Consider the following 57,162-nt stretch of genomic DNA (forward strand, 5'->3'; position numbering starts at 1 on the left):
TGTTCTCCGCCACCTACCCGGTGGGCATCAAGCAACTGTCGTCCAAGTTCATGCGCAACCCGCAGCAAGTGAAGGCCGAGGCGTTTCACTCCGACGCGCAGATCGAGCAGCGCTTCTATGAGATTTCCCCCGAGGAGCGCATGGACGCGGTGGTCAAGGTGCTGGCGCATTTCCGCCCGGCCTCCTGCGTGGCGTTCTGCTTCACCAAGCAGCAGGTCCAGGAAACCGTCGATCACCTGACGTCCAAGGGCATTTCTGCCGTTGGCCTGCACGGCGACCTGGAACAGCGCGACCGCGACCAGGTGCTGGCAATGTTCGCCAACCGCAGCACCTCGGTGCTGGTGGCTACTGACGTGGCGGCCCGCGGCCTGGACATCGATGCCCTGGACATGGTGATCAACGTCGAACTGGCCCGGGACTCGGAAATTCATATCCACCGCGTCGGCCGCACCGGTCGCGCCGGAGAGAAAGGCATCGCCATCAGCCTGGTGGCGCCGTCCGAAGCCCACCGCGCCCAGGCCATCGAGCAACTGCAGAAGTCGCCCCTGAGCTGGGACCAACTGGACAACCTCAAGCCCCAAGGCGGCGGCCCGCTGCTGCCGGCCATGAGCACCCTGTGCATCGGCGCCGGGCGCAAAGACAAGGTCCGCCCCGGCGACATCCTCGGCGCCCTGACCGGCGAGGCCGGCATTCCCGGCGCCCAGGTCGGCAAGATCGCGATCTTCGATTTCCAGGCCTATGTGGCCGTGGAACGCGGCATCGCCAAGCAGGCCCTGCAACGCCTGAACGATGGCAAGATCAAGGGCCGCTCGTTGCGGGTGCGGATCCTGTAAAGCGATCTGCAACCCGATGAAGATCCCTATGTGGGAGCGGGCTTGCTCGCGAATGCGGTGTGTCAGTCCATTCAATGTTGGCTGATACACCGCATTCGCGAGCAAGCCCGCTCCCACATGGTTTTATCGGTGAAATTAAAATTTGTGTGAGGACACCGTTTTGCGCTCTACCGAAGTCGTGATCATTGGCGCTGGCGCCGCGGGGTTGATGTGTGCGCTGACCGCGGCCGCGCGCGGGCGGCAGGTGATGCTGCTGGACCACGCCAACAAGGCCGGCAAGAAGATTCTCATGTCCGGTGGTGGGCGCTGCAATTTCACCAACATGTACACCGAGCCGGGCAACTTCCTGTCGCAGAACCCGCACTTCTGCAAGTCGGCCCTGGCCCGCTACACCCAGTGGGACTTCATCGCACTGGTGGCCAAGCACGGCGTGCCCTATCACGAGAAAAAGCTCGGCCAGTTGTTCTGCGATAACAAGTCCAGCGACATCCTGGGCCTGCTGCTGGATGAATGCGACCAGACCGGCGTCAGCCTGCACCTCGACACGTCGATCACCCAGATCGAAAAAACCGACAGCGGCTACCTGCTGCAAACCACCCTCGGCGCCCTCGCCTGCCAATCCCTGGTGATCGCTACGGGCGGGCTGTCGATCCCAACACTCGGAGCGACCGGCTTCGGTTATCAGGTGGCGAAACAGTTTGGCCATGCACTGCTGCCGACCCGCGCCGGGCTGGTGCCGTTCACCATCACCGATCAGCTCAAGGCCTTGTGCACCGAACTGTCGGGCACCTCGGTGGATTGCCTGGTGAGCTGCAACGACCAGAGCTTTCGCGAGAACATCCTGTTCACCCACCGTGGCCTGAGCGGCCCGGCGATCCTGCAGATTTCCTCGTTCTGGGAGTCGGGAGACACGGTGCAGATCAACCTGCTGCCGGACCACGATGTGCCGCAATGGCTGCAACAGCAACAGGCCGAGCGCCCCAACAGCGAACTCAAGACCCTGCTGGGCGAGCTGTTCACCAAGAAGATGGCCAACCTGCTGGCCGACACCTGGTTCGTCTCCAAACCCATGAAGCAGTACACCCACGGGGAGCTGGCGGACATCGCCGAGAAACTGGCGAGCTGGAACGTCGTCCCGGCCGGCACCGAAGGCTACCGCACCGCCGAAGTCACCCTGGGCGGCGTCGACACCCGGGAAGTCTCGTCCAAAACCATGGAATCGCTGAAAAGCCCTGGCCTGTATTTCATCGGCGAAGTGCTGGACGTCACCGGACACCTGGGCGGGTTCAATTTTCAGTGGGCCTGGGCTTCGGGTTATGCGGCTGCGCAGTACGTCTGACACAACACACATCGAATGTGGGAGCGGGCTTGCTCGCGAATGCGGTGAGTCAATCAATTCGATGCTGACTGACATACCGTATTCGCGAGCAAGCCCGCTCCCACAGTAGGTCGGCGGTGCATCCCGGAACACTTTTTGCTGCCGGATGTGATCGCCGCCATTGCGTCGGCGTCATTACTGCCTCAATTTAGCGTCATTGCCCGTCAGGCCCGTGCACTTCATGTCATCGAACTCGTTTAGCCAGTCTTTGCGTCGCCTTTGGGCGTTGGATAAGTTCAGTTATAGCGTGCGGGTGTTCATCGCCCTGACCGGCAGCATGGGGCTGTGCTGGTATCTCGACGAGATGGCGCTGCTGATTCCCCTCTTCCTGGGCATCATCGCCAGTGCCCTGGCCGAGACCGACGACAGTTGGCAGGGCCGTCTCAACGCGCTGGCCGTAACGCTGGTGTGCTTCACCATCGCGGCGCTGTCGGTGGAGTTGCTGTTCCCGTATCCCGTGCTGTTCATCATCGCCCTGGCCCTGGCGAGCTTCGGCCTGACCATGCTCGGGGCCCTGGGCGAACGTTATGGCGCGATTGCCTCTGCCACCTTGATTCTTTCGGTCTACACCATGATCGGCGTGGACCAGCGCGGCGGCGCGGTCACCGATTTCTGGCATGAGCCGCTGCTGTTGGTGGCCGGTGCCGCGTGGTACGGCCTGCTCTCGGTGCTATGGCATGCGCTGTTTTCCAACCAACCGGTGCAGCAAAGCCTGGCGCGGCTGTTCCGCGAGTTGGGACGATACCTTAAACTCAAATCGTCGCTCCTCGAGCCGATCCGCCAACTGGACGTCGAGGCCCGTCGCCTGGAACTGGCCCAGCAGAATGGCCGAGTGGTCGCCGCGCTCAACAGCGCGAAGGAAATCATCCTGCACCGCGTGGGCAACGGCCGGCCGGGCTCGAAGGTCAGTCGCTACCTGAAGCTGTACTTTCTGGCCCAGGACATCCACGAACGCGCGAGTTCCTCCCACTATCCCTACAACGCCCTAGCCGAAGCTTTCTTCCACAGCGACGTGCTGTTCCGCTGCCAGCGCCTGCTGCGCCAGCAAGGCAAGGCCTGCCAGGCACTGGCCGAGTCGATCCAACTGCGCCAGCCGTTCGTCTACGACGACACCTTCGCCGAGGCCCTCAACGACCTGCACGCGTCCCTTGAGCACCTGCGCATCCAGAGCAACCCGGCCTGGCGTGGCTTGCTGCGCTCGTTACGGGCGCTGGCGGCGAACCTGGGCACCATGGACCGCCTGCTCAGCGACGCGAGCAACCCCGACGCCCTGGCCGACGCCACCGACAGCAGCCTGCTGGACCGTTCGCCGCGCAACCTCAAGGATGTCTGGCTGCGCTTGCGCACCCAGCTCACGCCCACCTCGCTGCTGTTCCGCCATGCCTTGCGCTTGCCCCTGGCTTTGAGCGTGGGTTACGCCGTGGTGCACATGATCCACCCGTCCCAGGGCTATTGGATCATCCTTACCACGCTGTTCGTGTGCCAGCCCAACTACGGCGCCACCCGACGCAAGCTCGGCCAGCGGATCATCGGCACCGCCATCGGCCTGACGGTGGCCTGGGCGTTGTTCGACCTGTTTCCCAATCCGCTGGTGCAGTCGTGCTTCGCCATCGCCGCCGGGGTGGTGTTCTTTACCAACCGCACCACCCGCTACACCCTGGCGACGGCGGCGATCACCATCATGGTGCTGTTCTGCTTCAACCAGGTGGGCGACGGCTATGGTCTGCTGCTGCCGCGGCTGTTCGATACCTTGCTCGGCAGCCTGATCGCCGGGCTGGCGGTGTTCCTGTTCCTGCCCGACTGGCAAGGTCGGCGGCTGAACAAGGTGCTGGCCAACACGCTGACCTGCAACAGCATTTACCTGCGCCAGATCATGCAGCAATACGCCGCTGGCAAAAGTGACGACCTGGCCTACCGCCTGGCCCGACGCAACGCCCACAACGCCGATGCCGCGCTGTCCACCACGCTGGCCAACATGCTGATGGAGCCGGGGCATTTCCGTAAGGAAGCCGATGTGGGGTTCCGTTTCCTGGTGCTGTCCCACACCCTGCTCAGTTACCTGTCGGGCCTGGGCGCCCACCGGGGCACCGAACTGCCGACGGAAGTGCGCGAACAGTTGATCGACGGTGCCGGCGTGAAACTGGCAGCGAGCATCGACGAAATCGCCCAGGGCTTGGCGAGTAAACAGCCGATCGCGATCCAGAGCGACGAGGAGGAAGCCCTGGCCAGCGAGCTTGAGCAGATGCCCGATGAGATCGACGAAGGACAGCGTCTGGTGCAGACGCAACTGGGGTTGATCTGTCGACAGTTGGGGCCGTTGCGGACCTTGGCCGCGCATCTGATCAAGGACACCAGCGCGACTTGAGAGTTGTGGTGAATGGGCCGGCCTCTTCGCGAGCAAGCCCGCTCCCACATTTGGAATGCGTACTCCTGTGGGAGCGGGCTTGCTCGCGAAGAGGCCAGTCCAGGCAACTCAACCCTTGAGCTCACATCCCATGTTGCTTGAGCAATCGCTCATAACTCCCATCCGCCTTCATCGCCGCGATCTCCCGATCGAACCCGGCCACGATCTGCTCATGCTCCGGGTTCTTCAGGCTGACCAGGATGTGCAGGCTGTTTTCGCTCAAGGGTTTGGGCAGGAACTCCACGGCGCTGCGCACCTTGGGCGATTCGCGGGCCAGGTAATAACGGGCGACGAACTCGTCTTCCAGGGTCAACTTCACGCGGTCGGCAGCCAGCATGCGCACCGCCATGGCGAAGTTATGCACCGGGACTTTCTGCATCTGCGGGTCTTCATCGAAGTCCTTGGAATAAGCATAACCGCGCACGACAGCGATGGGATAGGCACGCAGTTGTTGCAGGCTGTCGAACTGGATCGCCTCGCCCTTGCGCTTGATGAAACGCACACGGTTGAGCAGATACTCGGCCGAGAACCGGCCTATATGAGTGCGCTCCTCGCTGTACCAGGCATTGATCAGCACGTCATAGCGGCCCTCGCCGATGCCCAGCATCGCCCGGGCCCAGGGCACCTGTTCGAAGTCCGTGGCATAGCCGGCCCGCGCCAGGGCGGTGCTGACGATATCGGTCGCCAGGCCACCATTTATCAAGGTGGAATCGGTAAAGGGCGGCCAGGCATCGGCGACCAGGCGCAACTTCTGCGCGCAAGCCTCGTAGCTCAGCAACAGCAATCCGATCAATGCAAGAGCTCGATGCAATCGCGGCATGCCAAACGTCCTTGACGGGTTCAAAGCCCGGTTTGTTTTTAGCCGAAACTCAACAGGCATCCTCAGACACCCGGTCCTAACATTAGCTCATTGGAACCGCGGCGCAGGGCTGTCACGAAGATTACACAAAGACGACAGCACCGCGACAAAGGAATGATGGCATTTTGGTCTTTGTCACAGATTTTCCTGTCGCGCGAGCAAGAGACTTCCGAGCCAACCACGCTTAATATCGGCAGCAGGTTCTTCAGGAAATTCAAAAATGGATATCGAGTGGGTCTGCAAACATCACAGTGACCTGAGCAAGGAACAGCTGTATGCCATCCTCAAATTGCGCTCCGACGTGTTCGTCGTCGAGCAGAACTGCGCCTATCCGGACGTCGACGGACTGGATCTGGAGGGCGATACCTGCCACCTGATGGCCTGGCACGACAATCATTTGGTGGCCTACCTGCGCCTGCTCGACCCACACTCGCAGAACAGCGACGTAGTGATCGGGCGCGTGATCATCGCCCCCCAGGCACGCGGCCAGGGATTGGGCCACACGCTGATGGAACAAGCGCTCAAGCAGGCCGAGAAACATTGGCCGGGCACATCGATCTCATTGTCGGCCCAGGCGCATCTGCAGGGGTACTACGGGCGGTACGGGTTTGAAACGGTGGGGGTGGAATACCTGGAGGATGGGATTCCACACATCGGTATGCATCGGCCTTGATGACGGCATCGCGAGCAAGCTCGCTCCCACAGTGGATCCGGGTCGTACATCAATCGCGTGTTCACCGAAGATCGACGTGGGAGCGAGCTCGCTCGCGATAGGGCCAGCCCAAACACCACCCTACAATCAGGGGTATTCGAGCACCGCCTTGATCCGCGGCAGATTCCCCTCGATCCACCCCCGGTCAATCGCACCCCAGTCGCGAATCCGATAATGCCCGGCATGGTTGCGCGCGCCGTCCTCCTGCTCGAACTCACACACAATGTCCAAGTCAGCCAGCGCGGCGATGGTGTCCTGGGCCGTGCGCCTGGGCATACCGGTGGCTTCGGTGAGCGTGGGGACGTTGCTGGCCAGGCCGCTGTCGATCAGGTAAGCCACGTACAGGCGGCGGTAGAAACTGGTCTTGGTCTTGCTCACGTCCATCCGGTCAGTCCTTGTGAGGTTGCAGGTCACGCCAGGTCAGGTACACCCGCAGGTCGAATTCCAACTGGTGATAACCCGGCAACATGTGTTCGCAGAGCTGGTAGAAGGCCTTGTTGTGGTCCGACTCCTTGAAGTGCGCCAGCTCGTGTACCACGATCATCTCCAGGAACTCGGGCGCCGCGTCCTTGAACAGCGCCGCGATACGGATTTCCTTCTTGGCCTTGAGCTTGCCGCCCTGCACCCGTGATACCGCGGTGTGCAGGCCGAGGGCGCGGTGGGTCAGGTCCAGGCGACTGTCGAACAACACTTTGTCGATGGCCGGCGCGTTTCGCAGGTATTGCTGCTTGAGGTCCAGCGCATAACCGTACAGGGCCTTGTCGCTCTGGATCGGATGCCGCCCCGGGTAGCGCTGTTGCAGGTAATCGCCCAGGCGGCCCTGGGCGATCAATTGCTGCACTTGGGCTTGCAAGGCAGCGGGGTAGGCCTGGAGGTATTTGAGCGCGGTCATCGGCGGGCAACACAGTCACAAGAGGCCGCCAGTGTAGCGAATTCAGGCCTGCACCGCGCTCCAGTCGAAGGGCGTGGCGAAGACATTGGTGTCTTCGGCCATCAACGGTCGCGCCACCAGGAACCCCTGCACGAATTCACAGCCGTGGGCGTGTAGCCACAAATACTGCTCGCGGGTCTCCACCCCTTCGGCGATGACCCGCAAGCCCAACTGCATACACAGGTCGATGACCGAGGCGGCCAACGCGGCGTCCCGGGGCGACCCCGGCAAGCGGGCAATCAAGTGCCGATCCAGCTTGAGGGTATCGAGCTCAAGGTCGCGCAAATGCGTCAGCGAACACGGGCCCGAACCGAAGTCATCCAATGCCACGCGCACCCCGAGCTGGCGCAGCAACCGCAGTTGCTTTTGGGTTTCATCGGGATTGCGCATCAGCGCATCCTCGGTCACCTCGACCTCCAACTGCCGAGGCTTCAAGGCGTGACGCTCCAGGACCTGGCGCAACTCGGTCACCAGGTTCGGCATGCCGAACTGAGTGCTGCTCAGGCTTACCCCCAACACCAGGTCGTCAGCGAACAAGCGCTCCCAGACTTTGCGCTGGGCCGCGCTGCGATGATAAATCCAACTGCCCAGCCGACTGATCAATCGTGCCTCTTCCAGCAACGGCAGGAACAGGCCCGGCGGCACATCACCGACGCTCGGATGCTGCCAGCGCAACAGCGCCTCGAACCCACGGATCCGCCCGTCGACGATACTCACCTGGGGCTGGTAGACCATATTGAAATCGCGGTTTTCGATGGCCGAGCGCACGCTCTCTTCCAGCATCAGCCGTGAACGGGCTCGACCGTTCATTTCGTGGTCGTAGAAACGGTATTGCTGGCGACCGGCACGCTTGGCTTCGTACATGGCGATGTCGGAGGCCCGCAGCAAGCCATCAAGGTTGGCACCACAGTCCGGGTACGTCGCGATACCGATGCTGGCGCCGAGCGCCACGTCCATGCCTTCGATCTGCTGGCAGATCGCGACGCGCTCGATGAGTTTCTCCGCGACCTTCGCCGCCTGCTCGGGAAACTCCAGGTCCAGCAGGGCCGTGAACTCGTCCCCGCCCAGCCGCGCCAGGATATCGAAGGGGCGCAGGCATGCCTTCAACTGCTCCGACACCCAGCGCAAAACCCGGTCCCCAGCGTCGTGCCCAAGCGAGTCATTGACCCGCTTGAAGCCATCGAGGTCCAGGTACAGCAGTACCCAGTTGCTTTCCAGCCGCTCGCTGCGCATCAACAGGTTTTCCGCGGTCTGGTAGAAGCCCCGGCGGTTGAGCAAGCCGGTCAGCGGGTCCGTGACGGCCTGGTATTCGAGCTGCTGGTGCAAGTGGCGAACCACGGACATGTCCTGGAGCGTCACCACCATCGCCTTCTGCTCCAAGGGCAGCGGCGCGCAGGACAAGGCCACCGACACCTGCTGGCCGGGTGCCGTGCGCAGCACCGCGTCATGCAGTCGCCAGGTTTCACCACGCCGATAGGCGTTATGGATATCGGAATCCACCCACTCGGGAATGTGGGGTTTCTGCAGGAAATCCAGGAACGGCATTCCTTGCAACTGGTCGGCGGTGGCATTGAGTAAACGGCAGGTCGACGGGTTGGCGAAGCGGATACACCCATTCTCATCCACCACCAGGATGCCTTCGGCGGCGTTGTCCAGCACCGAGGCATTGAAGGCCCTGGCCGCTTCGAGATCCTGACTCAGGCGCTGCAAGGCCCGGCGATTGCGCTGGTGCTCGAGCAATGCCTGGACCTTGGGCTTGAGGATTTGCGGATCGAAGGGCTTGAACAGGTAATCCACGGCGCCACTGGCGTAGCCCTTGATGACCGCATCCTGGGATTGCTCGTTGGCGGTCAGGAAAATGATCGGCGTGAGCCGCGTGCGCTGGCTGCCGCGCATCAGCCGCGCCACTTCGAAACCGTCCATGTCGGGCATCTGCACATCCAGCAGAACCAGATCGATGTCGTGTTCGAGCAGCAGGTTAAGCGCCTCGACCCCCGAGGACGCAGTCATCACCCGCCAATCCTGCCGTTGCAACAAGGCCCTCATGCTGAGCAGGTTTTCAGGGTAGTCATCAACAATCAAAAGGACAGAGCTGTCTTCGCCGGGCGTTGGTTGCGCGCATTCCATGCTGCTTCTCTTATCGGGCGCCACGTCCGTTTTTACGTAGCAAAGCGGACAAATACTGTCCCCTCACTCTAGACCGGGATTTTGAAAAGCAGTAGGTGTCATCACGCCATCATCCAGGCAAAGCCGGGAATAGCCGACTAACGGTCACCCACCTCGGGCACAAAAACTGCACAGACACCTACGACGAACAATTGACGTCAATCATCCGCCGGACGGTCATCAAGAAATACCCATCCTGCGTGATCAACACGCCCACAACGCGCGAGTTAGAGCCCGCGCCAGGGCTTCATCTTTTTTCGCTTCGTTACGTAGGATCCGGACATGATCGATCTCGCTACCTGGAACTTGAGCATCCCCGAGGGCAGCCCACCGGCAACCATTTCAACCCCACTGCTGGTACAGGGGTTCAAGGACCAATACTTCAACTCCGAAACCGGGACCCTGTTCTTCTGGGCGCCGGTGACCGGCGCCAAGACGGAAAACGCAATCTACCCGCGCAGCGAACTGCGGGAGACCTATAGCAACGGTACCTTGCGCAACTGGCTGTACTCGGCGGCGGACAACAAACTGGTCGCGACCCTGACCGTCAACCAGGTGCCCAGCAGCGGCAAGATCGTGATCGGCCAGATCCACGCCAAGGACAGCACCAGCCCCATGGTGAAGCTGGAGTACCAGTACAAGACCTATAGCTCCACCGGCAACATCGTCGCCAAGGTCCGCATGCGCCCAGATGACGAATCGGGCCAAGTCATTACCATCGCCACGGGCATCAAGCTGAACCAGTCGTTCTCCTACCTGATTCACCTCAGCCCCGCCGGCGCCCTGACCATCAACGGCGCCGGCTATCAGTGGAATACCAACATCAGCAACACCTGGAGCGACAAACCGCTGTACTTCAAGGCAGGCGTGTATGTGCAAGACAACACCGGCTACGTCACCGAAGGCGGGAAAGTGACCTTCAGCATGCTGGATATCGATCACAACCTGTGATTGCGCCCTCTCGTAGCGCCATAGCAGCAGGGAACGCTGCTTGCCACGTGCGACAAAAACCTCCCTGTCCGCTGCTTGATGCCCTATAACTGGGCGCCATAGACAGATGCCATATCGCCATGTTCCCGAAAAACTCTAATTAGCCGACTAACGGTCGTCGGTCTCGGGCACCAAACCGGCAAACGCAACTCTGACGGACTGTTGACGCCAACCCTCCGCCGTACGAACGTGCCAAATACTCGTTCGCGCCCCCTCTTGGCCTCAGCAAAAAGCGCGTCTTAGAGCCCTCCGGCTGTGGCGTAAATCATTTCTTCTTCTCAGAAAGGATCCGAACATGGTCGATCTTGCAACTTGGAACCTGAGCATTCCCGAAGGCAGCCCGCCGAAGACCATCGAAACCCCTCGGCTGGTGGATGGGTTCCGGGACAAATATTTCAACTCCGAAGGCAGCACGGTGTATTTCTGGTCACCGGTCACCGGCACCAAGACGGAAAACGCGATCTACCCACGCAGTGAATTACGGGAAACCTACAAGGACGGCACCTTGCGCAACTGGGTCTACCCTGACGCCGACAATAAATTGAGCGCGACCCTGGTGGTCAATCAGGTGCCCAGCAGCGGCAAGATCGTGATCGGGCAGATTCATGCCAAGGACAGCAGCAAACCCATGGTGAAACTGGAGTACCAGTACAAGGATGACGGCAAGACTGGCGACATCGTTGCCAAGGTCCGCATGCGCCCCGATGACGATGAGGGTCGGGTTGTCACCGTCGCGACCGGCGTGAAGCTGGCTCAGTCCTTCAGTTATCGGCTCCACCTCGATCGTACGGGTGACCTGGGTATTACTGCGGCGGGTCGTAGTTGGTACACCACCATCAGCTCCAAATGGAAGGTCAAGCCGTTGTACTTCAAGGCTGGCGTGTATGTGCAGGACAACAGTGGCTATACCAGCGAAGGTGGGAAGGTGACGTTCAGCAAGTTGGATATCGATCACAACACTTGAGCCGGCGCTTTCGGAAATCTCGTGGGGATTTACCTAGGGGTACCGTGTGTATATCCATTGCTGTGGTCACGGCTACTTATGGTTCCGCCCTTACGGCGGGTCACTTTTGAGAAGCGCAAAAGTGACCCGCCGTAAGGGCGGAACCCTAAGTAGCCGTAACAAAAAAAACGGATATACACACAAATCCCAAACACAAAAAAACCCGCATCACTGCGGGTTTTCTCACACCACTGAAGCCTTAGTTGACCTTAGCGTTCAACTCACCCTTCAAATACCGCTGATACATCGCTTCCAACGAAATCGGCTTGATCTTCGACGCATTACCCGCAGTCCCAAACGCCTCATAACGCGCAATGCACACATCACGCATGGCCGTCACAGTAGCACCGAAGAACTTACGCGGATCAAACTCACTCGGGTTGGTCGCCATCAAACGACGCATGGCACCGGTAGAGGCCAGGCGCAGGTCAGTGTCGATGTTGACCTTGCGCACGCCGTACTTGATGCCTTCGACGATTTCCTCAACCGGCACGCCGTAGGTTTCCTTGATGTCGCCGCCGTACTGGTTGATGATCGCCAGCCACTCTTGCGGTACCGAGGACGAACCGTGCATCACCAGGTGGGTGTTGGGGATGCGCTTGTGGATTTCCTTGATGCGGTCGATGGCCAGCACGTCGCCGGTCGGTGGCTTGGTGAACTTGTAGGCGCCGTGGCTGGTGCCGATGGCGATGGCCAGGGCATCGACTTGGGTTTTCTTGACGAAGTCCGCCGCTTCTTCCGGGTCGGTCAGCATCTGGCTGTGGTCCAGCACGCCTTCGGCGCCGATGCCGTCTTCTTCACCGGCCATGCCGGTTTCCAGCGAACCCAGGCAACCCAGCTCACCTTCCACCGACACACCGCAAGCGTGGGCCATGGCCACAGTCTGCTGGGTAACGCGTACGTTGTATTCGTAGTCGGTCGGGGTCTTGCCGTCTTCGCCCAGGGAACCGTCCATCATCACCGAGCTGAAGCCCAGTTGGATGGAGCGCTGGCAGACGTCCGGGCTGGTGCCGTGGTCCTGGTGCATGCACACCGGGATGTGCGGGAATTCTTCGATCGCCGCCAGGATCAGGTGACGCAGGAACGGCGCGCCGGCATATTTGCGGGCACCGGCCGAAGCCTGGACGATCACCGGGGAGTCAGTCTTGTCAGCGGCTTCCATGATGGCGCGCATCTGCTCAAGGTTGTTGACGTTAAAGGCTGGAACGCCGTAGCCGAATTCGGCTGCGTGGTCCAGCATCTGACGCATGCTGATAAGTGCCATTGTGTCTCTCTCCCGGTCGAGGGTCGTTAATCGTGCCAGCCTGCCGGAGCGGCGGCGGCTATTCAAGTCATTGCGGATCGGGGGTTGGCCCGAGCTGCGTGTTCGGTGAAACAAAATCTCAAAACTATAGAGACCCCTGTGGGAGCGGGCATGCTCGCGAATGCGGTTTCACATTCAGCAGATATGCAAGCTGACCCGCCGCATTCGCGAGCAAGCCCGCTCCCACATTGGATCTCTATGGATCAATTGGCCTTGCAGCCACGCCCAATCAAGTCATTGGTGGCGACCCAGTACACCAGGCCTTCCTCACCCTTGACGTGAAACGCCAGCATGTCATCGCTGTACAACGAGCCTTCGGCACCCGGCTCAAGCGTGAGGCGATAAACCTTATCGGCGCCGCCCAGGCGTACATCGACTTCCTTGCGGGCGGCATCGGCGTAGCGCCAGAGCACTTTGGCCTCGCTGTCACAGGTCCAGCTTGTCCAGCCCTCTGCAACGGGCTCGGACGACTGCAAAAAACCCAGTTGCGAACAACCGGCCAGCAATGCCAACGCCATAACGGCGATCAAGCCTTTCATCCATGTTCCTCGACGGACGGCACACGCCGCCCGCCATGAGTTAAGAGTCAGACCCGTCAAGGACAACCATGTTCCTTGGCCGGGGTTTGCGTCTCGTATTTGTCCAGGCCGTCCGGTCCGGAACGCTTGTTCAGCACCGGATTCGTCTCGGCCTGCCAGTCGGCCTGGTAACAGCCTTCTTCGGGCGTCGGCGCGCCGGTTTGCGGGGCCGGAGCCTCCGGGCTGCTCGAGCAAGCCACCAGCATCGTTGCCGCCAGCAACAACGTGAACGTCTTGACCATCAGAACACTCCTTTGCCTGGTCAACGCCGCCTCAGGCCTTGGCCCGGCTTTCCAGGACTTCCACGGCCGGCAACACCTTGCCTTCGACGAATTCGAGGAACGCGCCGCCACCGGTGGAAATGTAGGAGATCTGGTCGGCCACGCCATATTTGTCGATGGCCGCCAGGGTGTCGCCGCCGCCGGCGATGGAGAACGCATCGCTTTCGGCGATGGCTTGGGCCAGCACCTTGGTGCCGTTGCCGAACTGGTCGAACTCGAACACGCCGACCGGGCCGTTCCACAGGATCGTCTGGGAGGATTTCAGCAATTGGGCGAAGTTGGCTGCGGTTTGCGGGCCGATATCCAGGATCATGTCATCCTCGGCCACGTCGGCCACCAGCTTGACAGTGGCCGTCGCACTTTCAGCGAATTCCTTGGCCACGACCACGTCCACCGGCAACGGTACGCTGACCTTGGCGGCGATTTCCCGGGCGGTGTCCAGCAGGTCCGGCTCGTACAGGGATTTGCCGACCGGGTGACCGGCGGCGGCCAGGAACGTGTTGGCGATACCGCCACCGACGATCAACTGGTTGCACACCTGGCTCAGGCTGTTGAGCACGTCCAGTTTGGTGGAGACTTTGGAGCCGGCCACAATGGCGGCCATCGGCTGAGCCGGCGAGCCCAGGGCCTTGCCCAGTGCGTCCAGCTCGGCCGCCAGCAACGGGCCTGCGGCGGCGACTTTGGCGAATTTCGCCACGCCATGGGTCGAACCCTCGGCGCGGTGTGCGGTGCCGAAGGCGTCCATCACGAACACGTCGCACAGGGCGGCGTATTGCTGGGCCAATTCGTCGGCGTTCTTTTTCTCGCCCTTGTTGAAGCGCACGTTTTCGAACAACACGACATCACCGGCCTTCACATCGACGCCGCCCAGGTAGTCCGCGACCAACGGCACGTCACGACCCAAGGCACGGCTCAAGTAATCGGCTACCGGCTTGAGGCTGTTTTCCGCCGAGAACTCGCCTTCGGTCGGACGGCCCAGATGGGAGCAAACCATCACGGCCGCGCCTTTTTCCAAGGCCAGCTTGATGGTCGGCAGCGAAGCCAGGATACGCGCGTCGCTGGTGACAACACCGTCCTTGACGGGGACGTTGAGGTCTTCGCGGATCAGTACGCGTTTACCTTGCAGATCGAGGTCGGACATCTTCAACACGGTCATGGGTCGCAATTCCTGGGTAACTGTTTAGAGAGCAGGTTTTTTCGAAGCGGTTTGCAGGTAATGCTCGGCAACGTCCAGCATTCGGTTGGCAAACCCCCATTCGTTGTCGAACCAGGCCAGGATGTTCACAAGCCGCGGCCCGGAAACACGGGTCTGGCTGGCATCGACAATGGCCGAATGGGGGTCATGGTTAAAATCACAACTGGCGTGAGGCAACTCGGTGTAAGCCAGGAGGCCTTTGAGCGGGCCGCTGGTGGCGGCTTCGCGCAGGATCCGGTTGACCTCGGTGGCGTCGGTATCGCTCACGGTCTGCATCGTGATATCGAGGCAGGACACGTTGACCGTCGGCACCCGCACGGCTTTGGCCTGAATTCGCCCGGCAAGTTCCGGCAGCAGCCGTTCGATGCCGCGCGCCAGACCAGTGGACACCGGAATCACCGATTGGAACGCCGAACGGGTGCGACGCAAGTCCTCATGATGGTAGGCGTCGATCACTGGCTGGTCGTTCATCGCCGAGTGGATCGTGGTGATCGACACGTATTCCAGACCAATGGCCTGGTCCAGCAGGCGCAACAGCGGCACGCCGCAGTTGGTGGTGCAGGACGCATTGGACACCAGCAGCTCTTCGCCGGTCAGGCAATCCTGGTTCACGCCATAGACGATAGTGGCGTCGACATCCGCTTCGCTGGCCATCGGCTGGGAGAACAGGACCCGTGGCGCGCCGGCCGCGAGAAAACGCTGGCCGTCTTCGCGGGTGTGGTAGGCACCGGAACACTCGAGCACCAGATCGACACCCAGGGACGCCCAATCGATGCCTTCGGGGGTGGCGCTGCGCAGCACTTTCACGCAGTCGCCATTGATATGCAGACAATCGCCCTCGACCCGCACTTCACCGGGAAACCGGCCGTGAGTGGAGTCAAAGCGTGTCAGGTATTCAATGCTGGCCATGTCGGCCAGGTCATTGATCGCCACGATTTCGAAATCGGCCTTGGCCCCTCGCTCGAACAATGCACGCAAGACGCAACGACCTATCCGGCCGTAGCCGTTGAGTGCAACTTTGTAGGGACGCGGTTGGGGCATGGGGTTCTCGATTACCGTGGTGAATCCTTCAGTCCAGTATTGCCTGAAGCTCCGCCATCGCGAGCAAGCTCGCTCCCACAGGATCGCTGGAGAACCTTGTGGGAGCGAGCTTGCTCGCGATGGCGTCAGCCCGGACGAGGCAACTTTCGGATCAGTCTTCCAGCAGCTCTTCAGCCTGACCCAGGATGTTTTCCAGGGTGAAGCCGAACTCCTCGAACAGCGCCGGCGCAGGTGCCGATTCGCCGTAGGTGGTCATGCCGATCACGCGGCCTTCCAGGCCCACGTACTTGTACCAGTAATCGGCATGGGCAGCCTCGATGGCGATCCGCGCGCTGACTTGCAGCGGCAATACCGCCTGCTTGTAGCCGGCATCCTGGGCGTCGAACACGCTGGTGCACGGCATGGACACGACGCGTACGTTGCGGCCCTGCTCGGTCAGCTTGTCGTAGGCCTGGACGGCCAGGCCGACTTCGGAGCCGGTGGCGATCAGGATCAGTTCAGGCTCGCCGATGCAGTCCTTGAGCACGTAACCGCCGCGCGTGATGTCGCCGATCTGATCGGCATCGCGGTTCTGGTGCTGCAGGTTCTGACGGGAGAAGATCAGCGCCGATGGGCCGTCGTTACGCTCGAGGGCGTATTTCCAGGCCACTGCCGATTCCACGGCGTCGCAGGGACGCCAGGTGTCCAGGTTCGGCGTGCAGCGCAGGCTCGCCAGTTGCTCGATCGGCTGGTGCGTCGGGCCGTCTTCGCCCAGGCCGATGGAGTCGTGGGTGAACACATACAGGATGCGTTTTTTCATCAGCGCCGACATGCGCACGGCGTTGCGGGCGTATTCCATGAACATCAGGAAAGTGGCGCCGTAAGGTACCAGGCCACCGTGCAGCGCTACGCCGTTCATGATTGCGCTCATGCCGAACTCGCGAACGCCGTAGTACATGTAGTTGCCACTGGCGTCTTCGGCGCTGACACCTTTGCAGCCTTTCCACAGGGTCAGGTTGGAACCAGCCAGGTCGGCCGAACCGCCCAGCAGTTCCGGCAGCAATGGGCCGAAGGCGTTCAGGGTGTTCTGGCTGGCCTTGCGGCTGGCGATGGTTTCGCCCTTGGCGGCGACTTCAGCGATGTACGCCGAGGCTTTTTCGGCGAAGTCGGCCGGCAGCTCGCCGCTGAGGCGACGCACCAGCTCGTTTGCCAGCTCGGGGAATTCGGCGGAATAGGCAGCGAAGCGCTGGTCCCACTCGGCTTCGAGCGCACGGCCCTTTTCCTTGGCATCCCATTCGGCGTAGATGTCGGCCGGGATTTCGAACGGGCCATGGTTCCACTTAAGCGCGGCACGGGTCAGGGCGATTTCCTCGGCCCCCAACGGCGCGCCGTGGCAGTCTTCCTTGCCTTGCTTGTTCGGCGAGCCGAAACCGATGGTGGTCTTGCAGCAGATCAGGGTCGGCTGGGCGCTTTTGCGAGCGGTCTCGATGGCGGTCTTGATCTCTTCCGGGTCGTGACCGTCGACGTTGCGGATTACCAACCAGTTGTAGGCTTCGAAGCGCTTGGGGGTGTCGTCGGTGAACCAACCTTCGACTTCGCCATCGATGGAGATGCCGTTGTCGTCGTAGAACGCGATCAGCTTGTCCAGGCCCAGGGTACCGGCCAGGGAGGCGACTTCATGGGAAATGCCTTCCATCATGCAGCCATCGCCCAGGAATACGTAGGTGTGGTGGTCGACGACGTTATGACCTGGGCGGTTGAACTGTGCCGCCAGGACTTTTTCCGCCAGGGCAAAACCCACGGCGTTGGCCAGGCCTTGGCCCAGTGGGCCGGTGGTGGTTTCCACCCCTGGGGTGTAGCCATATTCCGGGTGGCCCGGGGTGCGGCTGTGCAACTGGCGGAAGTTCTTCAGGTCATCGATCGACAGGTCATAGCCGGTCAGGTGCAGCAGCGAGTAGATCAACATCGAGCCGTGGCCGTTGGACAGCACGAAGCGGTCACGGTCGGCGAACGAGGGGTTGCTCGGGCTGTGCTTGAGGTAGTCGCGCCAAAGCACCTCGGCGATATCCGCCATACCCATGGGGGCACCGGGATGGCCGCTGTTGGCTTTCTGCACGGCATCCATGCTGAGGGCACGAATGGCATTGGCACGCTCACGACGGCTGGGCATCGCTGTTCTCCTGCGGGTATTGAATCGAGAATGAATAAAACGAAACTGAAAAAGGCGAGCATTTTCCCTCACCCACCCGCCCCGGGGCAATGATAGATAGTCATCCTTGAGCGTTTTTCCGGTGGATAAAGTCGCATTCGCCGGGTGAAACCTTTCCGCTGATGGCCTGTAGAGTCAAGCACGGATCGGGAAGTGCCATTTATCATCCAATATCAAAACTTTTTGATATTGAACTTGCGATGATCCAAACCCCTCACTAGACTGCCCCACTGAAACGGACCGCCCCACTAGTGAAACAGACGGCCCCACTATGAACCTGCCCGCGCCCTCCATTCGCCACGACGACTGCGATGAGCTGGCGGCCCTTTGCAAGGCCGGCGGCGATCCGTTGCGGCTCAATGTATTGCGCGCCCTGGCCAACGATTCGTTCGGCGTGCTGGAACTGGCGCAGATCTTCGGCATCGGCCAGTCCGGCATGAGTCACCACCTCAAGGTCCTGGCCCAGGCCGACCTGGTGGCGACCCGCCGGGAAGGCAACGCCATTTTCTATCGCCGCGCCCTACCCCATACCGATCTGCTGGGCGGCAAGCTGCACGCGGCGCTGCTGGACGAAGTGGACGCACTGAGCCTGCCGACCGACGTGCAGGCTCGCATCGCCCAGGTTCACGGACAACGGGCGGCCGCCAGCCAGGACTTCTTCGCACGGGTCGCCGAGAAGTTTCGCGCCCAGCAAGACCTGATCGCCGGCTTGCCGCAATACCGTGAAAGCGTGGTGGCGCTGCTCGACAAATTGAGCTTCGAGCCTGCGGCCACGGCGATCGAAGTCGGCCCCGGCGATGGCGCCTTTCTGCCGGAGCTGGCGCGACGTTTCAGCCAGGTGACGGCGCTGGACAACAGCCCGGCCATGCTCGAGCTGGCGCGCCAGGTGTGTGAGCGCGAGGCTCTGGCTAACGTGCGCCTGCAACTGGCCGATGCACTGGATGGCATGAGCCTGCAGGCCGACTGCGTGGTATTGAACATGGTGCTGCATCATTTCGCCGCGCCGGCCGATGCACTCAAGCACATGGCCCGCCTGCTGCAACCGGGCGGCAGCCTGCTGGTGACCGAGTTATGCAGCCACAACCAGAGCTGGGCCAGGGAAGCCTGCGGCGACCTCTGGCTCGGCTTTGAACAGGACGACCTGGCCCGCTGGGCCACCGCAGCGGGCCTCGTGCCCGGGGAAAGCCTCTATGTAGGCTTACGTAATGGTTTCCAGATCCAGGTTCGCCACTTTCAGCGACCCACTGGCGACACTCACCAACGGTAACTTGTAGGAAAACATCGAGATGAGCGAATACTCCCTTTTCACCTCCGAGTCCGTGTCTGAAGGGCATCCGGACAAAATCGCCGACCAGATTTCTGATGCGGTGCTGGACGCCATCATTGCTGAAGACAAGTTCGCCCGCGTGGCGTGCGAGACTCTGGTGAAAACGGGCGTGGCGATCATCGCTGGCGAAGTCACCACGTCGGCCTGGGTCGACCTGGAGCAGATCGTTCGCGACGTCATCCTGGGCATCGGCTACAACAGCTCCGACGTCGGCTTCGACGGCGCGACCTGCGGCGTGATGAATATCATCGGCAAGCAGTCCCCGGACATCAACCAGGGCGTTGATCGGGCCAAGCCAGAAGACCAGGGCGCAGGCGACCAGGGCCTGATGTTCGGCTACGCCAGCAACGAGACCGATGTGCTGATGCCGGCCCCGATCACCTTCTCGCACCAGTTGGTTAAACGCCAGGCCGAAGCCCGTAAATCCGGCCTGCTGCCGTGGCTGCGCCCGGACGCCAAGTCCCAGGTGACCTGCCGTTACGAAGGCGGCAAGGTGGTCGGTATCGACGCCGTCGTCCTGTCGACCCAGCACAACCCTGAGGTGTCCTATAAAGACCTGCGCGAAGGCGTGATGGAACTGATCGTCAAGCACGTGCTGCCTGCCGAGTTGCTGTCCAAGGACACCCAGTTCCACATCAACCCGACCGGCCAGTTCATCATCGGCGGCCCGGTGGGCGACTGCGGCCTGACCGGTCGCAAGATCATCGTCGACAGCTACGGCGGCATGGCCCGTCATGGCGGTGGCGCGTTCTCCGGCAAGGACCCTTCCAAGGTTGACCGCTCGGCCGCTTACGCCGGTCGTTATGTCGCCAAGAACATCGTGGCCGCCGGTCTGGCCGAGCGCTGCGAAATCCAAGTGTCCTACGCCATTGGCGTCGCCCAGCCTACGTCGATCTCGCTGAACACCTTCGGCACCGGCAAGATCGGCGATGACAAGATCATCAACCTGGTACGCGAAGTGTTCGACCTGCGTCCATACGCTATCACCACCATGCTCGACCTGCTGCACCCGATGTACCAGGACACCGCCGCCTATGGTCACTTCGGTCGTACGCCAGAGACCAAGACCGTCGATGGCGATACCTTCACCACGTTCACCTGGGAAAAGACCGACCGCGCGGACGCCCTGCGCGCCGCTGCCGGCCTGTAACACCCGCGTGTAATGAAAAGCCCCTGGCGACTGGGTCGCCAGGGGCTTTTTTATCAAAAAATCAAAGCCAGGCACCGCCCCTGTGGCGAGGAGACCATGCCTCCGGTGCCAACAGGGACCTCAGAGAGTCTAGGTCCGCCGTGCCACCAGCAAAAACGAAGCCGCACTGGCGAGCAGTCCCGCACACATCCGATTGAACAGGCGTTTGCCACTGGGCCGGGCGAACAGCCGCCGCGCGTAAATGCCCATGTAGCAATACAACCCGATGGCGATGCACTCCAGCGCCAGGAACAAGCCACCCAGCACGGCGAATTGTTGGGTGACGATACCTGTGCGGTCGACGAATTGCGGCAGAAACGCAGTGAACAACAAAATTGCCTTCGGATTGCCAATGGCCACCAGGAACTCCTGGCGCGCCAGGCCGGCCCGGGTCATCGATACGAGCCCGGCTTCGCTGTCGGCCTCGGGCTGGGCCCGCCACAACTGCACGGCCAGATAGAACAGGTAACCGGCACCGACGAGCTTGATCCCCAGGAACAGCAGCTCCGATGTGTGCAACACGGCGGTGAGCCCCACCGCCGCCAGGGCGATCATGATCGCAAACGCCAGCAACCGACCGATGCCGCCGCTGCACGCCCGGACGAAGCCATAACGCGAGGCGTTACTGATGGAGAGCAGGTTGTTCGGCCCCGGCGCCATGTTCAGCGCAAAGCAGGCCGGAATGAAAACAGCGAGTGTCGGCAGGTCCATTCGGGCGTTCCAGGCAAAGGTGGATCGAAGGCTCATTCTGCACCGGTCATTGAGGGGTTCAAGGGACAGTTGCGTGGCGAAATCGCGCAGGACTGTACCGCCGCGACTTTGCCACCAGGCGCCGCAAAATCCGGTAACGCTCCACCCCTCGCAACAGCCGGGACGCTGACTAGCCTTCAGAGACTCAACCGAGCAAGGATGCTTCGATGCCCCCGTTCCTCTATGCCCTCGCCTGTCTCGCATTCATGGCCCTCCCCGCGGTAGCGGTAGCCACACCCTGCCCCGACTGGCCCGCTGAACGGGCCCGGGCGGAGATTGCCACGCTGCAACAACAAATCGACACCTGGGACGACCGTTACCACCGCCTCGGCCAGTCGCTGGTGGCCGATGAGCTTTATGATCAATCCCGTACACAGCTGAGCCAATGGCGCCGCTGCTTCAATCTCGCGGCACCCGACGCCCCCCTGCGCTCAGCGGGCGGAAAGGTACGTCACCCCGTCGTCCATACCGGCCTGGAAAAACTGAAGGACGCCGACGCCGTGAATGCCTGGCTGCTTGCTCGAGAGGACGTCTGGGCGCAACCGAAAGTCGATGGCGTGGCGGTCTCCCTGGTTTACCGCAAAGGTCGCCTGCATCAAGCGATCAGCCGTGGCGATGGTGTCCTGGGGCATGACTGGACCGCGAGTGCGCACCAGATCGGCGCCATCGCGCAGCGACTGCGCCAGCCCGCGGATCTGGTCGTCCAGGGCGAGTTGTATTGGCGCCTGGACGCCCATGTCCAAGCCAGCCGCGGCAGCCTGAACGCCCGCGCAACCGTGGCGGGTTTGATGGCGCGCAACAATTTGACGGCGCAGGAGGCATCCTCCATCGGTCTGTTTGTCTGGGACTGGCCTGAAGGGCCCGGCACCCTGCCCGAGCGGATGGCCGCGCTGAATGCGCTGGGTTTCGCTGACACCCGCGACTACAACCAGCCTGTCCGGACGCTGAGGGATGCCGAGCGGTGGCGCGACCGCTGGTATCGCACGCCGCTGCCCTTCGCCAGCGACGGGATCGTCCTGCGCCAGAGCCGCCGTCCACCGGCCGAACGCTGGCAGGCCAGGGCGCCGTTCTGGAGCGTGGCCTGGAAATACCCGTATGCCCAGGCCCTGGCCGAAGTGCGCAAGGTGCGCTTCAAGGTCGGGCGTACCGGGCGCATCACCCCCGTGCTGGAACTTGAACCGACCCTGCTCGACGACCGGCGGGTTCGCCGGGTCAGCGTCAGCTCTCTCAAGCGCTGGGAGGAAATGGACATCCGCCCCGGCGATCGGGTCGCCATCAGCCTGGCCGGGCTGACCATTCCACGACTCGACGAGGTGGTGCTGCGCAGCCTTGAGCGCCAGGACGTCAATGCCCCCGCGGCAAGCGATCACCACTTCTTGAGTTGCTGGCAAGCGACGCCCGGCTGCGAAAGCCAATTCCTCGCACGCCTGAACTGGCTCAGCGGCAAACACGGGCTCGCCCTGCCCCATGTCGGCCCCGGCACCTGGGAAAAGCTCCTCGCTGCCGGCAGGCTTCACGGATTGTTGGATTGGTTGACCCTCGATGCCGCCGAGCTTGCTAACATTGACGGCTTCGGCGAACGCACCAGCGCCCGCTTGCTCGCCAGCTTCGACAGCGCCCGGCAACGCCCTTTCGGGCAATGGCTCAAGGCCTTGGGCCTGCCACCCATTGGTGAGGCCCGGTTGGAAGAGCCGTGGCCGGCGCTGGCCGAGCGCAGCACCGAACAATGGCAAGCCGAAGTCGGCATCGGGCCGGGACGCGCCGCGCAATTGAGCGCCTTTTTTCGCGACCCGCAGGTGTTGGCCTTGAGTGACGTATTACGCTCCGCCGGGGTCGACGGTTTTTAATCCGCCCCCCGTGCGGTTGAACCCCAGGGGCGAACATGCGTTCCAACAGCGCATCTGTACCGACCGCTCGCGATTTTTTTACGGAGTTGCTATGAATTTCCTGTCCCCCGTTGCCCTGCTGGTCTTATGCAGCGCCATGGCCGCCCCTTTGCTGGCGGACGAGCAAACCCCGGAACTCACTGGCTGCGCGGCCAAGCGCCAGGGCATCATCAACCAGATCGAACTGGCCAAGTCCCGTGGCAACCAGGACCAGCAGGCAGGCCTGGAAACCGCGTTGAGTGAAGTCACCACCCATTGCACCGATGCGTCCTTGCGCAAGGAACGTGAAAACAAGGTGCTCGATGCCAAGCACGAGGTCAGCCGGCGTCAGGCCGACCTGGAAAAGGCCATGAAGAAAGGCGATGCCGAACGGATCAACAAACGCAAGGACAAGCTGGCAACCTCCCGCAAGGAATTGCAGGAAGCGGTGGATGAGTTGGATAAGTGAACGTTGAAAAGATCGCAGGCTTCGCCTGCGATCTTTCAAGGCAAGTCAATAATCCCGAAACTCTTTATGACAGGCACTGCACGCATCTTCGACCTTCTGCACCGCCGGCCCCAGGTAACTGGCCCTGTACGGTTGGACTTTGCTGGCGGTCACCAACTCACCGGTGGCCGCTTCAAGGTTGCGGGCCAGTTCCTGGAAGCGCGCCTGTTTTTGCCAGACGTCATCCCGGGCGCTGGTGTGATCTTGCTCGCGCACTTGGGGGAAGTGCTTCCAGGGCTCATGGGACAATTGGTCCAGTTGCGCCGCGCCCTCGGCGAAACGCGCGCCGTCAAACGGGACTCGGCCGCGCAACATGCCACCCAGCTCTTCATTGGTCTTGAGCATCTGCTTGAAAATCGTCTTGCGCTGGCCCAGGGGAGAATTGGGATCGACGCCGCCACAAGCGGACAACATCAGGCAGGCCAGCACGGCCATGGAAAATCGTTTTACAAACATCTTGGCCTCGGGGCAGGAAACGGCGGTTAGTATCCTCGGGTCATCGGTAAAGACCAATGGCCCTATCAACAATACGGGTTGTTCGAGCGCCTGACAGCGCCCGAATGGCTGCAAAGGAAATCTTCATGAACAGCCGCATCAAGCCCTGGCACAAAGGCCTGGCATTGACCCTACCGCTGATGGCACTGTTGGCCGGTTGCAACCGCGGCGAAAAGGTCGAAGAACCTCAGACCCACGCCCTCGCCACCTATGTCAGCGCCCCCTGGGAGGCGTTGCCGGCGGTGTCCGATGCAGATCTGCTGGCCGGTTTCGGTTCCTGGCGCAGCGCGTGCACCCGGCTCAAGGCCGATGCGACCTGGGGCCCGACCTGTGCGGCAGCGGCCAATGTGCCGCAAACCCCACAGGATGTACGCAACTTCCTGAAACAGAACCTGGACGTCTATGGCCTGCGTTCGGGGGACAACAGCCCCAACGGCCTGATTACCGGCTATTATGAGCCGGTCTACCCCGGCAGCCTCACCCAGACCACCACGGCGAATGTCCCGGTCTACGGTGTACCGGAGGACATGATCATCGTGTCGCTGGACAGCCTCTACCCTGAGCTCAAGGGCAAACGCCTGCGCGGCCGCCTCGAAGGCCGGGTGCTCAAGCCGTACGACGACGCGGCCACCATCGAAACCAATGGCGTGAAGGCGCCGGTCATTGCCTGGCTGACCGACCCCATGAACCTGCAATTCCTGCAAATCCAGGGTTCGGGACGCATTCAGTTGGCTGATGGCCGCCAACTGCGCATCGGTTATGCCGACCAGAACGGCCATCCTTACCGCCCCATCGGACGCTGGCTGGTCGAACAAGGCGAACTCAAGAAAGAAGACGTGACCATGGGCACCATCAGTGCCTGGGCCAAGGCCAACCCGAACCGCATTCCCGAATTGCTCGGCAGCAATCCCAGCTACGTGTTCTTCAACCGCAACCCCGACAGCAACGAAGGCCCGCGAGGTTCGCTGAATGTACCGCTGACCGCCGGCTACAGCGTGGCGGTGGACCGCAAGGTGATTCCGCTGGGCAGCCTGTTGTGGTTATCCACCACTCGCCCCGACGGCAGCGCCTTGAACCGCCCCGTCGCCGCCCAGGACACTGGCGGTGCGATTACCGGCGAAGTGCGGGCGGACCTGTTCTGGGGCACGGGCGAGGCCGCAGGGCAGTTGGCCGGGGACATGAAGCAACAGGGACAGATTTGGATGCTCTGGCCCAAGGGCATGGCGTTGCCGCAAGTGCCGCAGGTGGCGAATGCGGTGACCGCCAATCCTTGAGAGATGTGTTGATTGTCCCGGCCCCATCGCGAGCAAGCTCCCCACAGTTGATCTCCAGTGGACACATATCTTGTGTGCAGCTAGATCCAATGTGGGAGCGAGCTTGCTCGCGATAGGGCCAGTACAGACGCCGACGATTCAGCCGCCAGGCTCAAATCGAAACAAAGAAGAAACTCAAGACCAGCCCCACCCCCACGAACCATACCAGCGAACGCAGAATCGCCCAGTCCGCCAGATAGCAAATGATGTAGAGCAGGCGGCTGGTGATGAACAGCACCGCCAGCACGTTGATGGTGACCAGTTCGGCGTTGCCGGCCAGGTGCGCGACGATCACGGCGGCGGCAAAAAACGGGCTGATTTCAAAGCTGTTCAGTTGCGCTGCGTAGGCACGCCGGGGAGCGCCTTCGAGTGAATCGAGAAAGTCCCGGGGATCGTGATTATCCTGCAACCGGTATTTCCCACCGGCCTTGGCGATCCCGATACACAGATAAGGCAGGAGAAAAGCAATCAACACACACCACAGAGCAACCGTCATACCGCACTTCCTTTTTGAGTTTTATAGAGAATCGAGCGCCAAGCGCCGGTCAGGCTTTCATCACCAGCATGCCGATCAGCACCAGTGCGCAGGCTAAGAGCCGCGGCCGGCCAAAAGGTTCTTTCAGGTAGCGCATGCCGAACAGCACCACCAGGATCACGCTGATCTCCCGCAGCGCCGCCGCTTCGGCGATCGAACCCAGTTGCATGGCCCATAGCACCAGAGCGTAGCTGAACAATACGCAGAATCCGATCGCCAACCCCAGCCGCCACTGTTCGTGCCAGAACCGCATGAACGCCGCCCGTTTGCTCACCAACGCCAGCAAGGGGAAGGGCCAGGCGCTGAGCAGCGTGACCCAGACCAGGTAATCCAGCGGATGGGACCAACGCCGCAGGGCATGGCCATCGATAAAGGTGTAGCAACCGATGCACAGGCCGATCAACGCCACCACCGGCAGCATCGACCAGGGCAGCCGGTCGCCGCCACCGCCCTGCCACAACAGGCAAAGCATGCCGAACGGGATCAGCAAAATACCGATGACCTGCTGGGTCGTCAGCGCTTCGCCAGCGAAAATAAACGTCAGGGCCAGCACCACCAGCGGCGACAGGCCGCGCATCAGTGGATAGACCAACCCCAGGTCACCAACCCGATAAGCCTGGATCAGCAAATAACGGTACAACAGCTCGAACGCCGCCGAGGCCAGGATCCACGGCCAGATCTCTAACGGCGGCAATGCCACGAAACCCAGGGCCAACGCGACGAACAGCAGGGCGACGCTGTCCATGCACGCCACCACCAGCAAACGCTCACCACTGAATTTGATCAGCGTATTCCACGCCGCATGCAACAGCGCCGCTACCAACACCAAGGCCGTCGCAAGCACGGCACGCTCCTTGTCTTGTCCCTCCGCCCGTAGGCGCTGCCGAAGGCTGCGATCTTTTGATCTTTCACGCCAGACACAATTGTCAGTGGAAAGATCGCAGCCGCGTTGTAACTCGACAGCTCCTACGATCAGCGGGCTCATGAATTGATTCGCTATCGTTTATACTTCAAGCCGATCACGCCGCACTCAGTTGCGCATACCCTAATTCCAATAATCTCGCGGTTGTCCCGTTCACTCGAATAGGGCGCCGGCATGCGTATGCCTGACCCGCGCGTCAAGACTACAGACAGAGACCCTGCGCATGCCACTCGCCTTGCTTGCTTTGGCCGTTGCCGCTTTTGGCATCGGCACGACTGAATTCGTCATCATGGGGCTGTTGCCCGATGTCGCCCGGGACCTGGCCGTGAGTATTCCCCAGGCCGGGCTGCTGATCACCGGCTACGCCCTGGGCGTGGTGTTCGGCGCACCGATCCTGGCAATCGGCACCGCCAACATGCCGCGCAAGGCGACGCTGCTGGGCATGACGCTGATGTTCATCCTCGGCAACGTGCTCTGTGCCCTGGCGCCGAACTACGCCACGCTGATGGCCGCCCGGGTCATTACTGCGCTGTGCCACGGAGCATTCTTTGGCATTGGTTCGGTGGTGGCCGCCGGGCTGGTGGCGCCGAATAAACGGGCCCAGGCGATTGCCATGATGTTCACCGGCCTGACCCTGGCCAACGTGCTGGGTGTCCCGTTGGGCACGGCCCTGGGTCAATACGCCGGCTGGCGTTCGACCTTCTGGGCGGTCTCGATCATCGGCGTGATCGCGGCCATTGCCCAATGGATCTGGCTGCCCAAGGACATTCCCATGGACAAAGCCAACCTGGCCAGCGAGTTCAAGGTCCTGGGCAAGGTCAACGTGTTGCTCGCCCTGGGCATGAGCGTACTGGCCTCCACCAGCCTGTTCAGCGTGTTCACCTACATCGCACCCATCCTGCAAGACATCACCGGCGTCAGCCCCCACGGCATCACCGTCATGCTGCTGTTGTTCGGCGTCGGCCTGACGGCGGGTAGCTTCCTCGGCGGACGCCTGGCCGACCGGCGCCTGCTGCCCTCGCTGGTGGGCATGGCGCTGGCCGTGGTACTGGTGCTCGCCGCGTTCAGCCAAACCAGCCAATCGGTGATTCCGGCGGCGATCACCCTGGTGTTGTGGGGTATTTTCGCCTTTGCCCTGTGCCCGATCCTGCAACTGCTGATCATCGATCAGGCCCATGAAGCGCCGAACCTTGGCTCGACCCTGAACCAGAGCGCCTTCAACCTCGGCAACGCGGCTGGTGCTTGGATGGGTGGGTTGGTGGTGGCCAGTGGGGCTGACCTGGCGGACTTACCATGGACCGGGGCAGCTGTCGGCGGCCTGACGACGTTGACAGCGTTGTTCTATATCTATCGACAACGGCGCTTGGCGGCAGTCGCTGTTTAAGAACGCTTTCAGTCATCGCCTGAGCACCTGCGCTCAGGCTCCCCTCTACTCCGCGTCGATGCGCTGCCTTGCCGCTTTGGCAGAATTATCCTTGGGCAGGCCTACTTCGCTGCGAATCTGCGCATGACTGATCAAGGCAAAGATAAAGCTCCCGCCGACAATATTGCCCGCCAACGTCGGCCCAGCGAACACCATCCAGAAGTCCTCCCACGACAACTGCCCGGCAAAGACCAGATACGACACTTCGGCCGAGCCGACGACAATGTGGGTGAAGTCCCCAAGCGCCATCAGATAGGTGATGAGAATGATGATCCACATCTTGGCGCTTTCCATGGAGGGAATCATCCAGACCATGGTGGCGATCATCCAGCCGGAAATGATGCCTTTGGCGAACATCTGGCCGGTGTCGTTCTCCATGACCTTGCGGCCGATCTCCAGGAAGGCCTGGTCGGTGCGCGGGTCGAAAATGGGCAGATGCAGCATCACGTAGGCCACCAGCAAAGTGCCGCACAGGTTGCCCACCAGTACCACCCCCCAAAGCCGCAACAACCGACCGAAGTTGCCCAGCGTGGGTTTGCTCATGATCGGTAGCACGGCGGTCAGGGTGTTTTCGGTGAACAGTTGCTGGCGGGCCAGAATCACCGCGAGAAAGCCGGCGCAGTAACCGAAACTGGCGATCACCTTGAAGCCCTCGTGATCCGGCAGCCGAGAGTTGAGCAAACCCATCGCCATCAGCGACAACCCCATGGTCAGTCCCGCCGCCAGGGCCGACCACCAGAGCGCGGCGATACTGCGCTCCAGCTCCAGATTGCCCTGGGTGCGGATGATTTCATGTAACACGGCCGCCCGCGGCGGCTGGTTACGGTCGACTTCGTGCTGCTCCTGAGCCGAAAGGTCTGGGGTCTTGCCGTCTTTATGAGTGTCCATGCAACTCCTGAACCCGTGGCGTGATATACCTACGACACGCGGCGTTCAGAGCTGTTCAGTGGCACCCCAAACACAAGATGCGGGAACGAGCTTGCTCGCGGTAGCGGTGGGTCGGTTTGCATCGGTGTTGAATGTGCAATCGTCATCGCGAGCAAGCTCGCTCCCACAGGGGAGTTGGCGGCAAACCTGAATCTGACCTCACCGCAGCCCCCTTGTGGGAGCGAGCTTGCTTGCGATGACAGCGCGCCGATCTCACTCGACGACATCATCCTTGAACTGATCCTTGACGTACTTGATCTCGGTCCGGCCATGGGGCGCGGGCAGGCCGTCTTCGCCGAGGTTGACGAAGACCATTTTCTCCACGGTCAGGATGCTCTTGCGGGTGATTTTGTTGCGCACCTCGCAGGTCAGCGTGATGGAGGTGCGGCCAAACTCGGTGGCGGTGATGCCCAGCTCGATGATGTCGCCCTGGCGCGAAGCGCTGACGAAATTGATTTCCGAGATGTACTTGGTGACCACGCGCTGGTTGCCCAGCTGGACAATGGCGTAGATCGCCGCCTCCTCGTCGATCCAGCGCAACAGGCTGCCGCCGAACAGCGTGCCGTTGGGGTTGAGGTCTTCGGGCTTGACCCATTTGCGGGTGTGGAAATTCATGTTCACTCCTGAGCGTCTGGCCGATGAATGCCTGCATCATGGCAGACCAGGCTGCCCGGCTCTACGTCGCGGCCCCTATGACGGTCATCGGCAATTTCGATTTGCCGACAGAAACCCTTTTGGAAGATCCGATTAGCCCGTTATAATCGCCCCCGCTTTACCCGGTCCACACGCTGGATCGTTCCCGCCACCTGTCCGAGGGGCGCTGCAGCAGGCTCGACCTGTCAGGCTCGGATGGGGCGTTGTTTGTACGGGCCTGCCCGCACGAACACTAAACGCACAACGGCGCCCATTCGCATACATTACGAATGGAGGCTCTTCATGAGCGCTGTTATCACGCCTGCAGCTTTTACCGATTACAAAGTCGCCGACATGTCCCTGGCGGCCTGGGGTCGTCGCGAAATCATCATCGCCGAATCCGAAATGCCAGCCCTGATGGGTCTGCGTCGCAAGTACTCTGGCGAACAGCCATTGAAGGGCGCAAAAATCCTCGGCTGCATCCACATGACCATCCAGACCGCCGTGCTGATCGAAACCCTGGTTGCCCTGGGTGCCGAAGTGCGCTGGTCGTCCTGCAACATCTTCTCGACCCAGGACCAGGCCGCTGCCGCCATTGCCGCCGCCGGCATCCCGGTATTCGCCTGGAAAGGCGAGACCGAGCAAGAGTACGAGTGGTGCCTGGAGCAAACCATCCTCAAGGATGGCCAGCCATGGGACACCAACATGATCCTCGACGACGGCGGCGACCTGACCGAGTTGCTGCACAAGAAATACCCGGCCGTGTTGGAAAAAGTCCACGGCGTGACCGAAGAAACCACCACCGGCGTCCACCGCCTGTTGGACATGCTGGCCAAGGGCGAGCTGAAAATCCCGGCCATCAACGTCAATGACTCGGTGACCAAGAGCAAGAACGACAACAAGTATGGCTGCCGTCACAGCCTCAACGACGCCATCAAGCGCGGCACCGACCACCTGTTGTCGGGCAAGCAGGCGCTGGTGATCGGCTACGGTGACGTGGGCAAGGGTTCGTCCCAGTCCCTGCGCCAGGAAGGCATGATCGTCAAAGTGTCGGAAGTCGACCCGATCTGCGCCATGCAAGCCTGCATGGACGGTTTCGAGCTGGTTTCGCCGTTCATCGACGGGATCAACGACGGCACCGAAGCCAGCATCGACAAAGCACTGCTGGGCAAGATCGACCTGATCGTGACCACCACCGGCAACGTCAATGTCTGCGATGCCAACATGCTCAAGGCCTTGAAAAAGCGCGCCGTGGTCTGCAACATCGGTCACTTCGATAACGAAATCGACACCGCTTTCATGCGCAAGAACTGGGCATGGGAAGAAGTGAAGCCGCAGGTTCACAAGGTGCACCGCACCGGCACCGGCAGCTTCGACCCACAGAACGACGACTACCTGATCCTGCTGGCCGAAGGCCGCCTGGTCAATCTGGGCAACGCCACCGGTCACCCAAGCCGCATCATGGACGGTTCGTTCGCCAACCAGGTCCTGGCCCAGATCTTCCTGTTCGGCCAGAAATACGCCGACCTGTCGCCGGCCCAGAAAGCCGAGCGCCTGACCGTGGAAGTACTGCCCAAGAAACTCGACGAAGAAGTGGCCCTGGAAATGGTCCGCGGTTTCGGCGGCGTGGTCACCAAGCTGACCAAGCAACAGGCTGACTACATCGGCGTCACCGTCGAAGGCCCGTTCAAGCCGCACGCTTACCGCTACTGATCGGCGCGGCTCCCTGTGGGAGCGAGCTTGCTCGCGATGCAGACACCTCGGCCTAACTGCCGTACCGGGGCGATGGCAATCGCGAGCAAGCTCGCTCCCACATAAGCCCTCCCCCACCAGGGATATGCAAGCCTCACCGGCCTACGAGTTTCCAAGGATATGACCATGTCCCAAGACCGTCGCTACAGCTTCGAGTTCTTCCCGACGAAGACCGATGCTGGGCATGAAAAACTGATCGCCACTGCCCGCCAGTTGGCCAGCTACAACCCCGACTTCTTCTCCTGCACCTATGGCGCCGGCGGTTCGACCCGTGATCGCACCCTGAACACCGTGTTGCAGCTCGAAAGCGAAGTCAAAATTCCTGCGGCCCCTCACCTGTCCTGCGTCGGTGACAGTAAGGACGACCTGCGCAGTCTGTTGACCCAGTACAAGGCGGCCGGCATCAAGCGCATCGTTGCCCTGCGTGGCGACCTGCCGTCGGGCATGGGCATGGCCAGCGGTGAGCTGCGCCACGCCAACGAACTGGTGAGCTTCATTCGTGAGGAAACCGGCGAACATTTCCACGTCGAAGTGGCTGCGTATCCGGAAATGCACCCGCAAGCGCGCAACTTCGAAGACGATCTTCGCAATTTCGTGCGCAAAGCCAATGCTGGCGCCAACAGTGCCATCACCCAGTATTTCTTCAACGCCGACAGCTATTTCTACTTCGTCGAACGTATCCGCAAGCTGGGCGTCGACATTCCTGTCGTGCCAGGGATCATGCCGATCACCAACTACAGCAAGCTGGCGCGCTTCTCCGACGCATGCGGTGCAGAAATCCCACGCTGGATCCGCAAACAACTGGAAGCCTACGGCGATGACACCTCAAGCATCCAAAGCTTCGGCGAGGAAGTCATCACACAAATGTGTGAGCGTTTGTTGCAGGGCGGCGCACCGGGGCTGCATTTCTATACCCTTAACCAGGCCGAGCCCAGCCTCGCGATATGGAACAACCTCAAGCTGCCGCGCTGATTGACTTAATGCGGTGGTACAAAGAGGCCTTGGCGAAAACCAAGGCCTTTTTTTATACACAGACATCTGGAGGATCGCAGTAGATGCCCAATGGTCACAGGCTAACGACCCCACAACTCATTTATCTGGTCTACGGGGCCGAAACCTATCACCAGGAAGCGTTGTTCAGCATCGCCAGCGCGTTGGCCGGTCTGCGCAAGACACCGGACGAAGCCTTGGATATCCAGGTGTTCACCGACAATCCCGCACCGTACGCCGGGCTGCCGGTGCGTTTGCGCCCGTTGGACAATGAAACCCGCCAGGCCTGGATCGAACCCCACGGGTATCACTTCCGTGCCAAGCACGTGGTGATGCAGAAAGTGCTCAAAGAAGCCGAAGTGGCGCTGCTGATCGACACCGACACTTTTTTCCATTGCTCCCCCCTCGAACTGTTTCGCCGCGTCCAGCCCGGCACGTTGCTGTGCAATGCCTTAGGCCTGACGTATGGCGCCAACAAGGACGCCGGGCTTTACCTGACACTGGCCGACACACTGCGCCAGCGGCAGCTGGCGGACGACGACATGCCCTTGCTGAACTCCGGGGTGATTGGTCTCAACTGTGTCGATGCGTCAGTCCTGGATCGCTCGATCGCCCTGATGGATGAGCTGTATCCGCTGGCGAAGGGTGCCTACACGCTGGAAGAATTCTGCCTTTCGGTAGCGGCCTATCGCTCGGTGCGGGTGCGCGAGTGTCCAGACCTGATCCACCACTACTGGAGCCGCAAGCAGCTGTTCCGCGCCAAGACCAAAGCCTGGCTCGACAAACACGGTGCCGCACCAACTTGCCACCAAGCCCTGGATGAAACCAGCCAAGTCACCGCTACCCTGCCTCGGCCGCCGGCCTTCCAACGCCTGGCCTATAAGTTCATCACCCTGGGGCTGCCCAGCCATAAACGCCAGTTCATGCGCGAGATCCTCTATGGCTGCTACCGCCATACCAACGAGTTCGACCAGGCCTGCGCCCCGGTCTGGTGGGAAAAAGCCCTGGAGAACGTCGAACATCGTCTGGAAAAATCGCTGCAGGACCATGAACTCAAACGCTGGCTCGATCATCCGCTGATTCGTCTCGTGCTGGGTGAGCGCCGCGAAGCCATCTATGCGCACCTGATGCAGGCAAAAGGCAACTAGTGGCCTGCGTGGTTAGTTCGTCAGTTCGAATTCGCAGAAGTTGACTCACTAACCAAACAGGCCACCAGGGCACAGGCCAGAGCGCTCTAGCTATTTGATGAGCTCTCGTCGTAACCTCAGGCCCATGCCCGTCATTGCCCAACTGCTGACCACCCTTCTTCTCTTGTGCCTGAGCGTGACCGCCCAGGCCGAAAAGTTGCGCATTGTCACCGAACCCTGGGCGCCTTATGTCTACGAAGAGAACGGCAAGATGCTCGGCCTGGATTATGAAACCACGGCCATTGTGTTCAAGCGCCTGGGCATTGATGTGGAATGGCAGTTCCTGCCCTGGAAGCGGTGCCTGGCGATGCTGGAACAAGGGTTGGCGGACGGGGCGCTGGACATTTTCCACAGCGATGAGCGCGATGCCCTGTTGCTTTACCCCAGCGAACCGCTGTCGGACGTGGAATTCGTGATGTTCTACGCCAACGCCCGCCCCCATCCGTTTCGCACGCTCGACGACTTGGGCGGCCTGACCGTTGGCACGTCGCCCGGTTACCTGTACAGCCAGGCCTTCAGCGAGTCGACCCTGTTCAAACGTGAAGCGGCGCCCACCCACGAAGCCAACTTCGGCAAGTTGCAACTGGGCCGGATCGACCTGCTCATCACCGACCGCAGGGTCGGCCGACATGTACTCGAACAAATGCAGTTGGGCGATCAGATCACCGAAAACCCGGTGGTGGTGAGCCGTCAAAGCCAATACCTGGCGGTGCGGCGCAATGCCGGGATGGATTTGCTGGTGCAGCGCTTCGGTGCCGAACTCAAGCGTTTCAAGCGCGAACCAGCCTATGTCGAACTGAGCGCCCGCTACGGCGCAGGCACTCTGACCAAGGCCACCTCGCCCAGCCGGGCCAGCGCTGAAATGAACCGTTGAGCAGCAGGAAAGCGGCGCGGGGCGTTTGCTCTGTTATACTCCGGCCTTCCCGCCAGGCTCACGCCCGGACGCCCGGTCTTGCAAAAGGCATCCCGACACCGCTACAGCGCAGCCTACAGCCCGCGCGAGCCTTGTCCGGACCCGCCTTCGAGGCCCGGCAGGACCGGACGGGATGACGTCTTTTGGTTGAACGTCATTCGCGCCCGGCAAGACTATCCCATTGGGCCAGGCCCTCACTAAAACAGGATTACTCATGTCCTTTGCTTCCCTCGGTCTCTCCGAGGCTTTAGTCGGCGCCATCGAAGCCGCCGGCTATACCCAGCCTACCCCGGTGCAACAGCGGGCCATTCCCGCCGTGTTGCAAGGTCGCGACCTGATGGTCGCGGCGCAGACAGGCACTGGTAAAACCGGTGGTTTCGCCCTTCCGATCCTGGAGCGGTTGTTTCCCAACGGTCACCCAGACAAATCCCAGCGTCATGGCCCGCGCCAACCGCGCGTACTGGTCCTGACCCCCACCCGCGAACTGGCGGCCCAGGTACACGAGAGCTTCAAGGTCTACGCTCGCGACCTGAAGTTCGTCAGCGCCTGCATTTTTGGCGGCGTCGGCATGAACCCCCAGGTCCAGGCCATGTCCCGTGGCGTCGATGTACTGGTGGCCTGCCCCGGTCGCCTGCTGGACCTGGCCGGCCAGGGCAGCGTCGATTTGTCCCACGTTGAAATCCTCGTGCTGGACGAAGCCGACCGCATGCTCGACATGGGCTTCGTCCATGACGTGAAGAAAGTTCTCGCCCGCCTGCCCGCCAAGCGCCAGAACCTGCTGTTTTCGGCGACGTTCTCCAAGGACATCACCGACCTGGCCGGCAAGCTGCTGCACAACCCGGAGCGCATCGAAGTCACGCCGCCGAACACCACGGTCGAGCGTATCGAGCAGCGTGTGTTCCGCCTGGCGGCCAGCCACAAGCGTGCCCTGCTGGCGCACCTGATTACCGCCGGCGCCTGGGAACAGGTCCTGGTCTTCACCCGTACCAAGCACGGCGCCAACCGCCTGGCCGAGTACCTGGACAAGCACGGCCTGCCAGCCGTGGCGATCCACGGCAACAAGAGCCAGAACGCCCGCACCAAGGCCCTGGCCGACTTCAAGGCCGGCGAAGTGCGCATCCTCGTGGCCACCGACATCGCGGCCCGTGGCCTGGACATCGACCAGTTGCCCCACGTGGTCAACTTCGAGCTGCCGAACGTGGATGAAGATTACGTTCACCGTATCGGCCGTACCGGCCGGGCCGGTCGTTCGGGCGAAGCGATCTCGCTGGTCGCGCCGGACGAAGAAAAGCTGCTCAAAAGCATCGAGCGCATGACCAAGCAGAAAATTGCCGACGGCGACCTGATGGGCTTCGATGCCAGTACCATCGAAGCCGAGAAGCCTGAAGTACGCGAACGTCCGGATGTGCGTAATCCGCGCAATGCCCGTGGCCCCCGGGGCGACGGCCCGAACGGCGGCGGTGGCGGCGGCGGTCGCAAAGACAAAGGCAAGGACAAGGGCAAGGAAAAATCGGCCAGCAACAGCAATGGCCGTGGCGAACGCCCTGCCCGCGAGCAGAAGCCCCGCGAAGGCACCCCAGCCCGTGAGCAGCAGCGCCCGGCTCCGCGCGCCGCAGCCGATCGTGCCCCGGACGAGTTCCTGGATGACGATGTCGATAACTTCGGTAACCGCGTCGACTACGTGCCGCAGCAGAAACCGGCACAGGGCCGCGGTCGCCGTCCGGGTGCCCCGGCACAGGGCGCAGGTGCAGGCGCTCCGCGCAGTGGCCAGCCACAAGGTCGTCAGAACGGTCCGCGCAACAGCAACGGCTCGTCTACCGGCACACCTCCGGCCAAGCGCAGCGGCCCACGCAACGGCGCCCCGCGTGACGGTCAGGCCCGCCGCGACGACACCCGCCCGCGCCGCCCGGCCCGTGACGACCAGCCTCGCCAGGAACCCGCCGTGCAGGCCCCGCGTGGCAACCAGCCAAAGATCATGCACAAGGAGTCAAAAGCCGACCGCTTCCCGACACCTGAACAGCTGGATCAACTGCCAAGCCGTCCACGGGGCGAGAAACCAGCATTGCTGACGCGCAATCGCTGAGTTTTTCCAAGCCGTGAAAAAGCCCCGGGTCTCGCGACCCGGGGCTTTTTTGTTTAGGCATCACTAACTTAAATGTGGGAGCGGGCTTGCTCGCGAATGCGGTGTATCAGGCAATATTTTATCGACTGACCCACCGCATTCGCGAGCAAGCCCGCTCCCACACAGGGCGCTGCGCTGTTTGTTTGATTTTCATGTGGTAATAAAAAACGCCCCAGGTCCTGAGACCAGGGGCGTTTTTTTGTCAGGCGCGAAGGTTACTTCGCTTTGACACCTTCAAACGAGACGTACAGTTCGACCGCGTCGGAGGTTGGACCCAGGTCTTTCTGCTTGCCGAAGTCCGAACGCTTGATGCTGGTGGTGCCTTCGAAACCAGCACGGTAGCCGCCCCACGGGTCCTTGCCTTCACCCAGGAAGGTAGCCTTGACCACGACCGGCTTGGTCACGCCCAGCAGGGTCAGGTCACCGGTCACATCGGCGGTTTCCTTGCCATCAGCGTTCTTGCCAGTAGGCTTGACGCTGGTGGAAACGAAGGTGGCCTTGCCGAATTTGCTGGCGTTCAGGAAGTCAGCGCTGGCGATGTGCTTGTCGCGCTCGGCGTGGTTGGTAAACACACTGGCGGTATTCACGTTGAACTCGATCTTGCTGGCTTCAGGCTTGGCGGCGTCAAAGCTGAACTTGCCGTCGATGTCCTTGAAGGTACCGGTGATGTAGCTATAGCCCAGGTGGCTGATCTTGAAGTCGACGAAGGCGTGCTGGCCTTCCTTGTCGACGACGTAGTCGGCAGCCATGGCCTGGCCGGCAGACAGCAGGGCAGAACCGATTGCCAGGGCGGCGAGCGTCTTTTTCAACATGCTTTCTATTCCTTTGGAGTCGAGGTTGAACATCAGGCTTGGCGCCCCAGCATGCGCTTGAGGGTCGCGTCACGGTCGATAAAGTGGTGTTTCAATGCTGCCAACGCATGAAGGCCGGAAAAAATGACCAGCGCCCATGCCAGGTAGAAGTGGATCTCACCGGCGACGTCTGCCTGATCGGGCAGTCCGGACACCAGCGCGGGTACTTCAAACAGGCCAAATACCGGTATCCCGACACCGTCTGCGGTGGAAATCAGGTAACCGGCAATCATCACGGCAAACAACCCGAGATACAGTGCGCTATGGCCAAGCTTGGCGCCGACGCGGGTCAGGCGGCCATAGGTTGGCAGGGTCGGCGGTGGCGGGCTGACAAACCGCCAGACCACCCGCAGCAACATGACCGCCAGCAGCACCAGGCCAATGCTCTTGTGCAGGTCCGGCGCGTCTTTGCGCCAGGTGCTGTAGTAATCCAGGCCGACCATCCACAGCCCCAGGGCGAACAACCCGTACACCACCAGCGCAACGCCCCAGTGCACAGCGATACTGACCCAGCCATAGCGAGAAGAAGAGTTGCGAAGCTGCATTGCTCATATCCTGTAAAAACTGCGATCAAGACTAGCGAGTTATCTATCGATTTAAAGCGGAAATTTTCGCTTTGAAATATCGAGAAATACGATCATCAGTCTGGAGGGGGTGGGTTAAGGAAAGATTAAAGGGGAAACGGTGGTGATGGCGAGGGGTACAGGCAGCCGTGGGGTGCCTGCAAGGACCTCATCGCCAGCACGCTCGCTCCAACAGAAGACAGCGTCGGAATCGTCACCATCGCCCAACTATTTTTTCCATACAATATATATGTATCGCTATTTCCGCTTCTCCTCTTGATCAAATGGGCGTTCAACAACTATTGAACGAGGTGAAGCATGGCTGTTCCTTACACCCCATTTCGAGCCAACGGCTCGCCGCTACTTCCGCCCAATCAAACAATGGCGCCGGGGCAGTTTCTTCAGTCCCCAAACGGAAAATTTCGACTGATATTGCAGGCTGATGGGAATTTGGTTATCAAGGACGGCGGTGCTGTCGTCTGGATTGCAGATAGCAATCAAAGGTATAGCACAACTCTGCATCCAAAAAAGAATGCGGGAGCCTCTGCAGTTTGTAATTGCCAATAGTGGTTTTCTTTATGATCCATCCAGAAGACGGGTATGGATTGCTGAAAGTAGCCATAGCAGGGACAAGTCGCTTTGGTACAACGCTTGTATGGTCATTCAGGATGACGGCAACCTGGTCATCCATGACAGGCGAACGGGAAAGCTATGCTGGGCTCGCTTTGCCTTCGTCCCGGGACGTATGTCCAAGCCAAAGCGGGTCAAAATTTTATTTGAGGACTTTGAAATTAAAACTTGGTCATTTTCACTGCCGCCTCTCTAGAGTCACTTATTGACGCACTCAGGCCTGTAAGGATCCATGTCGCACCTATAAACTAATTGTGGATCGTGCTTTTTCAGCACCATACGACCATCAGCAGTGCAACCACTGATACCGAATACTGCCCATAGCATTAAAACTGCTATCAACTTCATATTAACTCCAGCTTTTACGAGGTGAAAATTTTGAATAATTAGTTTAGCGAGCACTCAGACTCATATGGATCGATGGAGCATTTGTGTGCTAACTGCGGATCTCTTTTTGGAATCATTGGAATTTTCAAAGGATCCCGGCATTCGCCATACACACATCCTTACATCGAAGCCAATACGACCACTGCCATTAGTATTTCATACGCTTCTGTTTTTTGGAGGAGCCTAGACTTATGGTTTGGTAAGCGCTATCGCCTGCTTCCGGTTAAAGGGTGGGAAGTTTCCGATATATCGCCGAGGCGTGTAGGACGTCGCGCTTATCAAGCGGCGCCGATACGCTTGATGCGGGATAAAAAAACGCGGCCCTTGGGCCCATGTGGTTCATTTGAGAAAAATAATGGAGCTGTGGCGAGGGAGCTTGCTCCCGCTCGGCTGCGAAGCAGTCGTAAACCGGCGGGTGCGATGTATCTGATGCTCCGCATTTGGCAGGTTTTGGGGCCGCTTCGCGGCCCAGCGGGAGCAAGCTCCCTCGCCACGGTTTTTTCGATCACCTCAAGTGAACAGCATTGGGTCCTTGAGCCGCGCTTTTTTCCACCTGATCGTTACTGAGCCGTCGTCTCAGTAGTCGCCGCCGGCTTGGTGGCGGGTTTCTTCACCGGTTCAGTTTTTTTCACCGGAGCCTTGGCCGGTGTTTTTTTAGCCGGTGCCTTGGCAGCTGGTTTTTTTGCTGCCGGTTTGGTCGTTGCTTTCTTGGCTGGCTCAACCTTCGCCGGGACCGGCGCGGGAGGTTCCACTGGTGCCGGCGCTGGGGCGGGTGCCGGCACTGGAGCAGGCGCTACCGGCTCGGGTGCCTTGGCTGGCTCCGGCTTCTTGTCGTCATCCGAACCGCCGAACAGGTTGCTGAAGAAGTTGCCCTTCTTCGCAGCCACCGCACCGGCAGCTGCCGCAGTGGCAGCCGGTGCCACTTTGGCCGGTTCGAACGACTTGCCGGCCGCCAGGTCTTCAACCTGGCTGGCCGCCCGCTGGCCGCTGCGCAACGCGCCTTCCAGGGTGCCCGGATACAGGGTGTCGGTGTGTTCGCCGGCAAAGGCTACACGCTGCAACGGTTTTTCCCACAGACGCCAGTACTTGCTGATCTGGCCCGGGCCAAAGGCCAGGTACGCGCCGCCCGTGGACGGGTCGGTGCTGTAGCGGCGGATTTCATAGCCGGTGAACGCGCCACGGGCCTGTGGATAAAACGCGTGCAGACGGATCAGCACCTGATCGACCATCTGCTTGTCGCCGAAGGCTTGCATCACCCGGGCGTTGTCGCCGGACAGGTTGATGACCACGTTGGCGCCGCCCTTCATGGCCGGCTCGATCCACATCATGCCCAGGCCGGCGTTGCTGTAGATTTCGCCCGACATGCGTGCCTTGCTGTCCCAGACGGGGGTCTTGAACTTGAGCATGATCTGGTCGCGCCAACCGTAGTTGGTGCCCTTGATCGCGCCTTGATGCTGGGCGTCCAGGGCCGGGGTCAACTGGATCTTGTTCAGTGCCCGCAACGGCACCGCCAGCACCACGTAGTCAGCCTGGTAACCCACGCTGCCAACCTTGACGGTCACGCCGTCCTTGTCCTGGGAGATGGCCGACACCGGCGAGTTGGTCTTGATGGTTTTCAGTTGCTTGACGAACGCCTGGGCCAGTACCGGACTACCGCCCAGCAGGCGCGAGGCTCGCAGGTCGCGGTCGGAAACGCCACGATAGACGCGGTTCTGCTGAGCGAAATACAGCAGCGACAGGCGCGACGGCTCGTCATAACGGGTGCGAATCTCTTGGTTCACCAACTGACGCGCCGTGGCCGGCAGCTGCAGACGGTCGAGCCAGTTGGAGACGGTGATCTGGTCCAGGGCGTGCAACGTGTTGTTGGCCGCCGGGTTCTGCGGGTCTTCGATGGAGCGCGCCAGGTCGTCCAGGGTGGTTTCGTAACGCTTGAGGGCTTCGGCGGTGGCCGGCTGCTTGGTCGCCAGGTCGGCGGCGGTGAAGTAGGTGCCGTCGATCAGGTAGCTGGGGGTACGCACGAATTCCGGGGCCGGCGTGGTGCTCAGCTTGAAGGTCGAGACGTACTTGTTCAGTACCGGCTGCGTCTTCTCATTGCCGATCCACTCGCTGGTGGCCATGCCCGAGCGACCGCCCAGGTCCGGCTTGGCCTCCAGCAGCGTCACGGCCCAGCCTTTGTTCTGCAGCTCATAGGCCGCGGTGAGCCCCGCCAGGCCGCCGCCGATGACGATGGCCGTCGGTTGTTTGTCCTTGGCCAGCGCCGAAACGCTGAACAGCCCCATCATCACCAGCGCACAGGCGCGCAGCCAACCAGCAGACATTCAACGAACTCCGGAGTAAACGTAGGTAGTTTCAGTTTTTCGAGCCAGACAGCTCAGAAGAGCCGCGAAGAATACGACAGCCATCAAAGCGCCGCCAGCGGCGTCTATCGCCTCGCTCAAAGTAGCGCCAACGACACAATGGGTTGTCCCCAGGGCCGCCATTGCATAGGCTTGCGCGATTGTTTTGCCCGCGCCCGCCGCGAGCCGCCTCGAGGAGACTGTAAATGGGCCTGAATAACCAGTGGATGCAACGCGACCTCGCGGTGCTGTGGCATCCCTGCACCCAGATGAAAGATCACGAACAGCTGCCGCTGATCCCCATCAAGCGCGGTGAAGGCGTGTGGCTGGAAGATTTCGAAGGCAAGCGCTACCTCGATGCCGTCAGTTCCTGGTGGGTCAACGTGTTCGGCCACGCCAACCCGCGCATCAACCAGCGCATCAAGGACCAGGTCGATCAGTTGGAGCATGTGATCCTGGCCGGCTTCAGCCATCAGCCCGTGATCGAACTGTCCGAGCGCCTGGTGAAGATGACGCCCGAGGGCCTGACCCGATGCTTCTATGCCGATAACGGCTCGTCCTGCATCGAAGTGGCGATGAAGATGAGCTTCCACTACTGGATCAATCGCGGCCGGCCGGACAAGAAGCGCTTCGTCACCCTGAGCAACAGCTACCACGGCGAAACCATCGCGGCGATGTCAGTGGGCGATGTGCCGTTGTTCACTGAAACCTACAAAGCGTTGCTGCTGGACACGATCAAGGTGCCGAGCCCCGACTGCTACCACCGTCCCGAAGGCATGGGCTGGGAAGAACATTCGCGCAACCTGTTCGCCGCCATGGAGCAGACCCTGGCCGAGCACCACGACACGGTGGCGGCAGTGATCGTCGAGCCGCTGATCCAGGGTGCCGGTGGCATGCGCATGTACCACCCGGTGTACCTGAAGTTATTGCGCGAGGCGTGCGACCGCTATGGCGTGCACCTGATCCATGACGAAATCGCCGTCGGCTTTGGCCGCACCGGGACGATGTTCGCTTGTGAGCAGGCCGGCATCACACCGGATTTTCTCTGTCTGTCCAAGGCCCTGACCGGCGGCTACCTGCCTCTGGCGGCGTGCGTGACCACCGACGAGGTCTACAGTGCGTTCTACGACGACTACCCGACCTTGCGCGCCTTCCTGCACTCCCACAGCTACACCGGCAACCCGCTGGCCTGCGCGGCGGCCCTGGCGACGCTGGACATCTTCGAAGAAGACAACGTCATCGCAAACAACCAGGCCCTGGCCCAGCGCATGGCCAGCGCCACCGCGCACCTGGCCGATCACCCGAACGTCGCCGAAGTGCGCCAGACCGGCATGGTGCTGGCCATCGAGATGGTCAAGGACAAGGCCAGCAAAACCGCGTATCCGTGGCAGGAACGGCGTGGCCTGGCGGTGTTCCAGCATGCCCTGGAGCGCGGCGCGTTGCTGCGGCCGTTGGGTAGCGTGGTGTATTTCCTGCCGCCGTATGTCATCACCCCCGAGCAGATCGACTTCCTTGCCGAGGTGGCCAGTGAAGGCATCGACATCGCCACCCGGGACAAGGTCAGCGTGGCGGTGCCGAAGGACTTTCACCCAGGCTATCGCGATCCGGGCTGAACCTCGGTCTTCTTGTTGGAACACTATTGTGGCGAGGGGATTTATCCCCTCGCCACAGGTGCCGGGAGCATCCATAGCACCGTTAACTTTTCAGAGATTCGACATGAGACTGTCCCGCTTCTTCATCGACGCCCCCCTGAGCCTCGGCGACCACGAACTGCCTGAAGCCCAGGCCCACTACATCGGTCGGGTGCTGCGCATGGCCGAGGGCGATGCGGTGCAGGTGTTCGATGGCTCCGGTCAGGAGTTTCGCGGCACGTTGGCCGAAGTCGGCAAAAAACGCGTGCGGGTGCAGTTGGACGAGCAGTTCGCCGGACAACTTGAATCGCCGTTGCGCATCCACCTCGGCCAGGGCCTGTCCCGAGGCGAGCGCATGGATTGGGCGATCCAGAAAGCCACGGAGCTGGGGGTCAGCGAGATCACGCCGATTTTCAGCGAACGTTGCGAAGTGCGCCTCAAGGACGAACGCGCCGACAAGCGCCTGCTGCACTGGCGCCAGGTGGCGATCAGTGCTTGCGAGCAGTGCGGGCGCTCGACCGTGCCGGTGATTCATCCGCCGCTGCTGCTGACTGACTGGTTGAAGCAGGCCGAGGCCGAACTGAAGCTGGTACTGCACCCGGTGGCCGAGCCACTGGTCAGTCATGAAAAACCGTCGACCCTGGCCTTCCTGATCGGTCCCGAAGGCGGGTTGTCGGATGCCGAAGTCGAGCAGGCCAAGACCGCCGGCTACCAGGCCGCCCGCCTCGGCCCACGCGTGCTGCGCACCGAAACCGCGCCGGTGGTGGCCCTGGCCGTGGCGCAGCAATTGTGGGGGGATTTCTAGTGTCCTGCGGATGCTGAAGACCAAATGTGGGAGCGGGCTTGCTCGCGAAGACGGAGTGTCAGCCAATATCTATGCCGGCTGATACACCGCTTTCGCGAGCAAGCCCGCTCCCACAGTAGTTTGGTGGTGGTCATGAGTTAGAGCACATAAAACAGAATCGCCACGAAGTGCAGCAGGCTGCCGGCGATCACGAACAGATGCCAGATGCCGTGGGCGTGGCGCAACCGATGGTCAAGGGCGAAAAAGATGATACCGACGGTGTACAACACACCGCCCGAGGCCAACCAGGCGAACCCGGTGCTGCCCAGGGCCGCCAGCAAGGGCTTGACCGCCACCAGCACGATCCAGCCCATCACGGCGTAGATCACGATCGACAGGATCCGCGCTTCGGAACGCGGCTTGATTTCCTGCAAGATACCAATCACGGCCAGCCCCCAGACGATCCCGAACAACGTCCAGCCCCACGGCCCGCGCAGGGTCACCAGGCAGAACGGGGTATAGCTGCCGGCGATCAACAGGTAGATCGAAAAATGATCGACCTTCTGCATGATTTCCTTTTTGCGTCCGCGCACGCTGTGATAAACCGTCGAAGCGCTGTACAGCACCAACAAGGTGAACCCGTAGATCGCCACGCTGACGATCTTCCACGGATCGCCCGCCATCCCGGCGATCACCAGCAACCACACCGCGCCGATAAACGCCGCCACCGCCCCCACCAGGTGCGTCCAGGCGTTGAGTCGTTCCCCGTGATACATCCAATACCACCTCACATTTAGAAACAGGTGCCCAGGCTCAGGCTTGGCGCAGCAAAGTGCAATGGTTTGCTGCTACCCCTCTGAGCCCACCACTGATTAACTCCTCCAAAAAGAGTCGATTGGGGCACAATCAAACCATACGAATAAGAGTCCGCCCCATGCTGATCGACGAAGAATTGACCCTGAAGAAACTGGAGGTGTTCCTGGCCTTCATGCGCACCGGCAACCTGGCGCGGGCGGCCGCGGAATTGCAGACCAGCAACGTCAGTGTGCACCGGGCCATTCACTCGCTGGAAAGCGCCCTGCGCTGTCCATTGTTCAAGCACGAAGGTCGCAACCTCACACCGCTGGAAAGCGCTTACGTGCTGGAAGAACGGGCGCAGAAGCTGATCCAGGACGTGGTCGACAGCGTGCGCCTGACCCGTGAGGCCGCCGGGTTCTCCGCCGAGCGCTTCAAGCTTGGCTCGTTGTACTCGTTGACGGTCAAGACCGTGCCGCAATTGATCATGGGCCTGAAGATCCGCCGCAGCGAACTCAATATCGACCTGATCATGGGCTCCAACATCGACTTGCTGTACAAGCTCAAGAACATGGAGGTCGATGCGATTCTGGTGTCCCTGGACGACAGCGTCAACGACCCGGACTGCGAGCAGATTGCACTGTTTTCCGATGACATCTTCCTCGCCACGCCAGCTGATTCACCTTTTGCCCAACGCAGCGAAGTCGACTTGGCCGAAGTGCGCGACGAAACCTTCATCACCTTGACCCAGGGCTTCGCCACGCACCAGGACGGGATTCGGGTGTTCAAGCAGGCGGGGTTCGAGCCGAAGGTGGCGATGCAGGTCAACGACATCTTCACCCTGCTGAGCATGGTCAGCTCCGGGGTGGGCTATGCCTTGCTGCCGGGCCGGATCGCGGCGGTGTATGAAAACCGGGTGAAACTGATCCCGTTGCAGGAAAAGTACCGGTTGCAGCAGCACATCGGCGTGGTGTTCCTCAAGGCCAAGGAGCGGGACCCGAACCTGCTGGCGTTGTTGGCCGAGTGCCGGATGTATGCCAATCGCCAGGCCTGAAATCGCGCCGCCCCCCATCGCGAGCAAGCTCGCTCCCACAAGGTTCGTGGTCTACCCAGAATCCAGGTTCACCCCGATCCACTGTGGGAGCGAGCTTGCTCGCGATAGCGTCGGCCCGCTCAGAGCCGATCGTGAGACTTAACCAACAATCCCGCGAACAATGAAGTACAACAACGAAGGCCCGAGCAAGCACCCCAACCCGGTGTGGAAGGTCGCCGTCAACGCGCCGTACGGCACCAGCCGCCGGTCCGTCGCGGCCAGGCCTGCCGTCACGCCACTCACTGTCCCGGCCAAGCCACCGAATACCATGGCCGAGCGCGGGTTATCCAGGCCCATCCAGCGGGCCGCCATGGGGGTGCCGACCATCACGATGATCGCCTTGATCAAGCCGGTGGCAATCGACAACGCCATCACATCGGACGTGGCGCCAATCGCGGCCCCGGTCACGGGCCCGACGATATAGGTCACCGCACCCGCGCCGATGGTGGTCATGCTTACCGCGTCGCGATAACCGAACAGCCAGGCAATACTCGCACCGACAATGAACGGCAGGATCGTGCCCAGCAGCAACGCGACGGCCCCGATCATCCCGGCCTTCTTCGCCTCGGTGGCCTGCACTTCGAATGCCGTGGCAACGATGGCGAAGTCACGCAGCATGGCGCCGCCCATCAAGCCGATACCCGAAAACAGCGACAAGTCCGCCAGGCCTTTCTGCCCGCCAGTCATGGTGCCGCCCACCCAAGCCAGCACCAGGCCGATGACGATGGCGATCGCCGAACCGTGGACCCGGCCATACGTCAGGCGCTTGGACAGCACCACTGACACCCACATGATCACGCCCACGAACGCGAACGCCGTGATCAGACCGTTATGCTCCAAGCCTTTCTCGATGAGATCCCACATATCAGCGGCCTCCTGCTGGCGTGCCCAGCGGGGTCAGTTCCGCCGGCTCATCGGGCAATGGCTCGCCTTTGTGGGTCCGGCTGATCAGCGCAATGGTGCAACCACAGAGCACCACCGAGCCGATAGCCGCCAACACCGCCACCGGACCACCGTGCAAGGCCGTGACCACATTCTGCTGCGCGGCCATCGCCACCACCACCGGAATATACATGGCGCCCCAGAAGGCGACGCCCATCTCACAGTCCTTGGTCATGCCGCCGCGCTTCTGCGTCCACAGCCGCGCGCAGATCAGCAGGATCATCGCAATGCCGACCCCGCCCACGTTGGATTTGACGCCCAGCAACACGCCGAGCATGTCGCCCAGGATCACCCCTGTCAGCGTACAGATCGCCAACAGCGCCACACCGTAAATAATCATTGTCGTAGTCCTCAAAGTGCATCGTCGAAGTTGTTGTTTTTGTGCTTCGCCAGCTTGAGTCGGTGTCTAGGGTTGGCGGTTTCCCTCCTCACACAACAGCGCCTGCAAGGTATCGAGCCGGGCACCGTCGAAGGCAATGACGGTGCCCTGCTCGAACACACGGCGCGCCAGCCCGGTGAGTACCGCACCGGGTGGCAGTTCGATCTGTAGCCGCACGCCACGCTCGTAGGCGCTTTGCACGGTGCCACGCCAATCGACGACGCGGCACATGTTGAAGGCCAGGTCGTCGCGCAGGGCCTCAGTGCCGATCACCGGCCGGGCGCGGCTGCCGCTGAGGTAGCCCAGTGTGGGTACTTTCAACGGCACCCCGGCAAACGCCTGGGCCAATGTCCGCGCCGGAGCCTCCAGCAACGGGCAATGGGACGGCACGCTCACCGCCAACCGACAGGCCTTGCCAGCGCCTTGGCGCCGAGCCTTTTCGGCGACCAGGCCCATGGCTTCGTCGCTGCCGGAAATGACCACTTGGTTATCGGCGTTGATATTGGCCAGGTAGACCGGCGTTGTTTCACCGTGCACCTGCTCCAGCAAGGCTTCCACTGCCGCCAGATCCAGGCCGATGATCGCGCTCATGCCGTAGCCGTGCGGATACGCCTGCTGCATCAGTTCACCGCGCAGGCTGACCAGCCGCAGCGCATCCTCGAAGCCCAGCGCCCCGGCAACGACCGCCGCCGGATACGCACCGATGGACAACCCTGCCACATAATCCGGCGCCGGAGCTTGTTCCAGCAATCGGCGGGCCGCCGCCACGCCGGCGATCAGCAGGCACAGCTGCACGGCACGGGTCGATTGCAACGCCTCGGCACTGTCCAGTCGCAAGACGTCTTCACCGAGCACATCCCCCGCCTCGTCCAGGACCAGCGGCGCCAGCCCATGGAGCATGCCCACGCGCTGCGCACCCTGGCCGGGAAAAACGAAGAGGCTGCTCACGCGACCTGCTCCACGCAAGGTTGCCAAGGGTCGCTCACCAGCCGGGCCTGGACGTCATCCTTGAGCAAGACCCGAGGCGACGAACCCGCCCATTCCCGCAGGGCCACGGCGCCGCAAGGCGTTTGCAACTGCATGTCCACGGCGCATACCGAAGCATCCAGTAGCGCCAGCAAATCCCTGGCCTGGAGACGATCCAGACAGTGCGGTGTGCGCAGGATCAAATCCAGGTCACTGCGTTCATGCACGGCCTCGAAACCGCTGGCGAGCTCGAACCCGGCGCTGCCGCTGACGCCCCAGGTCCAGCCACTGCCATCGAGCAGCGGGCGCAGCCGGGCCAGCGCGTGCAGGGCCGGCAGAGCGCGTGGCGACTCGACCTGGCACAGGTCCTCCGGGCGCACCCGGCGCTGGATCGCCGCCACCGGCATCGACGTGGCATAACGCTGCTCCCTGGCGCGACCGCGCACGCCCACCGCGACATCCCCGGGCAAGGTCAGCGCCCGGCGCACCACCACCGGTTGGCCGAGGCCGAGGCTCTCGACAGCCCAGCCTGGCGCATCCGCCGGCAAGTGCTCCGGCGTCATTCCCCAGAGCAGATCATGAGCCAGGAACCCGCTCACCACTGCGCGCTCAACAATTGGCGAACGGTGCTGGAGGCTGCCCGATGGGCCGCACCGAGGCGGCCGCTCAGGTCTCGAGGTGCACCGGCAACATCGTTGATCGCTTGTTGCAGGCAATCGGTGACCCGGGCCAGATCAGCCGCCGTCGGTTGTTCGATCTGCTCCACCGACAAGGTTTCCCACAACAACCCCAGGCTGGCAAAACTGTCGATGTCGTAAGCCATCGGCGGCACGCTGGCGGCCAGGGCTTCAAGCTCTTCCACACTGCGCAAGGTCACCCGCGCCGCCGAGGCTTTGCCCATGGCGTGGACCATCACGCCCGGGTCGCGCAGGGCGATCAGCCGATTGGCCTGGTAGCCGTGGGCCAGGAACGCCCCCGACATCGCCTTGCCCACCAGCAAGCCAATCACCGGATGTCCGGCCAGCCGCGCACGGGCATAGCTGTCCGCCGCACCGGCCAAGGCCTGATGAATGCCCAGGGCTTCTTCGCGCCGGCCATAGGCCTGGCTCGGTACATCGACAATCGCGATCAACGCACGCTTGTGGGTGGCATCGCGGTCGGCGGCGATGGCGTCATCCACCGCCTTGGCCAGGCCCCAGCCTTCCAGCAAGCCGACTTCGCCGTTGCGAGCCCGTGGAAAACGGTGGTCGGGATCGGCCACCACCGCCAGTAGGCGCACGGTCTGCTCGCCCAGGCGGACATCGGCGACTTTCAACGAAGCAGGCAAACCTTGTACCGCGCTGGCATCGCCACTCAAGGCTTCGAACCAGCGCAAGCCTCTCAATGAATACGAATTCATGGGCGTTCTCCCTGATACAGCTGGCGAACCGCTGCCGGTTCGATTTGCACGTCAGTGTCCAAGCGCGCCAAGCGCCGCAGGAACAGTTCAGCCTGGCCGCTACGGTGTTGCACGGGCACACCCAGGCGCAGCAATTGGCTGACCTGTTGGCGGATCTGCGTCACATCGTCGGCCGCATAACGATCCACCAGTCCCGTGGCGAAACGCTGCTCGCCACCCGTCAGGCTCCAGATGAACGGCCGGTCACGGGAGTCGTATTCGTCGAGGCCGGCTTCCTGTTCGATCACTTGTGGACCGTTCAGGCCCAGCCGCGCTTCCCGGGTCACCAGCAGATAACTGCACAGCCCGGCGGCGATGGACATGCCGCCAAAGCAACCGACGCTGCCGGCCACCACGCCAACCACCGGCTGGTACTGACGCAAATCGACAATCGCCGAATGAATCTCGGCAATCGCCGCAAGCCCCAGGTTGGCCTCCTGCAACCGCACGCCACCGGTTTCCAACAGCAGCACGGCGCGGGTCGGAATGCCTTTGCGGTTGTCTTCGGCGGCCAGTTCCAATGCACCGGCAATCTTCGCCCCGCCGACTTCGCCGAGGCTGCCCCCCTGGAACGCACCTTCAATGGCGGCGATCACCACGGGCAGGCCATCGAGCGAGCCTTTGGCGATCACCACGCCGTCGTCGCTTTGCGGCACCACGCCCTGACGCAACAGCCACGGCGACATGACCCGCTGGAACGGGTCGAGCAGTTCACGGAAAGTGCCGTCATCGAGCAAGGCCTTGGCCCGCTGCCGGGCGCCGAGTTCGACGAAGCTGTGTTTGTTGAGCAACGCTGCGCTGTCAGTCATGGCCGATCTCCTCGAAACCTTGTTCCAGGCGCAGACGCACCACGCCGGGAGTGGCGCCGAAATCGTGGATGTCGATAGACAAGGCCGGTGGCGTCTGGCCGTCGAACATGCGGGCGAACAGATGTTGCCAGCGTTGCTCGCTGCCATTGACCGAGGTCTGCACCTGGATCGTGAGCTTGCCCGCCAGGCCAGGTTCAATCAGCACTTCCAGGTCGCCCGAGCCGACGCAACCCACCAGCGCCCGGCCCCGTGGCGGCTGCCCGGCGGGGAATTCAAAGGATAAGGTTTCCATCAGCACACTCCAGGGAAGAGGCCATCGCCGCGCTCGATACGATCGAGGAACAGGCAAGCGGCGAGCAGGTCGGCAGCGCCGCCAGGCGAGGCGTTCAAGGCAATCAGTTGTTGGTCCAGCGCGTGCAATTGGCGACGACCGCCCAGACTCGCACTGCCACCGGCATCAAGCACCGCTCTGGCGCCTTGTTGCATGGCCTGTAAACCCGCTTCGCCGGCACGGTAGAGCACGCAGGTATCGGCCAGGCGAGACATGATCGCCAGCAAGGCATCGAGCCGGGCGTTCTGCTCGCCCACCCCCGCCGCGCGGCTGCGCTTGAGTTGCGGCAGGCCCAGGCCGGTCACCGCCGGAAACGCCAGTTGCGCTTCTTCCCGGGCACCGCGCACGCCGTAGCGCTGGGCGACCTGGGCGCCGTGGCTCAAGGGTTGGGGCGCATAACGGTCGTTGAGCAAGGCCAGGCGGGCGGCGCGCAAAGTAACGGCACCGGCGACACTGGATTCAGGTTCAAGCGCCGCTGCAGCGACCAACAGGCCCAAGGCCCAGATCGCGCCACGGTGGGTGTTCACGCCGTCCGTGGTGGCAAGCATCGCCGCTTCCCCCTCACGGCCGATCCGCCCAAGGGCTTCGCGCAACGGCAGGCCGATTTCGCCGCATTCAAGGGCGGCCTCGGCCATTTCCTTGAACGCCGGCCACAATGACAGCGCCGACGCATGCATCAGGCCCAGGTGCAAGTCAGTGTGGGCGCCATTGCCGCGACGGTCCACCAAGGCTGGTTTAGGTGACAGGTCGGCTTCGTCGATCAGCGCATCCACCGCCATATCCGCCAGACGTTCGGCCAAGGACAGTTTTTTCGGTTGCAGGTTGAAGGCGTGCATTCACCAGCTCCTGAACTTGGCGGGGGGGTTGTAGAGGCCACCGGACCACTCCACCAGGTCGGCCACGCTTTTGGCCGCGAGCAACTCGCGGGTGGCGTCGGTGCGACGGATGCCGAGGTCTTCGGGCAAGGCGATCAGCCCTTCGCGACGCATGCGCGCGGTGTCTTTCGGATCATGGCGCAAACCGATGGCGGTGACCCCGGCCACGGCGGCGATCATCGCCTGGCGTTCTTCCAGGGAACGAGCCTTGTACAGGTAGGCGATGCCCTCTTCGGTCAGCAGGTGGGTGACGTCGTCGCCGTAAATCATGATCGGCGCCAGGGGCATGCCGGCTTTCTTCGCCACGTCCACCGCATCGAGGGTTTCGACGAAGGTCGGTTTGCCGCCCTCCTGGAACGTCTCGACCATCTGCACCACCAGCTTTTTGCCGCGTTCGAGCAACGGCGCCTCGCCATCGCCATGGCGCATGTCGAGCCAGGCCGGCGTGCCATGACGGCGACCGCGCGGGTCGTGACCCATGTTTGGCGCACCGCCGAACCCAGCCAAGCGGCCGCGGGTCACGGTGGAGGAATGGCCGTCGCCGTCCACTTGCAGGGTGGCGCCGATGAACAGGTCCACAGCGTATTGCCCGGCCAGTTGGCAAACCATGCGATTGGAACGCAGGGAACCGTCGTGGCCGGTGAAGAACACGTCGGGGCGAGCGGCGATGTAGTTTTCCATGCCCAATTCGGTGCCAAAGCAATGCACGCTTTCGACCCAGCCGCTTTCGATGGCCGGGATCAAGGTTGGATGGGGGTTGAGGGTCCAGTTACGGCAGATCTTGCCCTTCAGGCCGAGGGATTCGCCGTAGGTCGGCAGGATCAATTCGATGGCGGCGGTGTTGAAACCGATGCCGTGGTTGAGGGACTGGACGTTGTGTTTTTCGTAGATCCCACGGATCGCCATCATCGCCATCAACACGTGTACAGGCTTGATGTGACGCGGGTCACGGGTGAACAGCGGTTCGATGTAGAACGGCTTGTCGGCCACCACCACGAAATCGACCCAGGACGCCGGGATATCCACCCGAGGCAGGTCGTTGACGTCGTCCACCAACTGGTTGACCTGGACAATGACGATGCCGTCACTGAACGCCGCCGGCTCGATCAGCGCCGGCGTGTCTTCGGTGCTGGGGCCGGTGTAGATATTGCCGGCGCGGTCGGCCATGAAACCGGCCGAGAGCACCACATTGGGAATCAGGTCCACCACCAGCCGGGCGTAGAGTTCGATGTAGGTGTGGATCGCACCGATTTCCAGCAGGCCGTCTTCCAGCAATTGGCTGATGCGCAGGCTCTGGGTGCCGGCGAAGGAAAAATCCAGCTTGCGGGCGATGCCGCGTTCGAACAGATCCAAGTGCTCGGAACGACCGACGCTGGGCATGATCATGTGCAAATCGTGCAACTTCGAAGGGTCGACTTTCGCCAGCGAGCGCGAGAGAAAATCCGCCTGCTTCTGGTTATTGCCCTCCAGCACCACACGGTCGCCGGGCAGGATCAACGCCTCCAGCGCCGCGACGATCTTGTCGGTGGGCAACACCACACCATCGGCAAGCCCCTTCACCAGTTCGAGACGCCGCTGCTTTTCGCTACGCCGCCGCGTCCAGCGCGAGTCGGGGGATATTGTTGTTGTCATGACCACTCCACGGGTTCGCTGTCGTGGGGGTTACCTTAGGAGTGTCGTGGCAGGTGCATCAATCAAGCTCAGCGGCGGATCGTTACGGTTGGAGTAATGGTGAGAAAAACGAACCCAGTCCCCTGTGGGACCGAGCTTGCTCGCGATGGCGGTGGATCAGTCAATATTGAGCTGGCTGACAGGCCGCTATCGCGAGCAAGCTCGCTCACAAGTATTGCGTTTGGCTTTGGATTTTGTGGCGGCCAGCAGGGATCAACTCATACCTATCAATTGCCGGACCCGTTCGAGCAGTTCTACCGCACTCTCAATCAGTTGGGTAAGAAGCGCGTCATCTTCATCCATGTAGCCCTCGTACTCGGCAAGGTTGCGCCGCTCATGGCATAGGGCGAATAGCCGGACCTGCACTTTAGTGACATCCGCCGTATGAACCAGACACTGAAAGACCAGATAACGCTTGTCCGAACGATAGCCGTTCAAACGTAACGCCGTAAGGGCGGCGGCATGGGCGGCGTTGTACGCCAAGTCGAATCGACTGGCAAACGAAAGAGACACTGTTTGCGCATCTGTCAGGCGGTCCATTGCAGAACGCATCAAGCCCTCACATTCCTGGCGATCCGGCGGTTCTGCTTTGAGGCTGCCGCTACGTAACAGATTTTCCAGGCTTTCCTGCTTGCCCATCCTTGGACTCCAAAGGGTCTTCACCCAGCAAGTTGATCTTGTCCTGCTGCGCTACCCGAACCACGAAGCTGTTACCCGCCGCAAATTTTGCGGCCCAGTCCTGGGGCGTGTAGAGCGTAGGGTTAAGAGGACGGCCCAGTTGCTCTTCCAGAGGCATAAGCCGCTCCATCACTTCACTGTAGTGCAGGCCTTCGCCGATCAGCATGAGATCTATGTCACTGGATGCGTTCGCCTGGCCTTTGGCGATGGAACCGTAGACGAACGCCCAACTCAACTGCCTGGAAAACGGCTCCAAGGCTTGGCGCAACGGCTCGGCTATTCCCATGGTTTTTTGAACGATGCCCAACAGTTCGGCGTAGATCGGGCAGTGCGCATTGGCTTGGTAATGGGTTTGATTGCCCTGACGAGTCATCAGCAAAATCCCTGAGTTTTGCAAACGCTCCAGTTCCCGCATGAGACTGCCCTTGCCGACTTGAGCCCAGCGAGCAATTTCATTGGCATAGAAACTTTGATTCGGTTTACCGAACAACAGGCCCAGAACCCGTTGTTGAGTGGCCGTAAACAAGGCATCGCTTAAAGAGAGGTGATTCATGGAGAAGGCTATAAGTCCCAAAAAGGGAACGATAGGTCCCTTTTTGGGACTTATCAAGTTGAAAGTGGACGTAAGCACCTGGACTTTTGTGGAGCGAGCTTGCTCGCGATGGCGGTGGATCAGTCAACAGTGAGCCGGCTGACACTCCGCTATCGCGAGCAAGCTCGCTCCCACATTGGCGCTGCTTAGGCTTCAGGACTTGTGCTGCTGAACCAACCCGGCCGCCACCACCAACGCCTCCAACGCCAGCAAGTCCGGCACTTTCGCCACATGCTCTCCCACCTGCACCGCTGCCTGCTCCAACCCGCACAGCGGCACGTCGACATAGCTCAACTGACTGTCGAGCTTGTAGGACCGCGGGATCCCTTGCACCAGCAATGCGATGAAGCGCAACTCCGCTCGGCCACCCAGGGCGTTGAGGATGACGATGCGTGCTCGCTCGCCGATCACGGTTTTCTGGCCGCAGGCCGATTCGAAGCTCAGTAGCGGAATCTGCCGTTCGCGCCAGCTTACCCAGCCCAGGAACCACGGCGGGGTGTCCATATCGAAGGCGCTGCTCTGGTAGTCGATCAACTCGGCCACCGCCACGTTGGGCAGGATCAGGTGGCGGTCGGCCAGTGGCAGCAGCAGGCCGGTGAGGTGGCTGGCGCGTGAGTGATGCAGGTCATGCATGGGTTCTGCTCCAGTAGGCGATGCTGTCGAGCAGCACCGATTCCTGGTACGGCTTGCCCAGGTAGTCGTTGACGCCGATGGCCATGGCCCGGTCGCGGTGTTTCTGGCCGGTGCGGGAGGTGATCATGATGATCGGCAGGTGCGCCAGGCGTGGGTCGTTGCGCACTTGCGTGGCCACTTCGAAGCCGTCCATGCGCGGCATCTCGATGTCCAGCAGCATCAGGTCAGGCGCGTGCTCGGACAGCAGCGCCATGGCGTCCACGCCGTCCTTGGCGGTCAGGACATGCATGCCATGGCGCTCCAGCAGGCGGCTGGTGACCTTGCGCACCGTCACCGAGTCGTCCACCACCAGCACCAGCAGTGGCCGTTGCGGTTCGCCCTCGCCTTCCGCCGGCACCTGACGGCGCGGGACCTGGTGGGGCAAGGCGCGGATCGGCGCCAGCAGGTCGAGAATCAACACCACCCGGCCATCCCCCAGGATCGTCGCCCCGGACAGGCCCTGCACCGCGGAGAATTGCGGGCCAAGGCTCTTGACCACGATCTCTCGCGTCCCGGCGATAGCGTCCACCTGCACGGCCACGTGCCGCTCGTTGCACTGCACCAGCAGCACCGGCAACGGCTGGCTCTGGCCCAGCAGCTTCGGCCGGGGGCCGGTTTTCAGTAGCTCGCCCAGGTAGCACAGTTCATAGCGTTGTCCGGCGTAGGTGTAGGTCGGCGGGTCGAGTTGGTAATAGCCATCCAGTTCGGCCGGTAATACCCGGACAATGCTTTCGATGGCGTTCAGCGGGATCGCGTACTGGTCTTCGTGACAATGCACCATCAATGCCCGGTTCACTGCCACGGTAAACGGCAGGCGAATGCGGAAATGCACGCCCTGCCCCGGCGTGGAATCGATGGTCATGCTGCCGCCCAACTGCCGTACCTCTTCGTGGACCACGTCCATGCCCACGCCACGCCCGGAGATCTGGGTGATTTTTTCCGCCGTGGAAAACCCCGGTTGCAGGATGAACTGCAGCACGTCGCGATCGCTGATATCACTGTCCGGCGCCAGCAGGCCCCGCTTGATCGCCTTGCTCCGCACCGCCTCCAGCGGCACGCCGGCACCGTCGTCGCGGATGTCGAAAATGATGTCGCCACCTTCCCGCGACAGGTCGAGGCTGATGCGTCCTCGCGCCGGCTTGCCAGCGGCGACGCGCACGTCGGCCGGTTCCAGGCCGTGGTCGACGGCGTTGCGCAGCATGTGCTCCAGGGGCGCGGCCATCCGTTCCAGGACGTTACGGTCCATCTCGCCGTCGGCATTGCCCACCACGAACTCCACGTCCTTGCCCAGCTCCTGCGCCACTTGCCGGACGATGCGCTTGAGCCGCGGCAGCATGCGCTCGAACGGCACCATGCGCGTGCGCATCAGGCCTTCCTGGAGCTCGGTGTTGATCCGCCCCTGCTGTTGCAGCAGGAGTTCGGCATCGTGATTGCTGCGATCCAGGGTTTCCTTGAGTTCGAGCAAGTCCGAGGCAGACTCGAACAACGCCCGGGATAGCTGCTGCAACTGGGAATGCCGATCCATCTCCAGCGGGTCGAACTCTTCGTAGCCCAGGCGCTCGGCCTCCACTTGTTGACGACTGAGAATCCGCCCCTGGGTTTCGGTATCCAGGCGCCGCAACTGGTCGCGCATGCGCTCGATGGTGGTTTCCATTTCGCTCAGGGCCACGCTTGCGTCGTTGACCTGCTGTTCGATGCGTCCGCGGAAGATCGACGTTTCCCCCGCCAGGTTCACCAGATCGTCGAGCAGTTCGGCGGAGACCTTGACCATGTCCGCACCGTCGCCCGCTGCACTGGGGTCTTGTCTGGCGGGCGCCGCGGGCGGATTTGCGATGGAGGGCGTGATGGGCTCCGGCGCCGGGGCAGCCTGTGACACCGCACTTGCCTGGGGATGATTCACCGCCTGGATCTGCGCGATCAGCCGATCGGCCAGCGGGCACGGATGGCCGGCGCGCACCGCATCGAGCATCTGCGCCAGTCGGTCATGACTGCTTTGCAGCAAGGCAAACAATGCCGGAGTCGGCTG

General features: G+C 61.7%; 52 protein-coding genes, 1 pseudogene and 1 riboswitch (2 of these 54 only partly in view). Of the genes and pseudogenes, 20 read left to right on the forward strand and 33 right to left on the reverse strand.

All coding sequences use genetic code 11. From position 1 onward, the window contains the following. The 3 genes from dbpA to yccS all read left to right on the forward strand — a co-directional run. Positions 1–833, forward strand: the 3' portion of a protein-coding gene (dbpA, locus tag BT125_RS07320; RefSeq protein ID WP_230149652.1) for an ATP-dependent RNA helicase DbpA. The gene continues 505 nt to the left of window position 1, outside the view; only the last 833 of its 1,338 coding nucleotides appear in the window; the start codon falls outside the window, past its left edge; its stop codon occupies positions 831–833. 160 nt (positions 834–993) lie between these two features. Beyond that, positions 994–2,172, forward strand: coding sequence for a BaiN/RdsA family NAD(P)/FAD-dependent oxidoreductase (locus tag BT125_RS07325; RefSeq protein ID WP_072405854.1), 1,179 nt, complete (start codon positions 994–996; stop codon positions 2,170–2,172). A 220-nt stretch (positions 2,173–2,392) separates the two neighbouring features. Beyond that, positions 2,393–4,576 (forward strand): YccS family putative transporter, encoded by a 2,184-nt coding sequence (yccS, locus tag BT125_RS07330; RefSeq protein WP_072405855.1) that lies wholly within the window; start codon positions 2,393–2,395, stop codon positions 4,574–4,576. Between the two features lie 121 nt (positions 4,577–4,697). Here the strand turns inward: yccS and BT125_RS07335 are convergent, their stop codons facing one another. Continuing rightward, positions 4,698–5,435 carry a substrate-binding periplasmic protein gene (locus BT125_RS07335; RefSeq protein WP_072405856.1) on the reverse strand — a complete coding sequence of 246 codons (738 nt, stop codon included), beginning with the start codon at positions 5,433–5,435 and terminating at the stop codon, positions 4,698–4,700. 259 nt (positions 5,436–5,694) lie between these two features. On the opposite strand from BT125_RS07335, the gene BT125_RS07340 reads away from it, so the two are divergent. Then, entirely contained in the window at positions 5,695–6,147 is a 453-nt protein-coding gene (locus BT125_RS07340) for a GNAT family N-acetyltransferase (RefSeq protein WP_072405857.1), read from the forward strand. Positions 6,148–6,273: 126 nt separating this feature from the next. Here the strand turns inward: BT125_RS07340 and BT125_RS07345 are convergent, their stop codons facing one another. From BT125_RS07345 to BT125_RS07355, 3 genes are read right to left on the reverse strand one after another with little or no spacing between them, the layout of a single operon-like run. Next, positions 6,274–6,570, reverse strand: a complete 297-nt coding sequence (locus tag BT125_RS07345; RefSeq protein WP_072405858.1) for a winged helix-turn-helix domain-containing protein — start codon at positions 6,568–6,570, stop codon at positions 6,274–6,276. 4 nt (positions 6,571–6,574) lie between these two features. Continuing rightward, the gene (locus tag BT125_RS07350; protein WP_072405859.1) at positions 6,575–7,078 is read right to left on the reverse strand and encodes a M48 metallopeptidase family protein; all 504 of its coding nucleotides are present in this window, start codon (positions 7,076–7,078) and stop codon (positions 6,575–6,577) included. Positions 7,079–7,120: 42 nt separating this feature from the next. Continuing rightward, on the reverse strand, positions 7,121–9,244 hold the full coding sequence (locus BT125_RS07355; RefSeq protein ID WP_072405860.1) for a putative bifunctional diguanylate cyclase/phosphodiesterase: 2,124 nt from the start codon (positions 9,242–9,244) through the stop codon (positions 7,121–7,123). 321 nt (positions 9,245–9,565) lie between these two features. Between BT125_RS07355 and BT125_RS07360 the strand changes: the two genes are divergently transcribed. Beyond that, complete coding sequence (locus tag BT125_RS07360) at positions 9,566–10,234, forward strand: polysaccharide lyase family 7 protein (protein WP_072405861.1); 669 nt, start codon at positions 9,566–9,568, stop codon at positions 10,232–10,234. A 334-nt stretch (positions 10,235–10,568) separates the two neighbouring features. Next, a complete protein-coding gene (locus BT125_RS07365) occupies positions 10,569–11,237 on the forward strand; it encodes a polysaccharide lyase family 7 protein (RefSeq protein ID WP_072405862.1) in 669 nt (222 codons plus the stop codon). A 238-nt stretch (positions 11,238–11,475) separates the two neighbouring features. Here BT125_RS07365 and fba read toward each other — a convergent pair whose 3' ends face one another. The 6 genes from fba to tkt form a co-directional block, all read right to left on the reverse strand. Then, positions 11,476–12,540, reverse strand: coding sequence for a class II fructose-bisphosphate aldolase (gene fba / locus BT125_RS07370; protein WP_003177554.1), 1,065 nt, complete (start codon positions 12,538–12,540; stop codon positions 11,476–11,478). 242 nt (positions 12,541–12,782) lie between these two features. Further along, complete coding sequence (locus BT125_RS07375) at positions 12,783–13,118, reverse strand: MliC family protein (protein WP_072405863.1); 336 nt, start codon at positions 13,116–13,118, stop codon at positions 12,783–12,785. A gap of 56 nt (positions 13,119–13,174) precedes the next feature. Further along, positions 13,175–13,399 carry a hypothetical protein gene (locus BT125_RS07380; protein WP_072405864.1) on the reverse strand — a complete coding sequence of 75 codons (225 nt, stop codon included), beginning with the start codon at positions 13,397–13,399 and terminating at the stop codon, positions 13,175–13,177. Positions 13,400–13,430: 31 nt separating this feature from the next. Continuing rightward, positions 13,431–14,594 carry a phosphoglycerate kinase gene (locus BT125_RS07385; RefSeq protein ID WP_072405865.1) on the reverse strand — a complete coding sequence of 388 codons (1,164 nt, stop codon included), beginning with the start codon at positions 14,592–14,594 and terminating at the stop codon, positions 13,431–13,433. Positions 14,595–14,618: 24 nt separating this feature from the next. Next, the gene (gene epd / locus BT125_RS07390) at positions 14,619–15,674 is read right to left on the reverse strand and encodes an erythrose-4-phosphate dehydrogenase (RefSeq protein ID WP_060740248.1); all 1,056 of its coding nucleotides are present in this window, start codon (positions 15,672–15,674) and stop codon (positions 14,619–14,621) included. A 151-nt stretch (positions 15,675–15,825) separates the two neighbouring features. Further along, positions 15,826–17,823: a transketolase gene (gene tkt / locus BT125_RS07395; RefSeq protein ID WP_072405866.1), complete on the reverse strand. Its 1,998-nt coding sequence runs from the start codon at positions 17,821–17,823 to the stop codon at positions 15,826–15,828. A 310-nt stretch (positions 17,824–18,133) separates the two neighbouring features. Here tkt and BT125_RS07400 point away from each other — a divergent pair, with 310 nt between their 5' ends. Both BT125_RS07400 and metK read left to right on the forward strand, forming a co-directional pair. Further along, positions 18,134–19,129 carry an ArsR/SmtB family transcription factor gene (locus tag BT125_RS07400; RefSeq protein ID WP_072405867.1) on the forward strand — a complete coding sequence of 332 codons (996 nt, stop codon included), beginning with the start codon at positions 18,134–18,136 and terminating at the stop codon, positions 19,127–19,129. 19 nt (positions 19,130–19,148) lie between these two features. Further along, entirely contained in the window at positions 19,149–20,339 is a 1,191-nt protein-coding gene (metK, locus tag BT125_RS07405; RefSeq protein WP_072405868.1) for a methionine adenosyltransferase, read from the forward strand. Between the two features lie 129 nt (positions 20,340–20,468). Here the strand turns inward: metK and BT125_RS07410 are convergent, their stop codons facing one another. Beyond that, positions 20,469–21,089: a LysE family translocator gene (locus BT125_RS07410; RefSeq protein ID WP_072405869.1), complete on the reverse strand. Its 621-nt coding sequence runs from the start codon at positions 21,087–21,089 to the stop codon at positions 20,469–20,471. Positions 21,090–21,295: 206 nt separating this feature from the next. Here BT125_RS07410 and ligB point away from each other — a divergent pair, with 206 nt between their 5' ends. Further along, positions 21,296–22,975 carry an NAD-dependent DNA ligase LigB gene (gene ligB, locus BT125_RS07415; RefSeq protein WP_072405870.1) on the forward strand — a complete coding sequence of 560 codons (1,680 nt, stop codon included), beginning with the start codon at positions 21,296–21,298 and terminating at the stop codon, positions 22,973–22,975. 91 nt (positions 22,976–23,066) lie between these two features. Continuing rightward, the gene (locus BT125_RS07420; RefSeq protein ID WP_060740242.1) at positions 23,067–23,462 is read left to right on the forward strand and encodes a DUF1090 domain-containing protein; all 396 of its coding nucleotides are present in this window, start codon (positions 23,067–23,069) and stop codon (positions 23,460–23,462) included. A gap of 45 nt (positions 23,463–23,507) precedes the next feature. Here the strand turns inward: BT125_RS07420 and BT125_RS07425 are convergent, their stop codons facing one another. Further along, complete coding sequence (locus BT125_RS07425) at positions 23,508–23,957, reverse strand: c-type cytochrome (protein ID WP_060740241.1); 450 nt, start codon at positions 23,955–23,957, stop codon at positions 23,508–23,510. Between the two features lie 125 nt (positions 23,958–24,082). On the opposite strand from BT125_RS07425, the gene BT125_RS07430 reads away from it, so the two are divergent. Then, positions 24,083–25,270: a murein transglycosylase A gene (locus BT125_RS07430; protein ID WP_072405871.1), complete on the forward strand. Its 1,188-nt coding sequence runs from the start codon at positions 24,083–24,085 to the stop codon at positions 25,268–25,270. 151 nt (positions 25,271–25,421) lie between these two features. On the opposite strand, the gene BT125_RS07435 is transcribed toward BT125_RS07430, so the two are convergent. Together BT125_RS07435 and BT125_RS07440 are read right to left on the reverse strand one after the other, a co-directional pair. Next, positions 25,422–25,805 (reverse strand): MAPEG family protein, encoded by a 384-nt coding sequence (locus BT125_RS07435; protein ID WP_072405872.1) that lies wholly within the window; start codon positions 25,803–25,805, stop codon positions 25,422–25,424. 49 nt (positions 25,806–25,854) lie between these two features. Next, positions 25,855–26,688, reverse strand: a complete 834-nt coding sequence (locus tag BT125_RS07440; protein ID WP_072405873.1) for an EamA family transporter — start codon at positions 26,686–26,688, stop codon at positions 25,855–25,857. A 301-nt stretch (positions 26,689–26,989) separates the two neighbouring features. Between BT125_RS07440 and BT125_RS07445 the strand changes: the two genes are divergently transcribed. Further along, entirely contained in the window at positions 26,990–28,150 is a 1,161-nt protein-coding gene (locus tag BT125_RS07445; RefSeq protein WP_072405874.1) for an MFS transporter, read from the forward strand. Between the two features lie 45 nt (positions 28,151–28,195). On the opposite strand, the gene BT125_RS07450 is transcribed toward BT125_RS07445, so the two are convergent. Next, positions 28,196–29,077 carry a formate/nitrite transporter family protein gene (locus BT125_RS07450; RefSeq protein WP_072405875.1) on the reverse strand — a complete coding sequence of 294 codons (882 nt, stop codon included), beginning with the start codon at positions 29,075–29,077 and terminating at the stop codon, positions 28,196–28,198. Between the two features lie 252 nt (positions 29,078–29,329). Beyond that, entirely contained in the window at positions 29,330–29,731 is a 402-nt protein-coding gene (locus BT125_RS07455; RefSeq protein ID WP_072346269.1) for an acyl-CoA thioesterase, read from the reverse strand. A gap of 191 nt (positions 29,732–29,922) precedes the next feature. After that, positions 29,923–30,029: riboswitch (S-adenosyl-L-homocysteine riboswitch) on the forward strand. A 23-nt stretch (positions 30,030–30,052) separates the two neighbouring features. Here BT125_RS07455 and ahcY point away from each other — a divergent pair. The 5 genes and pseudogenes from ahcY (at position 30,053) to BT125_RS07480 (ending at position 36,674) form a co-directional block, all read left to right on the forward strand. Continuing rightward, positions 30,053–31,462, forward strand: a complete 1,410-nt coding sequence (ahcY, locus tag BT125_RS07460) for an adenosylhomocysteinase (protein ID WP_072405876.1) — start codon at positions 30,053–30,055, stop codon at positions 31,460–31,462. Between the two features lie 165 nt (positions 31,463–31,627). Continuing rightward, the gene (gene metF / locus BT125_RS07465; protein ID WP_072405877.1) at positions 31,628–32,473 is read left to right on the forward strand and encodes a methylenetetrahydrofolate reductase [NAD(P)H]; all 846 of its coding nucleotides are present in this window, start codon (positions 31,628–31,630) and stop codon (positions 32,471–32,473) included. 83 nt (positions 32,474–32,556) lie between these two features. Then, entirely contained in the window at positions 32,557–33,639 is a 1,083-nt protein-coding gene (locus BT125_RS07470; RefSeq protein WP_072405878.1) for a hypothetical protein, read from the forward strand. Between the two features lie 124 nt (positions 33,640–33,763). After that, positions 33,764–34,571, forward strand: a pseudogene (locus BT125_RS07475) (substrate-binding periplasmic protein); the annotation flags it as partial. Positions 34,572–34,805: 234 nt separating this feature from the next. Next, entirely contained in the window at positions 34,806–36,674 is a 1,869-nt protein-coding gene (locus BT125_RS07480) for an RNA helicase RhlE2 (protein WP_072405880.1), read from the forward strand. Positions 36,675–36,928: 254 nt separating this feature from the next. On the opposite strand, the gene BT125_RS07485 is transcribed toward BT125_RS07480, so the two are convergent. The 3 genes from BT125_RS07485 to BT125_RS07500 form a co-directional block, all read right to left on the reverse strand. Continuing rightward, positions 36,929–37,525: a YceI family protein gene (locus BT125_RS07485; RefSeq protein WP_072405881.1), complete on the reverse strand. Its 597-nt coding sequence runs from the start codon at positions 37,523–37,525 to the stop codon at positions 36,929–36,931. 32 nt (positions 37,526–37,557) lie between these two features. Continuing rightward, positions 37,558–38,109, reverse strand: coding sequence for a cytochrome b (locus BT125_RS07490; RefSeq protein WP_072405882.1), 552 nt, complete (start codon positions 38,107–38,109; stop codon positions 37,558–37,560). Positions 38,110–39,704: 1,595 nt separating this feature from the next. Next, entirely contained in the window at positions 39,705–41,462 is a 1,758-nt protein-coding gene (locus BT125_RS07500; RefSeq protein ID WP_072405883.1) for a flavin monoamine oxidase family protein, read from the reverse strand. A 224-nt stretch (positions 41,463–41,686) separates the two neighbouring features. On the opposite strand from BT125_RS07500, the gene BT125_RS07505 reads away from it, so the two are divergent. Beyond that, the gene (locus tag BT125_RS07505) at positions 41,687–43,093 is read left to right on the forward strand and encodes an adenosylmethionine--8-amino-7-oxononanoate transaminase (protein WP_072405884.1); all 1,407 of its coding nucleotides are present in this window, start codon (positions 41,687–41,689) and stop codon (positions 43,091–43,093) included. A gap of 103 nt (positions 43,094–43,196) precedes the next feature. Further along, the gene (locus BT125_RS07510) at positions 43,197–43,916 is read left to right on the forward strand and encodes a 16S rRNA (uracil(1498)-N(3))-methyltransferase (protein ID WP_072405885.1); all 720 of its coding nucleotides are present in this window, start codon (positions 43,197–43,199) and stop codon (positions 43,914–43,916) included. Between the two features lie 137 nt (positions 43,917–44,053). On the opposite strand, the gene BT125_RS07515 is transcribed toward BT125_RS07510, so the two are convergent. Continuing rightward, a complete protein-coding gene (locus BT125_RS07515; protein ID WP_060740225.1) occupies positions 44,054–44,671 on the reverse strand; it encodes a PAQR family membrane homeostasis protein TrhA in 618 nt (205 codons plus the stop codon). A gap of 158 nt (positions 44,672–44,829) precedes the next feature. On the opposite strand from BT125_RS07515, the gene BT125_RS07520 reads away from it, so the two are divergent. Next, positions 44,830–45,744: a LysR family transcriptional regulator gene (locus tag BT125_RS07520; RefSeq protein ID WP_060740224.1), complete on the forward strand. Its 915-nt coding sequence runs from the start codon at positions 44,830–44,832 to the stop codon at positions 45,742–45,744. A gap of 138 nt (positions 45,745–45,882) precedes the next feature. On the opposite strand, the gene madM is transcribed toward BT125_RS07520, so the two are convergent. From madM to BT125_RS07585, 13 genes are all read right to left on the reverse strand, one after another. Continuing rightward, entirely contained in the window at positions 45,883–46,647 is a 765-nt protein-coding gene (gene madM / locus BT125_RS07525; RefSeq protein ID WP_072405886.1) for a malonate transporter subunit MadM, read from the reverse strand. A gap of 1 nt (position 46,648) precedes the next feature. Further along, positions 46,649–47,065: a malonate transporter subunit MadL gene (madL, locus tag BT125_RS07530; RefSeq protein ID WP_072405887.1), complete on the reverse strand. Its 417-nt coding sequence runs from the start codon at positions 47,063–47,065 to the stop codon at positions 46,649–46,651. A 66-nt stretch (positions 47,066–47,131) separates the two neighbouring features. Next, positions 47,132–48,052 carry a malonate decarboxylase subunit epsilon gene (gene mdcH / locus BT125_RS07535; protein WP_072405888.1) on the reverse strand — a complete coding sequence of 307 codons (921 nt, stop codon included), beginning with the start codon at positions 48,050–48,052 and terminating at the stop codon, positions 47,132–47,134. Next, positions 48,049–48,672, reverse strand: a complete 624-nt coding sequence (locus BT125_RS07540) for a malonate decarboxylase holo-ACP synthase (RefSeq protein WP_072405889.1) — start codon at positions 48,670–48,672, stop codon at positions 48,049–48,051. Before BT125_RS07540 ends, mdcH begins: the two co-directional genes overlap by 4 nt. After that, positions 48,666–49,469, reverse strand: coding sequence for a biotin-independent malonate decarboxylase subunit gamma (mdcE, locus tag BT125_RS07545; protein ID WP_072405890.1), 804 nt, complete (start codon positions 49,467–49,469; stop codon positions 48,666–48,668). The genes BT125_RS07540 and mdcE overlap by 7 nt, the downstream gene beginning before the upstream one ends. Then, positions 49,466–50,317 carry a biotin-independent malonate decarboxylase subunit beta gene (locus BT125_RS07550; RefSeq protein WP_072405891.1) on the reverse strand — a complete coding sequence of 284 codons (852 nt, stop codon included), beginning with the start codon at positions 50,315–50,317 and terminating at the stop codon, positions 49,466–49,468. Before BT125_RS07550 ends, mdcE begins: the two co-directional genes overlap by 4 nt. Next, positions 50,310–50,609, reverse strand: a complete 300-nt coding sequence (locus BT125_RS07555; protein WP_003206454.1) for a malonate decarboxylase subunit delta — start codon at positions 50,607–50,609, stop codon at positions 50,310–50,312. Before BT125_RS07555 ends, BT125_RS07550 begins: the two co-directional genes overlap by 8 nt. Continuing rightward, positions 50,609–51,484 (reverse strand): triphosphoribosyl-dephospho-CoA synthase, encoded by an 876-nt coding sequence (locus tag BT125_RS07560; protein WP_072405892.1) that lies wholly within the window; start codon positions 51,482–51,484, stop codon positions 50,609–50,611. Before BT125_RS07560 ends, BT125_RS07555 begins: the two co-directional genes overlap by 1 nt. After that, positions 51,485–53,155 carry a malonate decarboxylase subunit alpha gene (mdcA, locus tag BT125_RS07565; protein ID WP_072405893.1) on the reverse strand — a complete coding sequence of 557 codons (1,671 nt, stop codon included), beginning with the start codon at positions 53,153–53,155 and terminating at the stop codon, positions 51,485–51,487. It abuts the gene before it with no gap. 252 nt (positions 53,156–53,407) lie between these two features. Continuing rightward, positions 53,408–53,833 carry a hypothetical protein gene (locus tag BT125_RS07570; protein ID WP_072405894.1) on the reverse strand — a complete coding sequence of 142 codons (426 nt, stop codon included), beginning with the start codon at positions 53,831–53,833 and terminating at the stop codon, positions 53,408–53,410. After that, positions 53,796–54,425, reverse strand: a complete 630-nt coding sequence (locus BT125_RS07575) for a nucleotidyltransferase domain-containing protein (RefSeq protein ID WP_072405895.1) — start codon at positions 54,423–54,425, stop codon at positions 53,796–53,798. The genes BT125_RS07570 and BT125_RS07575 overlap by 38 nt, the downstream gene beginning before the upstream one ends. A gap of 192 nt (positions 54,426–54,617) precedes the next feature. After that, positions 54,618–55,097, reverse strand: coding sequence for a chemotaxis protein CheW (locus BT125_RS07580; protein ID WP_072405896.1), 480 nt, complete (start codon positions 55,095–55,097; stop codon positions 54,618–54,620). Continuing rightward, positions 55,090–57,162, reverse strand: the 3' portion of a protein-coding gene (locus BT125_RS07585; RefSeq protein WP_072405897.1) for an Hpt domain-containing protein. It continues 3,864 nt past the right edge of the window; only the last 2,073 of its 5,937 coding nucleotides appear in the window; its start codon lies beyond the right edge, outside the window; the stop codon is at positions 55,090–55,092. The genes BT125_RS07580 and BT125_RS07585 overlap by 8 nt, the downstream gene beginning before the upstream one ends.

This window comes from Pseudomonas sp. NFACC04-2, assembly GCF_900119265.1.
In the GTDB taxonomy this organism is placed as follows: Bacteria; Pseudomonadota; Gammaproteobacteria; order Pseudomonadales; family Pseudomonadaceae; genus Aquipseudomonas; species Aquipseudomonas fluorescens_AA.

Excerpts from the sequence above, each read along its gene's own strand:
- yccS (WP_072405855.1), top strand. The coding sequence starts at position 2,393 with ATGTCATCGAACTCGTTTAGCCAGTCTTTGCGTCGCCTTTGGGCGTTG.
- BT125_RS07335 (WP_072405856.1), bottom strand. The coding sequence starts at position 5,435 with ATGCCGCGATTGCATCGAGCTCTTGCATTGATCGGATTGCTGTTGCTG.
- BT125_RS07340 (WP_072405857.1), top strand. The coding sequence starts at position 5,695 with ATGGATATCGAGTGGGTCTGCAAACATCACAGTGACCTGAGCAAGGAA.
- BT125_RS07345 (WP_072405858.1), bottom strand. The coding sequence starts at position 6,570 with ATGGACGTGAGCAAGACCAAGACCAGTTTCTACCGCCGCCTGTACGTG.
- BT125_RS07350 (WP_072405859.1), bottom strand. The coding sequence starts at position 7,078 with ATGACCGCGCTCAAATACCTCCAGGCCTACCCCGCTGCCTTGCAAGCC.
- BT125_RS07355 (WP_072405860.1), bottom strand. The coding sequence starts at position 9,244 with ATGGAATGCGCGCAACCAACGCCCGGCGAAGACAGCTCTGTCCTTTTG.
- BT125_RS07360 (WP_072405861.1), top strand. The coding sequence starts at position 9,566 with ATGATCGATCTCGCTACCTGGAACTTGAGCATCCCCGAGGGCAGCCCA.
- BT125_RS07365 (WP_072405862.1), top strand. The coding sequence starts at position 10,569 with ATGGTCGATCTTGCAACTTGGAACCTGAGCATTCCCGAAGGCAGCCCG.
- fba (WP_003177554.1), bottom strand. The coding sequence starts at position 12,540 with ATGGCACTTATCAGCATGCGTCAGATGCTGGACCACGCAGCCGAATTC.
- BT125_RS07375 (WP_072405863.1), bottom strand. The coding sequence starts at position 13,118 with ATGAAAGGCTTGATCGCCGTTATGGCGTTGGCATTGCTGGCCGGTTGT.
- BT125_RS07380 (WP_072405864.1), bottom strand. The coding sequence starts at position 13,399 with ATGGTCAAGACGTTCACGTTGTTGCTGGCGGCAACGATGCTGGTGGCT.
- BT125_RS07385 (WP_072405865.1), bottom strand. The coding sequence starts at position 14,594 with ATGACCGTGTTGAAGATGTCCGACCTCGATCTGCAAGGTAAACGCGTA.
- epd (WP_060740248.1), bottom strand. The coding sequence starts at position 15,674 with ATGCCCCAACCGCGTCCCTACAAAGTTGCACTCAACGGCTACGGCCGG.
- tkt (WP_072405866.1), bottom strand. The coding sequence starts at position 17,823 with ATGCCCAGCCGTCGTGAGCGTGCCAATGCCATTCGTGCCCTCAGCATG.
- BT125_RS07400 (WP_072405867.1), top strand. The coding sequence starts at position 18,134 with ATGAACCTGCCCGCGCCCTCCATTCGCCACGACGACTGCGATGAGCTG.
- metK (WP_072405868.1), top strand. The coding sequence starts at position 19,149 with ATGAGCGAATACTCCCTTTTCACCTCCGAGTCCGTGTCTGAAGGGCAT.
- BT125_RS07410 (WP_072405869.1), bottom strand. The coding sequence starts at position 21,089 with ATGGACCTGCCGACACTCGCTGTTTTCATTCCGGCCTGCTTTGCGCTG.
- ligB (WP_072405870.1), top strand. The coding sequence starts at position 21,296 with ATGCCCCCGTTCCTCTATGCCCTCGCCTGTCTCGCATTCATGGCCCTC.
- BT125_RS07420 (WP_060740242.1), top strand. The coding sequence starts at position 23,067 with ATGAATTTCCTGTCCCCCGTTGCCCTGCTGGTCTTATGCAGCGCCATG.
- BT125_RS07425 (WP_060740241.1), bottom strand. The coding sequence starts at position 23,957 with ATGTTTGTAAAACGATTTTCCATGGCCGTGCTGGCCTGCCTGATGTTG.
- BT125_RS07430 (WP_072405871.1), top strand. The coding sequence starts at position 24,083 with ATGAACAGCCGCATCAAGCCCTGGCACAAAGGCCTGGCATTGACCCTA.
- BT125_RS07435 (WP_072405872.1), bottom strand. The coding sequence starts at position 25,805 with ATGACGGTTGCTCTGTGGTGTGTGTTGATTGCTTTTCTCCTGCCTTAT.
- BT125_RS07445 (WP_072405874.1), top strand. The coding sequence starts at position 26,990 with ATGCCACTCGCCTTGCTTGCTTTGGCCGTTGCCGCTTTTGGCATCGGC.
- BT125_RS07450 (WP_072405875.1), bottom strand. The coding sequence starts at position 29,077 with ATGGACACTCATAAAGACGGCAAGACCCCAGACCTTTCGGCTCAGGAG.
- BT125_RS07455 (WP_072346269.1), bottom strand. The coding sequence starts at position 29,731 with ATGAATTTCCACACCCGCAAATGGGTCAAGCCCGAAGACCTCAACCCC.
- ahcY (WP_072405876.1), top strand. The coding sequence starts at position 30,053 with ATGAGCGCTGTTATCACGCCTGCAGCTTTTACCGATTACAAAGTCGCC.
- metF (WP_072405877.1), top strand. The coding sequence starts at position 31,628 with ATGTCCCAAGACCGTCGCTACAGCTTCGAGTTCTTCCCGACGAAGACC.
- BT125_RS07470 (WP_072405878.1), top strand. The coding sequence starts at position 32,557 with ATGCCCAATGGTCACAGGCTAACGACCCCACAACTCATTTATCTGGTC.
- BT125_RS07480 (WP_072405880.1), top strand. The coding sequence starts at position 34,806 with ATGTCCTTTGCTTCCCTCGGTCTCTCCGAGGCTTTAGTCGGCGCCATC.
- BT125_RS07485 (WP_072405881.1), bottom strand. The coding sequence starts at position 37,525 with ATGTTGAAAAAGACGCTCGCCGCCCTGGCAATCGGTTCTGCCCTGCTG.
- BT125_RS07490 (WP_072405882.1), bottom strand. The coding sequence starts at position 38,109 with ATGCAGCTTCGCAACTCTTCTTCTCGCTATGGCTGGGTCAGTATCGCT.
- BT125_RS07500 (WP_072405883.1), bottom strand. The coding sequence starts at position 41,462 with ATGTCTGCTGGTTGGCTGCGCGCCTGTGCGCTGGTGATGATGGGGCTG.
- BT125_RS07505 (WP_072405884.1), top strand. The coding sequence starts at position 41,687 with ATGGGCCTGAATAACCAGTGGATGCAACGCGACCTCGCGGTGCTGTGG.
- BT125_RS07510 (WP_072405885.1), top strand. The coding sequence starts at position 43,197 with ATGAGACTGTCCCGCTTCTTCATCGACGCCCCCCTGAGCCTCGGCGAC.
- BT125_RS07515 (WP_060740225.1), bottom strand. The coding sequence starts at position 44,671 with ATGTATCACGGGGAACGACTCAACGCCTGGACGCACCTGGTGGGGGCG.
- BT125_RS07520 (WP_060740224.1), top strand. The coding sequence starts at position 44,830 with ATGCTGATCGACGAAGAATTGACCCTGAAGAAACTGGAGGTGTTCCTG.
- madM (WP_072405886.1), bottom strand. The coding sequence starts at position 46,647 with ATGTGGGATCTCATCGAGAAAGGCTTGGAGCATAACGGTCTGATCACG.
- madL (WP_072405887.1), bottom strand. The coding sequence starts at position 47,065 with ATGATTATTTACGGTGTGGCGCTGTTGGCGATCTGTACGCTGACAGGG.
- mdcE (WP_072405890.1), bottom strand. The coding sequence starts at position 49,469 with ATGAATTCGTATTCATTGAGAGGCTTGCGCTGGTTCGAAGCCTTGAGT.
- BT125_RS07550 (WP_072405891.1), bottom strand. The coding sequence starts at position 50,317 with ATGACTGACAGCGCAGCGTTGCTCAACAAACACAGCTTCGTCGAACTC.
- BT125_RS07555 (WP_003206454.1), bottom strand. The coding sequence starts at position 50,609 with ATGGAAACCTTATCCTTTGAATTCCCCGCCGGGCAGCCGCCACGGGGC.
- BT125_RS07560 (WP_072405892.1), bottom strand. The coding sequence starts at position 51,484 with ATGCACGCCTTCAACCTGCAACCGAAAAAACTGTCCTTGGCCGAACGT.
- mdcA (WP_072405893.1), bottom strand. The coding sequence starts at position 53,155 with ATGACAACAACAATATCCCCCGACTCGCGCTGGACGCGGCGGCGTAGC.
- BT125_RS07570 (WP_072405894.1), bottom strand. The coding sequence starts at position 53,833 with ATGGGCAAGCAGGAAAGCCTGGAAAATCTGTTACGTAGCGGCAGCCTC.
- BT125_RS07575 (WP_072405895.1), bottom strand. The coding sequence starts at position 54,425 with ATGAATCACCTCTCTTTAAGCGATGCCTTGTTTACGGCCACTCAACAA.
- BT125_RS07580 (WP_072405896.1), bottom strand. The coding sequence starts at position 55,097 with ATGCATGACCTGCATCACTCACGCGCCAGCCACCTCACCGGCCTGCTG.